A 47,193-nucleotide genomic window follows, 5' to 3' on the forward strand; every position below is an offset into this window, starting at 1 on the left:
TGTCTCGTATGAAACAGAAGCACTGTCCTTTGACGTGTACTTATCTGACAGTTTTGCCATAACAGGTAATATTTCTTCTATCTTATAAACCATGACATTCCCTCCCTGACATGTTGTCTGTATTCATCCTTTTTATTCCCAGAACAATTCTTTTAGAGCCTGCTGATATAGTTCACTGTCCCACCGCCGGACTTCGTCAAATTCGGAGTACTCCCCGCTTCCGCCGCTGGCGGCATACCCTTTGTGCCCTTTTCGTACAGCTTCTGCGTAAACCTCAAGACAGGTGTCTTCCAGATAGTCCAGACTGCCGAAACAGACCGTCTCAAACTGCTCCTTCATGAAAGTGAGCACTTCATCATCTGTCATGCGGTCTAAAGTGGCATTCTTAAACTTGTAAAAAATATCCTGCAGCCTTTCCAGACTCTCCAGATAATTCTGCTGATTGATATACTGTGAATCACAGAATGTATAAATCAGCTTTTCCAGCATCCCGGTCCCCCACTCAAAGCGCCGGAACTGCTTCAGGCTGTCATTCCGGTATGTGACCAGCTCATTTATCTCTTCTTCCTTAAGCAATAAGCCAAACCGCTCGGTCTTTTGATTCATACCCGAAATGACTGCCAGTTCCTCCTTCCTTCGTGCTGACTGCATAAGTTCAAAAACATGACTATCCATAACAAATACCCCTTTCAATGAATCTGCAGGTTTCCTGTAAACAGTGATATTCATTATATGTCCGTCCCCTATTCTTTACAAGACTTGAAAAAAAGTGCATTTTGTGGTATTATAATGTTAAGAAAAGAGGCAGGAAATGAAATTCCCGCCTCTTTTTTATACCTATTTTATATTTCCTGCCACTTTTGGATTAAGCCTCTTCTACACCTTCAATAATATTTCTAATCAGGTCCTGTGCCCTCTCTACATCTCTTTCATCGGCAAATATATCCTCGCCATAGATTGAATTTCCTGTATAGATGTCCATGATACCGCCGCTGCCGATTCCCTGTCTGAATGCAGTGATCCCGTTCTGGCTTAGAATATCCAGAATCATCTCCGCTTCAATCTTGTCTCTGGCCGTGCATACTTTTGTTACTTTCATGCCTTCCATAATGGCACCTCCTTTGGCTAAATCACCATACAGCTGTGCTGGTTACCCGCAAAGCCTGGAATAATAAATGTCGTTTATCTTTAATTTTATTGTGCACGTTTTATTTAAAGATGTCAAGCAGAATAAATGTTACTGTTCACAGGCAAGCCTGTAAACAGTAACGAATAAATGCAGCGTTATGATATAAAAATATCATTTTATAAGTGGCTGGCATTTCGGGCAGTAGTATACAGATCCGCCAAGATATGCTTCTTTTGTGATCTCTCCGCCGCACATTGGGCATCCTTTTGTAAGGCTGTTCTTCGACATTTTTGTCTGATACCCACAGTTTTCCCCGTAGATATCTTTCTCTGTGTCGCGCCCGCCGGCTTTCAGCATTTCTTCCAAAACAGTTACGATACTTTCTTTCAATTTTATGATATCATCCTGACTTAATGTATTCAGTTTTCTTTTCGGATGTATTCCTGCCTCAAATAAGATATCCTGAACCACACCGTTTCCGATTCCGGGGAAACGCTGTTCTGTGGCCAGAAATGCTTTTGCACTCAGGTTCGGCTTACCCTCAGCCAGTATTCTGTCATAGTATGCTGAAAATTCTTCGGATAAAGGCGAAACTGCATGCAGGCTCTTTTCATAATATTCATTATCGTAATCCCCATGATGCAGTATAATTCCGCCATACATCGCCACAGTAAAGGAAAGTGCCGTCTGATCATCAAAGATAATCAAAAGCTGGTACGTTTTCGGCAGCTTCGTACTGTCTGTAAATCTGACATTGACTCCGTCATTCACGGCCAGCCGTTCCCCATTGTCGAATAAAATCTCCACAAAGATACCGAAACCAGATACAGACTCTATTCTTCTGTCTTTGATCCGCTCTTCATACAGATTGGGGGCTCCATTAAACCAGCAAAACTTATGAGACTTATTCGGGGGCAGAACTGCCGTTACTTTTTTTCCTGCCACTTCCTTTTCCAACTGTGCCGCCCTTGCCATTACTTCCGGAAATTCCAGCATACCTGTTTCCTCCCTGATCCTTTTTATTACTTGTCCCTTTATTTCTTCACAACCGGTATCCAAACTTCATAAATCGCATTCTGTGGGTCAGGATTCAGATACACTTCAATATCCGGGGCATTGCCATACTCATATCCGGATCCCGGGAGCCACTCTGTCACAATTCGTTTTTCCAGTTCCTGAATGGAAAGGTTAGTCCCTTTCCCTTCGAAAATAGCCCAGTCAGCTTTTGGAACTATAAATTCCTCCAGCTCTCCGTCTGTTTCTGCGTCAGTTGCCACCGAAATGTAATATCTCCAGCTCTGGCCTTCACCGCAGGCACTTACGCCCAGAATCCCTTTAGGCTCTGCGTCCATCATGGACGCCAGCTTCTCGATTAAACCTTCGGCGGCTGCTCTTCCCCACAAAGCCGGCACTGCCTCAAAGTTCTTTTCTAATTCCTTCTCAAGAGGGCATGATATCCCCACAATACGAAACGCTTCTTTCTTTTCAATTCTGTAATTCATCTCACTGTCTCCTTTTATTGTTATTCGGAAGCTGACAGGAGGAAATGCTTTCAATCTGGCGCCTGACTCTTTCGCCTCGGAAGGCGCTATGCCATGTACACTTTTGAAAGCCCGTGTAAATGCTGTCGGAGATTCGTACCCATATTTCAGTGCTACATCAACTACCTTTTCCCCTCCGCTCTGTAAATCAACCGCTGCAAGGGTCATACGCCTGCGGCGCACATATTCTGATAGTGGAACCCCGGCCATATATGCAAACATTCTCTGAAAATGGTAAGTACTGCAGCAGGCGATCCTGGCCGCTTCCTCGATTTCAAACTTATCACATAAATGCTCCTCTATATAGCCCATTGCACGGTTTAATCGTTCTATCCAATCCATGTTTTGCCTCCTGATATCAATATAATATATTCGTCCAGACTCTTCCTCTTATTCCCTGCCGGAAAAAGAGAGTCAAAGAATTTCCTGTAGAATAGGAAACTGGAATTTTCCTGAGAGTAAGGAAACAGGGGCATTATCTGCCCTATGTTTCTCTTTCTTTTTCTGCTGTTTCAGATCAAACTGACGCTGCTTCTCAGCCTCTTTTTGTTCGCGGCTTCTTTCTTTCCTGCCAGTTTTCATCTGCTCCTGCTGTAACTTTAACGCCTGCTGGGATTTCGTCCCGATACCGGTGGTATCCGTCTGCCTGTGGGCCTCACGCATCGCCCTCTTCGGATTCTTCTTCTCAGCTTTTACAGCAGCTGCCACAGCCGGACTGAATCGAAACCGGTAGTAATTTTCCATCAGGAAGCCATTCACTTCATAATCCTTCGGTTCCGCACCGAATGTCACCTTACTTACAGTGAGCATTCCATCCGTCACCTGCTCGATCACGCCTACCCAGAAAGGCTCCTCGAAAAATACTGTCAGTGTTACCGATATCTTGTCCATGACAATTCCTCCTTTGCTTGTTATGAACCGTGAAACTGTCCATTAGACATTTCCCCGTGTCCAGCAAAAGAACGGACGACCAGGAGGAGGGTTACTGATACCCTAAAGGGTACGCCTGGACTACCAACCAGACCGTGTTTTTATCTCTGCTGTATTCATATTATCTTTTTATGAAGTGGGTGTCAAGCTTGAACCTGTTTACTATGCATACTATTCAATCACATATCCCGCGCCTGAAAGCATCTCCACTGCGCGGGAGAAATTCTCTGCTTTTGTGAGAACATAGTCTGTATTATATGTCGATAACGCAAAGATACTGATTCCATTTTCGGCAAGCAGAGAGGATATCTTTGAAAGAATCCCGATCAGTGAAAAATCCAGAGACCCCTGTATCCGGAAGGCTCTCCAGCCATCATCACGTGCAGTAGTATTCCCGGGCACATCCTCTGTTGCACAGACCAGAGACAGTTCTTCATCTGTCTTACCTATGAAGCAGAAGTCTGCCTCTAAATGAACCATTGAGAAATCTTCCACTTTGCATACTGAAAACTCTTGTTTTAATATATTTAAATTCATTCTATATCCCCTGTTCTTTCTCCGGCGGCTCTTCCCAGAACAACTCATCCAGTGTCTTCCCCAGTGTATGGCAGATAGACAGACAAAGCCTGATTGTCGGGTTGTAATCACCCTTTTCGATTGCATTGATCGTCTGTCTGGTTACACCTACCTCATCCGCAAGCTGCTGCTGAGACATATCAAAGGCTGCACGGGCTGATTTTAACTTCAGATTCTTCATAATGACTCCACGTCCTTCTCCCGCCTGTCCTTAAATGTTTTTACCACTATTACAGCCAGTATTAAAATATCAAGAACTCCTTCATAAACGTATACAATATCACCATCTCCGTGCAGTAATGCAGGTAATCCCCGATACAAATTCGTAATCAAAAAGAATGTAATAACTACAGCCCAGAACTTCAGTGTAAAATGGCGACCGGCATATGCGTCATTCCAGATGCAAATTGTAATAACTACAGCAAGCGCTATACAGATTCCAAGACTAATACCTGTCACTCCCCAGTATTTTTTCGTCATCTCTTCCGTTATACCGTAAAAAAGAAAATATACAAGAAGTGTAAAAAAGCCATACATAAACGCCTTGCCCCGTACAAGTTCCTGCCGTTCATCAAAATCATCCGATTCTGAGATTATACCCTTTTTTAGTTTTGCAATCGCAATGATTAATGCAAAAATGAGTGGTATAATTAATATTACTAGCTGTCCAATATCATAACTGTTTTGGGTCATCTCAATCCCTCCTGCGCTAAAATTTTATAGAGTTTTTTACAGCTTCTTTTGTCCTATATTCTTTAGTAAAAATAAACAGAAAAAGAACAATTGACATTAATATAGATATTATATTAGAAGGTATAGGACTATAAACATATTTCGTAGTAGGCAGTATCATAAGTGTATTATTTATGAAATGAAGGAGTATACAAACCCATATGTTATTTGTCCTCATATAAGCCCATCCCAGAAATACGGCAAATCCCATTGTGTGTACTAGACGAACTATAATAAATAAAAACAGTTCATTTTTAGGTACACTGTAAAGTATAGAATAATAGAACAAACTGTGCCAAAGCTCCCAAATTATACCAACCATTATAACACCAAGCCTTTTGCCAAATCTAATTTGCATCCTTCCCTGAAGAAAGCCCCTCCACCCATACTCCTCACCAAAGTAGGCTAAATTTTGAAAAAAGAATGCAGGACCCTGATATATTAATATGCCAAATAACAGTCTGTAATTGAAGGCTGGTCCGTACAATATGATCTGATAAAGTATCATAATTATTATTAATAGTAAAATGGGTAAAATAGCCTTATTTAAATTCCGAAATGGATCCAAATCAGGACAACACATCCAAGCGTATAAGAAACTAACTACACTGGCTATGCCTAATATTGGGGTAAGTACATCTGTATTTTGTAACGCCCCACTTATATTGAGAGCAAAACAAACGATACCTATAACAAAGTATGAAAAAACTATAATATATAATTTATTTGATTTTCCCCTGCCATTCCCTTTATATTCTTGTGCAGCAATCGCTCCCATTGCCGGCAGCATGCCTATAACTAACTGTTGTGCCTCCCAGGCGGGTTCCCGTCTTAAAAATATCATGGATTCTATCAGGAAAGGAATCCCGAATGCTATCACAAAAAATATCAGTAGTTCTTTTTTATTCATTTTTTCCATATCCTTACACCCCAAAGTCACATTTTCATAATGACTCCACGTCCTTCTCCCGCCTGTCCTTAAATGTTTTTACCGCTATTACAGCTAATATAAGGATATTAAGAACTCCTGCATAGAAAAAAACAATATCATATGGATATGTATTTTTAGGATCCAGTATTGCAGGAATCCCCCAGTAGAAATCCAGTATAAGTAAGAAAATATTAGAAACCGTCAGAGACTTCCCTGTTGAGTCGCGATTAAAAAAGGCGTCTTTCCAAATGCACAATATGATTGCAACTGCAAGAGATACAAAAATCCCTAGAAGAATCCCCGCTGCTCCCCTGTATTTACCTGTAAGATCTTCAATGACGCTATTGAACAGAAGATATAAAATGAGTATAGCGTATGCGTACTTAAAAGATTCCCCACGGATAAGTTTCTGGCGCTCATCAAATTCATTTGGTTCCGCATTTTTCCCATTTTTTATTCTAACAATCGCAATAATTATTAAAAAAATAGTTAACACACTCAAAAAGGCCAGTATACACATATAATAACTTCTTTGACTCATCATATTCCCTCCCGTCTGAATCAAACCGATTTCATAAATGTAATTACCTTGTTTCCCATACAGCTGTATTTTCTCCTACTTTTACTATATTCCATACATTACATTTTGTCAATTATATTTTACATTTTGTAAGGTGGTTTTTATTTCATAGGACGTACTTTCCTCGTATGAAATAAAAAACCTTCCTCCGCATGTTTATCCTGCAGAAGAAGGTTTTTTTCATATTCTTTATGAATATCTTCCCTTATATGCACTTTTTGCAGCCCCGGTATATTTTTTTACAAAGGCAGTCTTTTTATCTGTATAGGCGTCCCTGTTGTGTTCGTAGATCTTCCACAATTCGAGTTTCAGTTCTTCATATTCTTTAGCGATTTCTTGATGTTCCTTCAAATAATCCCGAAAATATAATTCATCGTTATCTCCGAAATATCTTAAATGAAGATGGTATACCTTATCTGCAAAACCATTTTCGGTATATCCCTTGTTAAAAGACAGCCGTTTATCTGTTCTGGACATGCAGCGATAACCGATAGACGCCAGTATACTGCTGATATTCTGCCAGTCACTGTCCTCTTCTGTCTCAACTATAATGTCCACGATGGGTTTTGCCCAGATTGTTTCAATGGCTGTACTGCCGGCATGGCTGATCCGCCTGACCTGCGGTTCTGGCAGCCTTTCTCTAAGCAGAGCCTGTTCTTCTTCATACCAGCTTCTCCATACGTGCTTATGCTCTGTCAGGTAAATCGGAAAAAGCTGCCAAAGTTCTTCCAGACTCATTTCTTCCAGCTTCTTCATATGTATCCCTCCGGCCGTGTGTTTATTATGACTCTGCTAATTCCTCAAGTATAAGCAGTACAATATCTTTAGAAATAATTGATGCTTTTTCACAATTCTTTCTGAAATTTCCAACACCTGCATGCGAAGCCGTATCCGTAATCGTCCGTACGGCAATAAATGGTATTTGATTTACGAAACAAACATGGGCGATACTTGCCGTCTCCATGTCCACTGACAACGGTGCAAACTTTTCATTGATCTCATCTCGGTTATTGTCTGTAATGAAACATTCCCCTGTCACGCTTTTTCCAAATAAGAGGCGGTTTGAAGCTTTATCCTTAACTCTTTTTGCGGCATTGATGAATCTCTCGTCCGATTCAATGTAAACAGAAGGAAAATACGGATGAAAACCAGTCAAAATGTTTTCTGCTACATCATGATATGCCGACGCAGTGGAAATTACCGTGTCAAACAACTCTACCGTTTCATCCATGCCTCCAGCGGTTCCTGCGTTGATCATACCGTTTACGTGATATAAATCAGCCATTACCTGCGCGGCAATCGCTGCATTTACCTTACAGTTACCGCAGTTTGTAAGCACCGCCGGTATCCCCATGACCGTGCCCTCATAAAATTTCAGCATTGCCTTTTCCGTAACCTGCAGATTCTCCACATGCTGCAAAATCGGCGCAAGCTCTGCTTCCTCTGCACATATAATTCCCATTTTCCATTCCATCATTTTCTTCTCCTTTGCTTTTCCATTGCGGCCTTAGTCACACCTACTGTCTGAGACTTGTGTCCTTTGCTCATAGACCAGATCTGTTATGCCATTATAATTCTTTGTCTGAACCAGTTTTAGCGGAATCCTGCCTGTTTCATTTTCAAAAAGACGGATGCCTTTCCCTAATATAACAGGTATCACAGATAAATAATACCGGTCGATCAGATTCTCTGCGACAAGTGGTGCAACAGTCTGTGTCCCTCCGCAGATCCAGATATCTTTTCCCGAAGCCTTCTTTAATCTCTTTACAAGGCCACACACATCTTCGCCTGTAAATATGATTTCTTCATCAGGCAGCTCCCGGTGTGTCAGGACATAACTTTGCAGACCACTGTACATCCAACTGCCGGGCGAAAGCTCCGTCACAATCTGGTGATAAGTATTCCAGCCCATAACTACAGTATCAATATCCTGAATGAACGTATCATAGCTCTCCATGTCATTCCTGTCAGGCTCCTCTCCGGCCAGCCAGTCTACATTTCCATACTGGTCAGCGATATAACCGTCAAGACTCATTGCTATAAATAAAACCACTTTTTTCATCGGTATCCTCCATTTTTATGATACCACTATAGTCTATCAAATTCTGTTTATTTATACTACCCTCAAAGTTCAAACTACTTCTTCCACTTAATTTCTAGTTACAGTTCTTTCTCTCTTTTAGATACCAGAACAACGATCTGACACCAAACCATGCACCCAGTAGTATAAGCAAAAGAAACAGCAGTCCGCCAAACCCTCTCATCGCAGCAAAAGGCGTCTCAAACAAAAACGCTCTCCAGAAATGCATCCCTTTCATATTCCATAGCCCCGGTGTATAATATAACTCCTTAAGATGCCATAACTTCGTAAAATCAAATGCACCCTCTGTGTTTAATCATGAGGACTCCCTTCTGCCTGCAGTCCGCAGGACTCAGCTATACGAATCAAGTCGCGCAGCCTGGCTGTTTCCAGATTTAGAACCTCTTTCCCGAGTATAGTGATCTGATATACTTTTCTGCGCTTATCATTACTGGGAACGGATTCGATCCATTTCTGTTTGAGTAAATTCTCTATCGCCCCGTACATTGTTCCGGCCGCAATACGGACCTTTCCGCCGCTAAGCTCCTCCACCTTCTGCATGACATAATATCCATGACCGGGCTTAAGCAGAGCCAGCAAAGTAAAATATGTGGTCTCGGTCAGTGGTAAATACTGGCTTAAATTCATAATCGCCCTCCTTTTATACAGTTTAACTATATAGTTTGATTATATACAGTTAAACTGTATAAATCAAGTATAAAATTAAATATACTCATATTTTGTTCAACCAATCGTGAAAAGTCCTCTGATGTTATATTACTTTTTACGAAAAAGAACAGCGCCAAATATTTCAGCGCTGTCCTTAACTATTTATTTTCTTACTTTACCTGCCAGTCATATTTATGAAATATTTCTCCGGTATTATTTCTGTACGATATTGACAATACGTCCCGGAACATAGATTTCTTTCACAATATTGCCTGTCAGCTTATCAGCCACGGCTTCTTTACCTGCCGCGATTGCTGTGTCTTTATCTGCGTCTGCGGCGATCGTGATGACAGCCCTCGTCTTACCGTTGATCTGTACGGCAACCTCAATCTCGTCATCTTTCATCAGAGACTCATCATAGGTCGGCCATTCAGCCTTGAATATTGTTTCTGTGTGGCCTAACTGCTCCCACATTTCCTCGGCAAAATGAGGTGCAAACGGTGCCAGAAGTACTGCGATTGTCTCCAGAGACTTCTTGTCGATACCGCCCTCCTTTTTCGCGATCTCAATGAATTTATTGTTATACTCCATAAATCCTGAGATTACAGTGTTCAGGCTAAAGCTTTCCAGACGTGTTGTGATGTCATAAGCCAGTCTGTTGCGCTGTTTGATCATTTCCTTTGTTGCCTTGATCTCTTTTTCTTTGCTGTCCATAAGCAGATTCCAGAGACGTTTCAGGAAACGGTTCACACCATCAATTCCGCGGTCATCCCACTCTGCATCCAGCTCCGGCGGCCCTACGAAGAGTTCATACATTCTCAGGGAATCACATCCGTAATCTCTCACGAGATCATCCGGTGATACAACATTTCCTTTGGACTTACTCATCTTGATACCGTTCTTTCCGGTGATCATTCCCTGGTTGAACAGTTTGTGGAATGGCTCGTCGAAGTCTACGACTCCGATATCACACAGGAACTTTGTATAGAAACGGGAGTACAGAAGGTGCAGTACCGCATGCTCTACTCCGCCGATGTACATATCTACCGGAAGCATCTCGTCTGCCTTTTCTCTGGAAACCAGTTCTTTATCATTATGGCTGTCCACATAGCGCAGGAAATACCATGAAGATCCCGCCCACTGCGGCATGGTGTTTGTCTCTCGTTTGGCCGGTTTTCCGCAGACAGGGCATTTGCAGTTCACCCATTCCTCGATTCCTGCCAGTGGTGACTCTCCTGTTCCTGTCGGCTCGTAGGATTCTACTTCCGGCAGGCGGAGAGGAAGTTCTTCCTCCGGTACAGGCACTGCGCCGCAATCCGGGCAGTGGACGATCGGGATCGGCTCTCCCCAGTAACGCTGGCGTGAGAATACCCAGTCACGGAGTTTGAAGTTCACTGTTGCATGTCCGATGCCCTGTTTCTCAATGATATGCGGGGCCTCTTTCTTCAGGACCGCTGATTCCATGCCATTCCAGTCACCGGAATTAATCATCGTTCCAGCCGCTTCTGTATAGGCTTCTGTCATGTTTTCGATCTCTATGCCGTCCTTCGCGATAACCTGAATGATCGGAATATCGAACTTTTTGGCAAATTCGAAGTCACGGTCATCGTGTGCAGGCACGCACATGATAGCTCCTGTCCCATAGTCTGCAAGGACATAATCAGAAAGCCAGATTGGCGTCTTCGCGCCGTTTAACGGGTTGATCGCATAGCTTCCCGTAAATACACCCGTTTTTTCTTTATCCTGCAGACGGTCTACATTTGATTTCATAGAAGCATCGTAGATATATTTTTCCACAGCCTCTTTCGTCTCCGGTGTTGCAAGTTCTGCTGCCAGTTTATGTTCCGGTGCAAGTACCATAAATGTTGCACCGTACAGTGTGTCCGGTCTTGTTGTATAGACGGTGATCTTTTCGTCACTGCCGTCAACCGGGAAATCTACCTCTGCACCGTATGATTTTCCGATCCAGTCAGACTGCATCTTTTTTACCTTTTCCGGCCAGTCCAGCTTATCAAGGTCATTGAGCAGACGATCCGCATACTTCGTGATTCTCAGCATCCACTGGCGGAGGTTCTTCTTTGTTACTTCTGTCCCGCAGCGCTCACATTTTCCATTCACGACTTCCTCGTTTGCCAGACCTGTCTTACAGGACGGACACCAGTTAATCGGAAATTCTTTCTCATATGCAAGACCTTCCTTGAACATTTTTACAAAAATCCACTGTGTCCATTTATAGAAATCCGGGTCTGTTGTGTTGACTTCCATATCCCAGTCATACAGCGCAGCGATCTCATTGATCTGACGTTTGATGTTCTTTACATTCTCTGCCGTGGAAATTGCCGGGTGAACTCCCATCTTAATCGCATAGTTCTCTGCCGGGAGTCCAAATGCATCCCATCCCATCGGATGAACGATGTAATATCCCTGAAGCAGTTTATAGCGGCTCCATACATCAGAGATAACATATCCCCTCCAGTGTCCTACGTGAAGTCCGTTGCCTGATGGATATGGGAACATATCCAGACAGTAATACTTCTGCTTTTTGCTGCCGTCATCGTTAACCTTGGGATTAACCGGGTTCTCAGCCCATTTTTCGCGCCATTTCTTCTCAATGGCTTTGTGATTGTACACAATCTTAGACATTTCTTAATTCCTCCTGTGTTCCGTGTTTCTTCCTAATTGAACTACTGATTATAGTGTTATTTTTTACCCACCTAAAAAGCCTTTTCCTCTCAATTAAGAGACGAAAAGGCTTCAATTTCCGTGGTACCACTCTCATTCACCTGATAAAGACCAGATGCACTCATTGCTTCTGTAACGGGAAGACCCGCTTTTATCTACTTATATTTCAATAAAAGAACTCCGAGGCGAGTTGGGAGATTACGCTTCTGCCTCGCACCAGCCGGCAGATCTCTGAAAACGTCAGGCTCTTAATACTCCTCATCAGCGTTTCTGCAATATTCTTACTTATTATAAGAAGAATGTTAAAATAAGTCAAGTGGTTTTCCACATGATTTCTTTTTTATTCCCCTAATTTCCGGCATTAATTTAAGAATATTCTGAAAACGACGGGCAAAAGGGTCTGACCCCTTTGAACTTTACCCCAGTGCCACATCTAATATCATCATTAGTGTGAATCCAACTGCGACGCCGATTGTGCTGATGTTCGTATGTGGTTCTGCCTGTGCCTCGGGTATTAATTCCTCCACCACCACATATATCATGGCTCCGGCTGCAAATGCCAGAAGGTATGGCAGTATCGGAACTACAAGACTTGTGAGCAGTATTGTAATGACTGCGGCGATCGGCTCTACGATTCCGGAAAGGGTTCCATACAGGAATGCCTTGGATTTTGATGCGCCTTCGCTTCGAAGCGGCATGGATATGATAGCACCCTCCGGGAAGTTCTGGATCGCGATACCGATTGACAGTGCAAATGCCCCCGCTATGGATATCATGGTGTTGCCCGTGGCTACGCCGGCAAATGTGACACCGACCGCCATTCCCTCCGGGATATTATGCAGTGTTACTGCAAGCACGAGCATTGTGGACTTTTTAAAGTTGGATTTGATGCCTTCTTCATCACCCGTCAGGTGCATATGCGGTGTTACAGTATCCAGCAGCAGCAAAAATCCCATACCCAGCAAAAATCCTGCCGCAGCCGGTATCCATGCAATCGAACCATTCTCCTCTGCCATGTCGATAGCCGGTATTAAGAGTGACCACACGGATGCCGCCACCATAACGCCTGAGGCGAAGCCAAGCAGTGCCTTCTGCAGTTTTTCATTCATTTCCTTGCGCATGAAAAATACCATTGCTGAGCCGAGTGTGGTACCTGCGAAAGGGATAAGTATACCTATTATCATGTTCTGATTCACGTTCTTTCCCCCTGTTCATCATGTAGTTTCATACTTATGAGCCTATCTTATGCATGAAAGAACGAATTTGTCAAGAACAAAGAATATGTAGTCGTAATCTTGTAGTCGTAATCTTTGCTTAATGCTGCATTAAGACAGTTCAGCCAATTCTTTCCCTGCCGCCTCACACTCTGCGAGTGCGCTGCCGTCCGGCGTCTCGTTTGCTATGATCCCTTCTTCTCTTACCAGTACCGCACCGGCTGCCTTCATACGTTCTGCCCAGCTGCGCATCCACTCGCCGTCTCCCCAGCCGTAGGAACCGAAAAGTAGAATTTTCTTCCCTGAAACAAGAGGCTCCAGTTCTATTACAAACGGTTCCATCTCACTTTCTTCCAGTTCCTCCGCCCCCATAGACGGGCAGCCGAGTGCAAATGCATCTTCCTCAGAAAGAGCCGCCGCATCTGCCGCATCCACTTCTAGAAGGACCGCATTCTTCCCGGCCGACTCAACTCCCTTTGCAACTGCCCGGGCCATTGCCTCCGTATTTCCTGTTCCACTCCAATAAACGATTGATACACTCATTTTATGATACCTCCTATTTCCGAGCAATCTCTTTGATGCTCCTGCCTGTTAAAAATTCATTGACTGCACAGGTTTTCGCCTGGTCATATTCATTGAAAATCATTTTCGCCTCCCGGGGATTACTGTATACTTTCCAGTAACCGGTGAGCAGCGCTCCTTTCCCTGCATTCTCGATAAATCCCTCTACATCTTTCACCGGGTATCCAAGGAAAATCCCGATTTCATGTGGGAAACCTATTCCTCTTTCTGCAAACATGCAGGCACGCCCAGCCAGCCTCACAAGCATTTCTTCCAGTTCCATGTCCTCATAGCCGTATTGACGGAGAAAACTTCTGACACCGATACGGTTCATATATTCTCCCAACTCCTCCCTGCGGTAAAACAGCACGAGGCACCTTCCCTCTGATTCCAGCAGTTTCCTGTAAATAATCCCCGTATCTTTGAAAATATGATACAGTTCGCAATATGCTGCTGACTCCATCGTGATGCCGCATGATACCTTGAGTCCTTTCAGAAAAGGCGCGCACTTGAGCACGATTTGAAAACGTAGTTTCAGTCTGGCATCCTCGTGTTTTAAAAAGTAAGATAGTACTTCTGCCGGCATAATAATCCCCTTTCATAAATGATTATGATTCTCAATTAGTTAGATCTTACCACATCCTGCAGGCACATTCAACTTCATCAATTGAGAATTATTCTCATTTCCATTTTCTCCGTAATTTATCCTTTTTTTAGTTGTTACTATCAGCGCTTTAGTGTATAATAGTTTTAAGATATCTGAGCATTGAGAGGGCTCAAATCACATACATAAAGGAGAGATTCGCCATGGTAAATTTAATAACAGGTCCTAAGGGCAGCGGAAAGACACAGCAAATGATTGAACTTGCAAATGAGAAGGTGAAAACTTCCAACGGAAACGTCGTATTAGTCAAAAAGAGTCATCGCGATACATACAGCGTAGACTTCAACGTTCGTGCAATCTGCATGGCAGATTACAAAGATATTGCAACACTCGAAGAGTTTATCGGTTTTATTTACGGCATGGTAGCCGGCAACCACGATATTGAAACTATTTTCATTGATGGCGTATTAAAGCAGGCCGACATCACAATTGACAGCCTCCCTGATTTCATCGAAAAGCTGAACAAGATTTCCAAAGAAAATAATATCGAATTCTTTATCAGCGTAAGCGCTGAAAAGAAGGACATAACGAATATAGATCCAGAGTCACCGGATTATTCTTTCCTGAATTAGTCTAAAAAAGGTACATCGGCAGTGTAGGCTGCCCGATGTACCTTTTATATTCCCCATTCTTCTTTCGTTATATGCAGTTTTACTGCTCTTCTGTGCGATCTTTTTCATGGTCTTTCAAATTTTTAATCAGATCCGTGAGTCTGCCACTGCCCTGTACATTGCCAGCAGATTCTCCGCCGGGACATCCGGCATGATGTTATGTTCCTGATTGAAAACGAATCCACCGTCCGGTGCAAATATGTCGATCATTCTGCGTGTATAATCATACACCACATCAGGAGTCGACCTGTTCAGAACCGATCTTGTGTTGCAGCCGCCGCCCCAGAACGTAATGTCTTTTCCGAATTCACGTTTCAACGTGGCCGGGTCCATCTGGTAGGCTGTTGTCTGAACCGGATTAATCACATCATATCCCGCATCAATCAGGTCTCCCATGATTGGATAAATCGAGCCGCAGGAATGCAGGAATGTCTTCATGTTACTATGCTTGTGAACATATTCATTCAGCTGCGTGTGATAAGGCTTGAACAATGTCTGGTATTTTTCTCTGGACATGAACATTCCGGTATCCATTCCAAGATCGTCTCCGAAACGCAGAATATCAACAATATCCCCTACTGACTCGCACACATTTTTCAGGGTTTCCATGTGGCGGATCATCAGCTGCTCTACCAGTGCCTCCACGTTTTCCGGATCGGCATATGTATCCATCAGGAAATTATCCATTCTACGCAGGAAGGTTCCCCACTCAAACAGATTACACCCACATGTAATCATCAGTGCCCGGTCGGTCTGGCTGCGAAGTGCAAGTGTCCGCTCACGCAATGTCTTATAAAAGTCCTTATCTCCCGCATGGTCCCACGGGCTGTGAACGAGGGCGCTCCATAATACCTTTCCCATCTGGTGGTCCAGATCTGACCAGTCATCGGGATAGTCCTCCACATATGGGAAATAAGTCTGATCAAAGAAAGTAGCCCCAACAGGCATTTTCGCAATCATCGTCCCTTCCTTGTCAAATACAAGGTAATCCCCGTTTTCCTGCTTTACCGGGCGGAACCATACCGGATACTGTCCGATAGAGCCATCTGCAAGCTCTATATCATACCAGTCCTTATCCTTTTCATTAAAAACTCTTCCGATGTCAATTACATCTACACCGAATTTGTCCAGTATCTCCATTTCCGGCTGTGCAACCTGCTGCACAACATCAAAGATACGTGTGTGCCCGTGTGTTATCCCCAGTTCTTTCTTTAAATTGTTATAAGCGATAGCGGATATACCAGAACTGGGTGTTCCCCCAAGGTCCAGTGGCACGTAGTCCGGCTGTTTGTGGTTAATGGATGAGAGTACTCTCTCTCTCGATGTCATCATGATATGTTCCTCCTATTTCTTCTTTTTATTTTTCCTTTGCCCTGCTGTTTTTTCTTACTCTTATTATATAATGCCCAAATTTGTTTACAACCGGGTTTCAAAAATTTTTATCTAAACGTTTAGATTATGTTGTTTTTCAACTAGCGCGATGCTATAATAAAAAAAGAAATTTTATCATGAAGAGGAGCAGCCAATGGTCACGTTAAAAGATGTTGCGAAAGATGCAGGTGTTTCTATTGCAACCGTATCCTGCTGTCTGAGTGGTTCCAGAAATGTAAAACCCGAAACCCGTGTCAGAATTATGGACTCGATTGAAAAGCTTAAGTATATCCCCAATTCGTCTGCCAGAAACCTGAAAACGGCTGATTCCAGAAGAATTGGTGTAGTCCTGACGGATATCGATAATTTTTATCACGCAGAAATCTTCAAAGGAATCTCTGCAGAACTTCAAAGTAAAGGATATCATATTAGTGTTGCATTTTCGAACAATTCTCCCGACATTGAATGTGAAAAGATTGATGATTTCATCAGCAGCAATGTATCCGGGCTCCTGATCATCACATCCCAGCCCGGGAATCAGGAATTCTTCCTGTCGCGGATGAAGCATTATAATATACCGTCCGTGTTTATCGAAAGACGTCCCAGAGGAATTGATTCCAGCTTTGCAGGTTTTGATAATGACAGAACCGTATGTTTCCTGACGGAAAAGCTGTTGGAAAAAGGATATCGGAACATCGCCCTCTTAAGCGGTGCACAGCATTTTTCCTCTGAATCGGATGCCCTGAACGGCTATATGACCGCCCTCTCTTCCTGCGGCCTTCCCTATAATCCTGATATGGTCCAGATTACAAATATGAGCAAAGAGGATGCATTCAAGGCAATGCTGAACCATCCATATTTAGAACAGCTAGATGCTGTTATAGCCACCTCCGGGACAATCGCCGCCGGTGTTCTGGAAGCTCTTAGCATACAGGGAATCTGTGTACCGGATGACGTGCAGCTGCTGACTCTGGGGGAAGAATCATGGAACCATGCCTCTTCTGCCCCCGGTATGATTCATACAGAGCGGACAGCTTTTACTCTGGGCCGGAAGGCTGCGGAACTGCTGATGGGGCATATAAAGTCCCCTCTGCTTTTCGAAGAACAGAACGTCATTTTTTCTGATGATATTATACACCGGGAACTGCCCCTTAAAGCCCCCCGCCGCAGAAAAACGGCTCCCTCTTCCCAAAAGCCCCTTCGGATTCTGATGCCTGATATGGCAACCGCACACTCTGCAAAACTGCTTTCCAGAAATTTTACACTTCAGACACAGATTCCGGTTGAGATAGACTTTTCGCCCCAGCACCATCTACTGAAGGAAATCATCACAGATATGGAACGCCCGGAAAGCCGCTATGATATCTATATGTATGATGTCCCCTGGCTGGAGTACCTTGTTCAAAACGGCTCTATCGCGAATATAACGGACTTTGTAAACGGAGACCAGTTTCAGCGTTCTGCCCTGATTGAGGGAAGCCTGAATAATTGCATTTATGAATCAAAGTATTACGGTGTTCCGATTGTCAGCGGCTCACAGATTATGTTCTACCGGAAGGACCTGTTTGAAAACCGGGCCGTTCAGAAGGCTTTTAAGGAAAAATACCAGATATCGCTGCGTCCTCCGCGCACATGGACCGAGTTCAACGGTATTGCATCTTTCTTTACCAGAAGTTTCAATCCTGACTCCCCGACAGAATTCGGGACTTCCGTAGCCGGGATTATCGATGAAGAGTTTGCGCCTGAAATTCTGATCCGGCTATGGGCCTACGGCGGGAAGATCTGGGATAAGTACAACCGTGTATGCCTCAACACCCCGGAAAACGTAAAAGCTCTGCAGAGTATACTGAGTACAATCCGGTTCACTCCGTCCGGCCCATTTGAAACCTCTATTAAACAGACTGTAACTGATTTCTGTTCCGGACGGACCGCCATGCTGGTTACCTACACGGAATATGCCAACGAGATCAATAGCAGCATCCGGGACCATATCATTGGACGTGCCGGCTATCAGGCACTCCCCGGCAAATCCCCCGCCAGTGTGGGTTGGATTCTGGGGTTGAGCCCATGTACCTCCCAGCCGGATAAGGCTTACAGCTTTTTCAGGTGGCTGTATCAGAAAGATATCAGCATCTATATGACGATTTTAGACGGCCAGTCTCCTGCTGTCGCTCCGTACCATAACCATGAGCTGCTCAAATTATATCCCTGGCTGGAGCTGACTGAAGAGAGTTTCTCCTATTGCCATAAGCGTACAGGGCCATACAGCAGCAGGTCGTTGATTATACCGAGAAACAGGATTGAAAAGATCCTGTGCAATATCGTTAAAGATATCATCAGAAACGGTACAAGTATTGAGAATGCCCTGGAAGCCGCGCAGATAGAAATGAAGGCACTCTTTCAATCCTATGGCTATCCGAAGCCAATACATTTGCTAACATAAAAGACTTTAGCAGAAGGCACTTCATTTCCACCATGCCAGGTGTGCCCTTCCCCTTACTCATAGGGGAGTTGCACACTTTGGCTGCGCTGCGTATGCATCCCACTATCATAATAACTTCATATACCTCAGAATACGGATCACATCCCGCATCCCGGCCAGATATGCCACTGCACTATAATCTACATTCATGGCATCCCTGCAGTCCAGCAGGTCATGTATGATCTTATCCTGTTCTTTTGTAAGTGTATCCCGCATTGCCATATAAGCTTCTTCCAGTTCAGCCTCTCTTTTACTGTTCTTCTGATATTGGATATCATCCTTCAGTATCTCATATATAGTAGGCTCCCCAATCGTATCAAATGCTGCCTTTAGCTTTTCATGAAAATCTCCGGTTTCCATATTCCACCCTCCTCTATGAATTCTTCCTTTGTCTTTGTAACATACTTAATTATATAAACAAGAAAAGGAAAATACAATAAAGCATTACTTCAATCTGGATTTAGTGATCACTATGTGACTTTTTACGTCCAAACCATCGCAAAAAAGAGTTTTGCTTGCGAAACTCGCACCTGTGGCGGTTGCATTGCGACATTTACCTTACACGCCGCAGTGCGCATCCCGCCGGATGGGCTTTTTATTTCATAGGACGTACTTTCCTCATATGAAATAAGTAAAAAAATCCGATACTGCAGTTTGAACATGCAGCATCGGATTTTTCATTTTATCCCTACTTCTTTTACTCTGTTCCGGCGTCGGTTTCTCCTCCGTCTCCGTCGTTTGTTTCTGCACCGGCTTTTGTCTCTGTACCTGCCTTCTCTTTGCCATTCAGAGAGAGAACGGTATTGCTGTCCTCGCCCTCTTTATATTCAATCGTTACTTCGTCACCAACATCATATTTGATAATGTCAATGAAGTCTACGACTGATACATCGTATATATCGTCCGAACCTTCCAGCATGATATAGTAATGGGAATTTCCGTCGATTACCCCCTGGGCGATCTTCGTGATTTTCGCCGTCATAGTCTCAATCTCACGGGTGTCTTTTTCAACTTCCTTGATTCCGTTGTCATACATCAGTTTAGTGTATGCCTCTTCACATGCGCTGACAGTATCGCCAATTGCTACGATCTGATATTTCTGGACATTGACCATTGCATATTTCTTTACGAGTCCGGCATCGTCCTTCAGGGCTATGAAATAGGTCGGTTCCCCTGAAATATTCAGAAGCAGCGGGAATGTCGCCACGTATTTCAGGTTCTGCACCTGGCCTTCGGCGGATGACATCGCGGAATCTTCCGTCGCACCTTCCACTTCATAGAACTTTGTTTCCATTGTACGCTGGTTCATGAGCACGAAACCAACGTTAGACTGGTCACCGCTGACAGATGTAACACCTGTATATACCCATACATCATCATCTATCGCGAGGTAATTATAGCCTGTCGTTGTCTTCAGGCAGTCTTTCTGGCCAAGGATACTGTTAAAATAACCGTGCTTCAGACTTCCATAATAATCATATAATTCTACAAGCAGGTCCGCGGAAAATGCCCTGTCTATCCATTCCGGCGCGTCTTCAATGCTGTAGTCTGTCGTTTCCCCTGTTACAGCGTTACACAATACCACCCTGCCGATCGTTGTTCCCCCGAACAGCCCGATGTTAAACTTCTTTACAGGGCAGACCCAGTATGGGACACCATCATCGTCGATTTCAAAACTCAGGTCATTGAAAATATACGTGGGATACTTAAATCTCAGGTGACGGTAGATATTTCTGTTAAAGTGGTCACTTGTCGTGTATTTCATGCCCTCTTTCAGTTTAACCAGCTCCGTATTCTGGGTAGCCATGTCAATCTTAATATAGGCAGGAATCCCTTCCTTCTGGTTCGTCAGCCATTTAATCAGGTTCGCATAGCGCAGTGGTGAGACACGCACCGGCTGGTTCTGATAGTTAATCTGACTGTACAGTTCATCTACCTCAAACTGTGAAACCATATCTACCATACTTCCCATCTTACGGTTTCCTAAGATTGCTGCAGAATCCCTGTCCAGAAGTGGAATCTGGTCGAAAGACAGTTCCTCGATATCCTTTGTGAATTCCCCGTCTTTTACGGTCAAAAGCTTCTGGTATTTCTTTGCGTTTACAATCGGAGAAGACAACAGGGAACCAACCAGGTAAGCCGCAATTACGAGAATCAGCAGTCCCCCTATTGCCTTGAGTCCTTTTGATTCCTTAAACGTGTACCTCGTCAGCCTTTTTCTTCTGACAAAGATCAAAATAATTACGATGATCAATACGATCAGAAACATCCAGAAGTCGGATGAATGGATATTAATTGCGGGCAGCGCCACATAATAGTAAATCGCCGCAAGCAGAATAATGCCGACAACCGCCAAAAGTTTCATTTTTCCTTTTTTCATACTTTTTCCTTTCTGCCTATCCTGTTAGTGCCACTGTTCTGAAATACTTTCTTCCCCAATGAATCCCCTAAAACCGTCTGCGCCACAAATCCGGAGATAGCAGGAGGAGATATGGGAATATCTCCAGTCTTCCTACAAGCATGTCAAGACAGAATACAATCTTGGACAATGCTGAGAAGTCATAGAAGTTTTCCACGGGTCCTATCTGGGAAAGACCCGGTCCGACGTTATTCAGAGTCGTAAGTACGGCACTAAATGTAGTCGTAAAATCATAATTATTGAATGCAACGAGGAAAACAGACCCCATTAAGATCAGGATGTAACATATAAAATAAATATATACGCTATGCATCGTATCTCTGCTGATTTTTCTCCCGTTAATCTGTACAATTGTCACCGACTTCGGGTGCAGCATCCGCCTGATCTCCTGTTTTACACTCTTAAACATGATTAGCAGACGTGATATTTTAATACCGCCTCCGGTCGACCCTGCACATGCACCGATCACCATCAGCCCCAGTATAATAACCTTTGACAGCTCGGGCCACAGGTCAAAATTGGCTGTACAGAATCCCGTCGTTGTGATAATAGCCGCAACCTGAAAGGATGCATATCTGAATGCATGTAAAATGTTCCCATACATCCCCACTATATTCAGCGTGATAAAAATAATCGAACCTGCAATAATTCCTAAGTAAGCATGGAGTTCTTCATTTTTTAATACAGTCTTCCACTCCTTCAGGCGAAGCAGGAAATACAGGTTAAAATTCACTCCGAATAATATCATGAATACCGTAATCACACCGTCAATATATGCACTGTCATAAAACGCGATACTGCTGTTCTTATTGGAGAATCCCCCTGTACCCGCTGTACTGAATGCATGAATCAGAGCATCGTAGAAACTCATTCCACCAAACAGAAGGAATACCACCTCGGCCGCTGTCAGTACAAAATACATCGAATAGAGTATCTTCGCTGTACTTCTGGCCTTGGGAACAAGCTTGTCAGCTTCCGGCCCCGGAACTTCGGCACGCATCAGGTGCATCGAGTTCTCGTCATCCAGAGAAGTCAGCATCATAACAAATACAAGCACTCCCATGCCGCCAATCCAGTGTGTCAGGCTCCTCCAGAAAAGCATCCCCTTCGGCAGAATTTCGATATCTGTGAGTATGGTAGATCCCGTCGTCGTAAAGCCGGAAACAGTCTCAAAAAATGCATTCAGGTAATTCGGTATACTTCCTGAAAGGAAAAATGGCAGCGCACCGAACAGGGACCACAGTATCCATGCAGAGCCTACGATCACAAGACCTTCTTTCCCGTAAATTGTCTTATTTTCCGGCACCTTCCTGCCAAAAGCAAGAAAGATTATGAAAAGAACTACACTCACTACTAAAAAAGTCAATCCACTTTTTTCACCATATAAAAATGCAACCATAGCCGGAATCAAAAGAAGCGCCCCTTCGACCCCCAGCATTTTACTTATGATAAAAACCGTCATCTTATAATTCATCAGTCTGCACCTACATTAAGATATCCTGGATATCCTGGATCTGCTTTTCCATCGTTATGATAATGACACTGTCCCCAACCTTAATACAGTCATCGCCATTCGGAATAATGATCTTGCGCTTTCTTGCGATACCTGCAATCAGGTTGTTCGGCTTTAAGGATAAATCCTTTAAAGGCTTATTTGTATACTTAGTTTCTGATTTTACAATAAATTCGAGTGCCTCTACTTTTCCGTCCACCAGCTGGTACATTGTCTCTACATTTGCACTTCCCTGGGAATTCCGGCGTGCACGCACATAACTCATGATTGCATCTGCCGTTGCCGTCTTCGCGGAAACGATACTGTCAATCCCAAATTCCTCGATCATCCTCGCCCTGCGGTCCTCATTGACCTTGACAATGATCTTGGACACTCCCTGACTCTTGGCAAACAGGGACATGATAATGTTCTCTTCGTCCATTCCTGTCAGGGCTATCAGTGCGTCCGCATCCTGGATTCCTTCCTCCATAAGCAGGTCATGGTCTGACGCATCACCGTTGATGATAGTCGCCTTTGGAAGAAGCTCGCAGAGATTCTCGCACTTCTCTTCTTCTTTCTCGATAATCTTGATCTGCATCCCCAGTTTGCAGAGCTGGGTGGCAAGGTAATAGCTGACACGTCCGCCGCCGCATATGATGACCTTACGGATCTTCTCCCGCTTCTTGCCGAGCAGTTTAAAGAACAATTCAATATCTACATGGGATGCTGCCACATGGAGGCGGTCTCCTGAACGCAGAATATATTCACCGTCCGGAATCACCACATTATCGCCGCGCTCTACAGCGCACACAAGTATCTTGATCTGGAACTTGTTGTACATCTCCGCAAGGGACATGCCTGCCAGCATGCTGTTCTGGGAAAGCGGAAATTCAATGAGCTCTACTCTTCCTTTTACAAATGTCTCTATCTTGCTTGCATCCGGAAACAGTAAAAGACGGGCAATCTCTCCCGCCACTGCCAGTTCAGGATTTACTGCCATGCTCAGGTGCAGGTCCTCCTTTAAAATATCAATCTGTTGATAATAAATCGGATTACGCACCCTGGCAATCGTGTGCCTGGCCCCGAGCCTTCTTGCAATGAGACAGCTTAACATATTGCACTCATCCGTAGATGTGCATGCGATAACCAGGTCCGCATGCGGTACGTCTGCCTCCTTCTGTACTGCTACACTTCCCCCATCGCCGGTCACACAGAAAATATCAAGCCGGTCAATAGCAGCACGCAATTTCTTTTCATTGCTGTCGATCATTACAATATCGTAATTCTCTGCGGAGAGCTGTTTTGCCAGCTTATAGCCGACTTTACCGTCTCCAATGATGACTATCTTCATTTGTCTACCCTCAACTTCATTCTTATACCTTATTGAATCTTTCTATAAGGTATGTAATCGCTATTTTTCCATAATGGCAGAGCAATTATAGCACTTTTGAATCGTAAATACAATCGTTTTGCAGATTTCTTAATAAATATTAAACCGGGTCTGCGAAAGGGATAAAATAAGCCGGCCAGCGGCCGGCTTATTTTATGATTTCAGCGATGTCAGGATACCATTCCATTGCCTTTTTAATGGCTCTTTTCGTGGGCAGCCCATTGCCTGAAAGAACGACCAGATCGTTTGTCACTCCTAAACTGCCTTTGAATACTTCTGCATGGAACATTTCCCCGGTGCAGCTGATCAGGTAACAGCCCTCCTGAAGTTCTAGGATTCCTTTCACACGGTATGTGTCAATTAAGAACATTTCCAGAAATTTCTGCAGCGTATATAGTGTCTGGTTCTCTTTAATGTGCAGCAGGTATTTACGCAGAGTGATATCCGCACTTTGCATCAGGTCCGCATCTTCCCCACGGGCCTCTGACATGCGGTCGAGCCATTCTTTCTTTATACGGCCGAACGTAGTCTCGTAGACAGGGACATCCGGCCGGTGGTTACGGATTGTTTTTCTGATATCTGCGACAGTTTCCGGCGTGGCAAGGTCTGTCTTATTGATCAGGACCATATCGCTGACTGCTATCTGCTTTTTTACCACGACCGCCGTCCCATACACTTTAAGAAACTGCTTTGCATCAATCAGGCAGATACTCCCCATGTATTCGGCAGACTCGAATTTACCTTCCTGATCCAGGATTTTTCTTACGTTTGTCGGGTTGGAAAGGCCCGATGCTTCTATTATAATAACATCAGGCTGCCTGACGAGTGCCTTTTCGAGCACTTCTTCAAATTTATCCAGTCTGCACGAGCAGAAGATTGAACCATTATTGATCTCATCCAGAACCATCCCGAGCTCATCCAGAATTCTGCCGTCGACTCCTTCTTTTCCGAATTCATTTACAATCAGGTGAATGCGTTCCCCTGAAAATTCCTTTATAAAGTTTTTCAGAAAAGTAGTTTTACCGGCTCCTAAGAAGCCGGTAATTAAATACAGTCTGCTCATTATTTCATCACAGCCCTGATGGCTGCTTCCAGATCTTCTTTCGCCGGTACAAGAGAGCGGAATTTTAACTCTCCGTTAATGTACATGGACGGAAGATTCGGCACTCCCATCTTCTTGCAGCGTGCAATGTTTTCCTTGATGGTGAACTTATATTCTACCATATCGATTGCATCTCCAAATGTCTCTTTTGCCTCCTTTGCGGCACCCATCATATAAGTGCAGGCAGCGCAGGTTGCAGAATCCAGTGTGAAGACTTCCACAAGCGGTTTTTCAAGATGCCCGTAATCCGGCAGTTCCACTTCTATTTCTTCATCTGCGGCAACATAGTTCTTGAGGATTTCACGCACTGCATCCGTCTCGTGTATCGCCTGTACCACACCGATCGTATTTTCAACCGGCACCGCATAAGGCATATCACATCCGGGAGCAAGGATGAAGTTTTTCTTATCCTCCAGTTTATCCAGAAGATCAACCACGAACTTCATGTTGTCCTGCTGTGTCCCATGCAGCATGACCGTTGTCAAAGGAATATTCCCTCCGATTGCCACATTATATTTATCCGTAATCTTCTTGGCAGCAAACAGGTCAACGTTTTCATCGATGGAAATGGAATCCGGCTTTGTCTGGCACATCACTTCTATGTTCCTCGTAGCGTCCCCACATACGAAGAAGGAAGAAAGTGCCCCTAATTCACGGATATGGGCAAATAATTTACTGAACGGCTCGCTCATAAACTGTTCAAAGTGATCAGAAGAAATCTGGGAGATCAGCGGGTCAACCACTGCAATCACATCCATGCCTGCCTCGATATAATACTCTGCCATCTTCATTGCAATCGCATTACAGTATGCCAGAAATTCAATCACTGCATCCTCGTCGTCATACATATCCATAAAAATATCATTTCCACGCAGGTGTGTTGCAAGTGTAAACGGTCCGCAGATCAGTCCGTATAAAGCTGTCGTACCGCCTACTGCTTCTTTCATTCTTCTCATGACATTCAGAATCATGGGAATACGTCCTGATTCTTTCGTCGGTATCGTGCAGTAGCAAGGTGTTTCCAGATCTTCCGTGCCTTCCAGCGGATGTTTTGCAACAGACGGTGGAGCATCTTTCGCCCATACGAGATCACATCCCAGACATTCGGCCTCCACCTGCAGGTCAAAGATCACCGGCTGCCCGGATGGTTTATAAAGCTTGTTTACCTCCATCAGTGACTGAAACAGCTTTTCTTCGTCCTGTAAGACTTCTGTTGCATCATACCCGAGAAGACTGCCCGCATGCACGCCTGCAAATGGTATCCATGCTACCTGCTCTGTTTCCTCATGGTGCAGTGTTTTCAATAATAATTCTTTCTGATTCATGTTTGTATCTCTCCTTTAATATTTATAATTATTTTTTTATGCACGAGTCACATATTCGGCCTGGGCCAGCATATCTTTTACATTCTGAATGGAAAAACCGCGTCCGTTCCCGGTCTCCGCGTTTACATCCCTCGGATTCATCCCTACTTCCGCATATAACTGGTTCACACCTGCTATCAAAGCCATCGCCTTTGGTTCATGGACATTCATAGACTTCTTCGGTCTCGTAACAAGTCTTGCCGCTGCAGCGATTTTCGTCAGTTCCAGATCTGTAATCTCCCCCTTCTCATAAAGAGGAGTCCCCGGGACACCGACACGTTTCATGCATGCCATGACATTTACATCATATGCCCTTGCACGCAGCATCTCATCCGCGATCTGGCCGTATGTATGTTCGGGCCCAATCGGTTCTACACAGTAGATCAATTCCAATCCGGCATTTTTCAGGGCGTCGAGTGTGGCGATTCTCTTTTCCACCGGGAGGTCTGTATCAATTCCCTCATTCATTCTTACAATATGGTATACCCCCGTAAAACCGGCCTCTTTCAGACGTACTGCTGTGTCCTCATTAAAATCACCGATATTGGCAATAAACATCATGTCCTCTGGAAGCAGTTTTTTTACTTCTTTGGCAATCTGGAGAAATTTTTCTATACTGTAATCTGCAGTTGTCATCAGAAACAGTGCATCTGCCTTTTCTTCTACGATCCACCTTGCCTGCTGAAGAATCTCTTCCAATGACTTTTCGGATTTTTCCTCTGCCACAAAATTGTCTTTCCCAAGTGAACAAAACTTACAATTACCGGTGCACGGTGCGCTGTTCAGACCGATCTGTGCAAAAACATATCCTCTTTGTCCGAATTCTTTTCTTGATAATTCATTTGCCTTTTGAATCAATGTGTAAAAATCTGCCGACTGATTGTTGATACTCAGCAGTTCCAGCGCATCTTCTTTCGTCAAATCCTCATTCGCATCTACTTTAGCAAATATCTCTTCAAGTCTGCTGCTTTGTAATCCCTCTGTATTCATATAATGTCACGCCTCCGTTCTTTTCTGTTCTTATCATATAAATTTCAAGAACTTTCTTCCTGTACTTTTTTTTGATATTTTGTAATAAATAAGGATGATATGAATAAATGCACAAAAAAACTCCGTACAGCCGATTTTCATCAAGCTATACGGAGTGCTTATTCTATTCTTCCGCAGCCCTTGCTGCAATTTCCTTCTCCTGTACATCAGACGGTGCCTGCTCATATCTTGCAAATTCATAAGCATAAGTGCCGCGGCCTCCAGTCATGGATCGGAGTACTGTACAGTATCCGAATAATCCTGTCATCGGGATATCTGCTTCGATCACCTGCTTACCACCCGCTATCGGATTCATTCCGAGCACGCGCCCACGTCTCTTGTTCAGATCCCCCATAACATCACCGGTATATTCATCCGGAACTGTCACTTTCAAGGAAGCGATTGGTTCAAGGAGAACCGGTCCTGCCTCCATAAAGCCTTTCTTAAATGCCTGGACTGTAGCCGTCTTAAATGCCATCTCTGAGGAGTCAACCGGATGGTAAGATCCATCATACAGGATCGCCTTCACACCTACAACCGGGTATCCTGCAAGTGGTCCCTTCACAACGGAATCCTGAAGGCCCTTCTCTACTGCCGGGAAATAATTCTTCGGCACTGCCCCGCCGACAACAACCTCTTCAAATATATATGGCGTCTCAAGGTCGCCTGATGGTTCGAACTTCATCTTAACATGGCCATACTGTCCATGTCCGCCTGACTGCTTTTTATACTTTGTATCTACATCAGATTTCTTGCGGATCGTCTCCCTGAATGCTACCTTAGGCATTTCCAGAATGACATCTACTTTATATCTGGAAGCAAGCTTGCTCACTGTAATCTCCAGATGCTGGTCCCCCATACCATAAAGTAAAGACTGACGGTTCTCACTGTCATTGACAGCCTTCAGAGTCATATCTTCCGCCATCATCTTAGCCAGAGCCTGTGATACCTTGTCATCATCGCCTTTGGTCTTCACTGAATACTTCATATATGTATAAGGAACAGAAAAGTCTGTCCTTGCGAAAGATACCGGCGTTGCCTTTGTGGAGAGTGTATCCCCGGTGCGTGTGTTGGAAAGCTTCGCAATCGCTCCGATATCACCTGCAAATAATTCTGTCACTTCCGACGGCTTATTCCCGCACATGGTATAAATCTTGCCCGGCTTCTCTTCTGCATCCGAGTCCGCATTATAGAGCACATCATCGCCCTTGATTACACCTGAGCATACTTTTACGAAGGAATATTTACCGATGAACGGGTCTACCATTGTCTTAAAGACATATGCTGTCTTAGCCTTTGAGAATTCATAGTTCGCTTCAAAGATCTCGTTCGTCCTGCGGTTCAGTCCTGCACAGCTCCTTCTGTCCGGGCTCGGGAAGAATCTTACAATATCAGATAACAGGTTTGCAACTCCCTGTGCCTGCAGATTGGACCCCATAGCTACAGGAACGATGTCCCCGTCCATAACCTCTGTACGCATGGCTGCACGAATCTCTTCTACGGAGAACTCTTCCCCTGCAAAATATCTCTCCATGAATTCATCACTCGTCTCGGCTACCGCCTCCATCAGTGAATCTCTCAGGATCTCGAGGTTCGGCAGACAGTAATCCGGAATCTCGCATTCCTCTCTCTGTCCGATATCTGTATATCTTCTTGCCGCATTCTTAATAACATTAATATATCCAACCAGCTTCTCATTCTCACGGATCGGCTGGAAATGAGGTGCTATCTTCTTCCCGTATCTCTCTGTCAGGTCTGCCACCACCTGACGGAAGCTGGCATCATCCACGTCCATCTCTGTGACATAGACCATACGCGGGAGATTGTACTTATCGCACAGTTCCCACGCCTTCTCCGTACCAACCTGTACGCCGGCCTTACCGGATACAACAATAACAGCTGCATCAGCTGCACTTACTGCTTCCTCTACCTCACCGACAAAGTCAAAGTATCCCGGTGTATCCAGAATATTGATCTTAGCCTTCTCCCACTCAACCGGGATCAGAGTTGTGCTGATAGAGAATCCGCGTTTCTGCTCTTCTTTATCAAAATCACTAACCGTATTAGAATCGGAAATCTTACCCATACGGTTCGTTGCCCCTGATACATACAACATCGCCTCTGCCAGGCTCGTCTTGCCACTTCCGCCGTGGCCAAGCAATACTACGTTCCTAATCTCGTCTGTTCTGTAAACCTTCATGCTGCTGCCTCCTTGTGTGTCGTTATTATGCGCATGCTTTATAATGTACTTCCGGCGCACACGTGTTATGTGTATATTGTACTAAAAAACGAGTCGTATTACAACTGCTTTATGAATTTTTAACAAAGATTTTTTGCTTCGAAAGTCCGTTTACTTTTCCCCGTTAAAATGGTAAACTGGTTAATGTGAAATTTATTAGATTACTACCAGAAAGGACTTACAGTATGATGACTAAAAAGATTGGATTTATTGGTCTGGGGTTGATCGGCGGTTCTATTGCCAAGGCTGTGCGGCAGTATTTTCCAGAATACGAGCTGCTGGCTTTTGATAAGAGTAAAGAGACACTGGCTTTGGCGGTTCAGGAGGGGACGATCCATACTTCCTGCTCTTCAATAGATGAAAATTTCAGGGGGTGCGCTTATATATTTCTATGTGCCCCGATTGCTTATAATACAGCTTATCTCAGCCAGCTTAAGGATTTCGTAGGTTCAGAATGTATCCTGACGGACGTGGGGAGCGTAAAGAGCTCTATCCATGAAGAGATCATACAGCTCGGGCTGGAAGAGAATTTCATCGGCGGGCACCCGATGGCCGGTTCCGAAAAAAGCGGGTTTGTGAATTCAAAACCGGTTCTGATCGAAAATGCCTACTATATTCTGACGCCTTCGGCAAAAGTTTCCCCGGCAAAGGTAGATGCATACAGGGAATTTGTAACGGCCCTGAAGGCACTCCCTGTTGTCCTGGACTATGAGGAGCATGATTATGTCACCGGGACGATCAGCCACCTGCCCCACATTATTGCTTCCAGTCTCGTAAATTTTGTGCGCGATACAGATACGAAGGATGAGCTGATGAAGAATCTGGCTGCAGGGGGATTTAAAGATATCACGCGTATCGCCTCCTCCTCCCCTGTCATGTGGCAGCAGATATGTTTGAAGAATAAGAAAAATATTTCCCAGATACTGGAAGATTATATCGGAGTGCTTCAGGAAGCGAAGAAAGCGGTCGACGAGGGGGCGGAGGGCGAGCTCTATTCCCTTTTCGAGGATTCTAAGGACTACAGGGATTCCATGCCGAATAGTTCGGCAGGCCCTATCAAGAAAAGCTTTGCACTCTACTGTGATATTATTGATGAGGCCGGCGGTATTGCAACCATCGCTACCATTCTTGCGAGCAACAATATCAGTATTAAGAATATCGGGATTATACATAACAGAGAGTTCGAAGAGGGCGTACTGAGAATTGAATTCTATGACGGACCTTCTTCCAATAAGGCGGCGGAACTCTTGAAGAAATACAGATACATTGTTTATGAAGTTTAATGTGTGCAGATGCAGAAATACACACAAGGATACAGAAAGGATATACAAAAATTTATGGAATTAACGAATATTACAGGATTAAGAGGGGAAGTTTCCGTTCCCGGCGACAAATCTATTTCCCACAGGTGCATTATGTTTGGGTCCATCGCGAAAGGGACGACTGAGGTACATAATTTTCTGGAAGGTGCCGACTGTCTGGCTACGATCAATTGTTTCCGCAGGCTCGGGATCGATATCGTCGAGGACGGTGATATCATTACCGTACATGGAAAAGGACTGCACGGACTGAGCGCCCCTGACGATATACTGGATGTAGGCAACAGCGGAACGACTACCCGGCTGATCTCAGGCATTCTTGCCGGACAGTCCTTTGACTGCAAGATTTCCGGGGATGATTCGCTGAATTCACGTCCCATGAAACGGATCATCGACCCGCTGACCCGCATGGGGGCGAATATATCCAGCATTCTCCGCAACGGGTGTGCCCCTCTCTATATCACAAAAGGCTCCCTCCACGGGATTCATTATATCTCCCCGGTCGCTTCCGCACAGGTCAAATCCTGTATCCTGCTTGCAGGACTTTACGCAGACGGGGAAACTTCTGTCATGGAACCGAGTCTTTCCCGGAACCATACGGAACTGATGCTGAAAGAATTCGGGGCCGACCTGACCACGAAGCACGAACTGGATTCTACAAGGGCGACGGCATCCATCCGTCCCTGCGAAGAATTGTACGGCCAGAAGATCATGGTGCCGGGAGATATCTCCTCTGCGGCATACTTCATAGCCGCCGGTCTGCTTGTCCCTGATTCCGAAATCCTCATCAAAAACACCGGAATCAATCCGACCCGTGCAGGTATCCTGAAAGTATGTGAAGATATGGGCGGGGATATCACTCTCCTGAATGAGCGCACCGAAGGCGGGGAAAAGATTGCCGATATACTGGTCCGTTCCAGTAAACTTCACGGTATAACGATCGAAGGGGATATCATCCCGACCCTGATTGACGAAATTCCTGTCATTGCGGTCATGGCCGCTGTGGCAGAAGGCACAACAATCATACGGGACGCTTCGGAACTGAAGGTAAAAGAAACTGACCGGATCGAGACAGTCACCGACAACCTGACTGCAATGGGCTGCGATGTCACCCCGGCTTTTGACGGAATGGTGATAAATGGCGGTAAGCCGCTTCACGGAGCCACGATCCACACGCTTCTGGACCACAGGATTGCGATGGCTTTCAGCATTGCAGCACTGGTTGCGGAGGGTAATACAAATATCCTTGACAGCCACTGTGTAGATGTATCCTATCCAACCTTTTACGATACTTTTGAGCAGCTCTTATAGGCTGCTCATTACTTCCTCCAACATCTCCCGCACTGTCTTCCCATTCCCCGGATGGTGCTTGTAAGGTGCAATCTCATGCAGCGGCTTTAAGACAAAATCCCGCTTCTGCACTTCAACATGCGGGATGCATAACGTATCTGTCCCCATAATGAGGTCATCATAAAAAATGATATCAAGATCCAGTGTCCTCGGCCCCCAATGGATGATGCGCTCCCGTCCGGCCTCCTGTTCAATCTCATGAAGGGCTTCCAATAGTTCTTCCGGAGTGAGCAGTGTCTTCAGTTCAAGGCAGCCGTTCAGGAAATCATCCTGATCTGTCACGCCGTAGGGAGGAGTTACCAGCCAGGACGATGTCTTTTCCACACGGCAGCCTTCCCACGCGTCGAGTGCCTTTACTGCGCCGTCCAGATACTGTTGTTTCTCTCCCATATTCGAGCCTAGGGCAATATATGCTGTGTGCCACTGCCGTTCAATCTTTACGGAAACATATTCCAGAGGCAGTCCTACCGGCGCCCACGGCTTCTTTACTTCCAGTTCTACTTTCTGTAAATGCTCTGTATGCAGGAGAAGTTCTTCTGCCAGACTCTCCGCAGCCCGCTCGATAAGCTTAAATGTATGCCTCTTTAAGTACGCATCGATAAACTGGCTCACTTCCCCGTAGTGGATGGATGCTGTTAAGTCGTCCGTCTTTCCCGCACGCCGCGTATCTGTATATAAGGTGGCTGAAACAAGGAACTTCTGCCCCAGTACATTCTCCTCCGGGAACACACCGTGCTTTGCAAATACCTCTAAATTTTCTATCTTAATTTTATCCATGATCATACCCCCTGATGCTCCCTCATGATTGCTTCAGCCATCTTAAGCGCACGCTTATTCGCCTTCACATCATGTACCCTGACAAATGCGCAGCCGCTTAACATTCCCATGACGGTTGTCACTAATGTACCTTCTTCTCTCTGGTCCGCAGGGAGATCCAGCGTCAGACCGATCACCGACTTTCTGGAAGTGCCAAGCAAAACCGGATACCCCAGAAACTGCAGACGGTTCAATTGTTTGATAATCTCCAGATTCATCTCATAAGTCTTGCCGAATCCCACACCCGGGTCAAGAATAATCTTGTCCTTCTTAATCCCGGCTTTTCTGGCAATATTTACACTCTTTTCCAGATCCATCAGCACATCTGGAAGGAAGTTCTGGTATTCGGCCTTCTCCCTGTTATGCATCAGACAGCAGGCCGCCCCGCTTTCTGCAATCAGGGGGGCCATGTTTTCATCGTATTTCAGCCCCCAGATATCGTTTACCAGACCGGCTCCTGCTTGAAGGGCCGCCCTTGCGACACGGCTTTTATAAGTATCAATGGAAACTGGTACATCAAACTCTTTCTTTAGCTTCTCAATGACAGGCGCCGTACGTTCGATCTCCTCTTCTTCTGAGATCTGTACGTGTCCCGGACGTGTGGACTCTCCGCCCACATCCAGAATATCCGCACCCTCCATGACCATCTCCTGCGCATGCGTAAGTGCTGCATCGAGACGGCTGTAACGCCCGCCATCAGAAAAAGAATCCGGTGTTACATTCAGAATTCCCATGATATATGTATGATTGTCTGTGTCAAATTCCCTGCTGCCTATGATCATATGATTATCAATCCTTTCACCACTTTATTTCCATGTTTTTCTTTTCCCTGCTCCAGTTGCATTCCGGTTCGGCCGGACACATGCAGCATATTCTGGAGAGCTTGTCGCTTTCATATAAAAGCCTTCCCAGTACCGACATCCCTTCCTTGCTTCTGCGATGTTCCAGAATTGCCTTAAGGATCATCTGCTTTTCTTCTTCTGTAAAGGAGTCTGTGTCCGTAAGTATCTGCCCTGCTATCTTAATCCCCGCTATTTCATGGGGTGTGCCATCCTCATACTGCCTGTATTTACCGATATCATGTAAAAGGGCCGCCGCATAAATGAGCTCTTTTTTCATCCCCAGATCTTCTTCCAGATTACGAATATATGCAATCCTCGCCACATCAAGAAGGTGCGTTATCTGGTGGCGGCAGAATATCCGATCCTTTTCTGCTTCCTCCAGTAATGCATAGCTTTCCCGGTAAAGTGGATGGTTCCTGATTTTTTCTATTGCTTCCATAATATTCTACCTGAGCATCTGGAAAAACTGGTTTGTAAGTTCCGTATTCTCCAGAAATTCGCCGCGTTTGACGATTGTAACTGTCTGGCTCCCCGGCTTTTTGATTCCCCGCATGGTCATGCACATATGCTCCGCCTCTATCATGACAAGGACCCCTTTCGGATTCAGATTCTCCATCAGGGCATCTGCGATCTGCCCCGTCAGCTGTTCCTGAAGCTGCAGCCTCTTGGCAAACACCTCCACGGTCCTTGCAAGCTTACTTAAGCCCACCACTTTTCCGTCCGGTATATAAGCGATATGGGCCTTTCCATAAAACGGGAGCAGATGGTGTTCGCAGGTCGAATAGAAGGTGATATCTTTCTCAATCACCATCTCGTTATCATCGACATGGAACGTCTTTTTCAAATGTTGTGCCGCATTCTCTTCCATCCCCCCGTATATTTCTTCATACATCCGCGCAATCCTGTCGGGTGTATCTTTCAGTCCTTCACGTGTAATATCTTCCCCGATTCCTTCCAACAGAAGCTTAACTGCCTGCTTTACTTTTTCCTGATCTATCATAATGTCTCCTTATATGGCTCTACTTTGCTGTCTGACATCCAGACTCTGCCATCTTCATGACCTGTCCTAAATAGGACAGGGAACCAAAAGCCAGTATTACATCCTCTGCACCTGCCACATGGTATGCCGCACCGACTGCCGCACCGATATCAGATACCGCCTCCACACCGGGGCAGTATGGCTCCACTGCTTCCTTAAGTTCTTCCGCTTTCAGGCTGCGCCCTGTATCCGGCAGGTCTACCGTATAGATCTTTTCTGCCAGCGGGGCCATGATCTGTGCGATCTTTGTGTATTCCTTGTCTTTGAATACACCCATAATAAAGATCAGCCTTCTGCCCGCGAAATAATGTTCCAGTGTTTCCCGCAGCTTTAAAGCCGCATCCTCGTTATGTGCCCCGTCTACGATAAACAGAGGCTCCTTATGAATGCAGGTAAACCTCCCGGGCCAGCTTGTTTTCGCAAAACCGTCCCGCACAGCTTTTTCTGTGATATGGAATCCGTTTTCATTCAATCCGTCTATCAATTCAAGAACCGTAACTGCATTACTAATCTGATGTCTTCCCGCCAGTGGAATATGGATATTCTTCCATTTCCCGCAGGTAAATTCCTGTCTGTCCCAGTTCTCCTTAAGCACCACCGCATCTTTTACAGAAGCCGTATACATCCTGCATGAGAGCGCGTCTGCCTTATCCTTTAAAATCTTCATGACTTCCGGCTTCTGCCCTGCCGTCACCACAAAGCATCCCGGCTTGATGATGCCTGCTTTATTACCGGCTATTTCTTCCAGTGTATCCCCTAAAAATCCCATATGGTCCCGGCTGATGGATGCAAAAACGGCAGCAGCCGTACGCTCCACAATATTCGTGGCATCAAGCGTGCCGCCCAGACCGGTTTCCAGTACAACGATATCACAGTTCTTCTTTTTAAAATACAAAAAAGCTATTGCCGTCTCGACCTCAAATACAGTGGGGCTTGCTTCCCCTGAGGTTTCCATACGTGCAATAGCTTTCTGAACTTCTTCCACTAATCCGGCGAAATCTTCTTCCGGTATCCATTCTCCGTCTACCTGAATCCGCTCTAAATAGGAAACCACTGTTGGCGATACATATCTCCCGGTCCTGTATCCTGCCTCACTTAAGATTGTAGAAGTGTATGCAAGCACAGATCCCTTTCCATTCGTTCCTGCGATATGTATGAACGTAAGGTCATCCTGAGGATTCCCAAGTTCACGCAACAGACCTCGAATCGTATCCAAGCCAAGTACACTTCCGTATTTCGACACTTCGTCCAAATATACCCTTGCTTCTTTATAGGTCACGTTTCTCGTTTCCTTTCCTTTTTTAAAATATCTAAATATGCCTTGTCGTGATTTCATTATCACTGTTGTCCATCATAGCACTAAATCAGATATATCACAAGGAAAATTTTTACCGGTCTAATCATCTTATATCCATTCTTTTACCCATACTGTCATCTCCCCTTTGCCCCTGTTATTCCAGTATGCATAGGGGATGGCCCGCACTTTTGTCTTGAAAAACTTTGGTTTTTCTTCTTTGTACAGCTCACCCGGGGCCCAGCTGTCTGCCGCAATGCGGTATCCGTCTGCCGACAATACCCATGTCCCCCCGAAGAGTTCCGGGTCCAGCCGCATTGCGGGCCGGGTCGAGGTATCCAGATAAATCCCGGAAAGATTCGCGCCGTTATCTGCTTCTTCCAATGCATAAACAAGCGGCCCGTTCATCATGCACACTTTACCCTCATCGGCGCGTACGGCAGGATTTGCCCTGATGAAACGTGGTTCCGAACGAAACCGGACTTCCAGTGTCTTCCCGCTGAAATCACCGCTTATGTATGCATAGCCTTTTTCTGCCGTATAGACAGCCTCAGTACCGTCCTGAAAGATACGGTAATCAACTGCATAATCCGGAATCCGAAGTGCAAGTGTCATCCGTCCTGCTTCACCGTGAATCCGAAGGGAATATGTGTTTTTATAGGGAAATTCCGTTTCCAGACTGACCCGGATTCTGCCACCTTCTAATTCCAGTTCTGTTTCATTTCCTATGAAAAGGTTGACAAACAGTGTGTGTTTATCATACCCGTATATATACTGCCCCAGCGAAGAAAGAGTCCTCGCGATATTGGGAGGGCAGCACGCAACCCCGAACCATTTCTGGCGAATGCTTTTTACATGCTCTTTGGAGGTGCGCCCCATGCAGTTATCCGGCCATACTTCCAGTGGATTTACATAGAAGAAACTTTTTCCATCCAGGGCAATACCTGCAAGAACAGTATTATACAAAGCGCGCTCTGCCACATCAATGTATCTGGCATCGCGGGTTATCTGGGCCATTCTTCTCCCAAACAGTGCCAGCCCGATCGAAGCACACGTTTCCCCATAATTGCAGTCATTCGGCAGGTCATAATCCGTTGTAAAACGTTCCAGAATACCGGAAGAACCGATCCCGCCGGTCACATACATTCTTCTCTGTACGATATTGTCCCAGAGTTTCGTGCATGCTTCAAAAAGTTTTTCATCATGGTACAGGTCTGCAAGATCTGCCATTGCGGAGTATAAATACACGGCGCGCACGGCATGCCCTTCTGCCGTCCTTTGTTCCCTGACCGGAAGGTGGGACTGGGAATATTCTGGCTGGTAGTCTTCGAATTCCGGGAAGATATTCCGGAATCCTTCCTGTTCCATCTCCTTCAGAAAGTAATTTTTCTCTCCCGTGCCTCTTACATCAATGAAATACTTAGCCGTTTCCAGATACTTTCTTTCCCCGGTTACCTCATACAGACGCACGAGGGCAAGCTCAATCTCTTCATGTCCCGGCATCCCGTGAAGCTTTCCTTCTTCTGGTCCGAATGTATCTGCGACAAGATCTGCCATGCGGCAGACAATCTCGAGAAATCTTCTTTCACCGGTCGCCTGATTATATGCAACGGCGGCCTCTATCATGTGTCCCAGTGTATATAGTTCATGTCCCTCACAAAGATTCTGAAATCTTTTGCCCGGTTCCTTCAGTATAAAATATGTATTAAAATATCCGTCCGGCTGTTGTGCGCGGCCGATCAGGTCAATCACACCGTCTGCACGTTTTTTCAGTTCTGCATCCGGTTCTGCCGCCAGCGTATACGCCACGGCTTCCAGCCATTTTGCCACATCGGAATCCTGAAAGACCGCTCCAAAGAACTCTCCATCTGACTCCCCTGCCGCGATCCGGAAATTTTCGATGCAGTGGCTGGGCGGCGCATCCTCAATCTGGTCGTTCATTGCCTTCCACTGGTAGTCCAGTATTTCGGACTTTACCAGTTGCGTATGCCTGTCCCAGAAAGGGTCCTTAATCTTTACGTCCTTTAAATCTGCCAGTTTTAATTTTTCCATCTTTTTCCCTCTTCTCACACTTTTTCTCCAGATTTACATCTGAGTGGAATGAAAATTTTAATCCTTGTCCCTTCCTCCCATTCACTTTCGATCTGAAGCCCGCTTTTTTCTCCATACATCAGTTTCAGCCTCTGATGGACATTCTTAAGTCCGAAACCGCCCTCATGGATATCTTTCTCGCGGATTTCCTCTGATTCCAGTTCCTTCATAAGCTCGTTTAGTTCCTCCGGCAGCATGCCCGTCCCGTCGTCCTCCACACACAGGACAAGTCCGTCACACTCCTGATAAGCAGATATCTGTATATGCCCCTTCCTGCCTGCATCACGGATTCCGTGGTAGATACTGTTTTCTACAAGGGGCTGGAGAATAAACTTCATGATTTTTATGTCCTTCAATTTTTCATCGACAGAGACGTTCCATGTGATCTGGTCCGGAAAACGAATATTCTGGATTTCCAGATAACACACTGCATATTCTGCCTCCTTTTCCAGTGTCACAAATTCCTGTCCGTGGCTTAAGCTGATCCGGAAAAAATCAGACAGCGCAATCACAAGCTCCTCACTCTGTACATCATGGTTCTTCCGCGCAAACATGCTGATGGAATCCAGCGTGTTATAGAGAAAATGCGGGTTGATCTGGTACTGCATGGCCTTTAACTCCAGCAGGCGCTGGTTGGTCTCCTCACGCCTTATCTTTTCTACCAGCTCCCCGATTTTTTTTGACATCCTGTTCATCGTTTCTGCAAGCTGCCCGATCTCATCCTCACCGCTGACAGGCACCTCGGAGTGCATATTGCCTTTTCCGACCTGTTTCATGGCATTCCTGATATCTGAAATGGGTTTTGTAATCCTGCCGGAAAGATAGATGACCATACACACACTAATCACTAGCAGTACCATCAGCTCCAGTGAAAGGATTTTGAAAATCAAATAAATAGAGGCGTAGGCCTCGTTCTTATCAATCCAGGTTTTCAGCGTCCAGATACCATTGTCCCGGGAGCTGATAATATACTTTTTATCTGAAAGCGTGTCCCCGTCACCAACAGAAGATAACCTAAAATTGCCGTCTGCACTCTCCAGGCGGTAATTCTGTGTGTCTTCCAGAAGAAACTGGCCGATCCGGTCCACAAAGAGGCTTTTATCAATCACCATGCAGACAGCACCAATCTTCTGCGTCAGATCCGTTGTATTATTGTTCACAATCCGGTACACAACGATGCTGCTGTCATTAAAATCTGTAAACCATACGGCGGATGCATCTTTTCTGCCCTTTAGATCCTCCTTTGACTCCAGATACCCGGACACCGCATTATGGGAAAGGTTGCTGTACATCCTCCCGTAATTGTCGATCAGGTAAATGGACCTGATCGCGCTGTCATAATCCGTATAAGACAGAATCCGGTTCCGCATCTCTGCCGTCATGGACGGCACATAGTTCTGGCTGCTGTAATCTGCGGATCTTAAAAACTCCTGTATGTCGGAATCACCAATCATGTTCACCGTATAATTTTCTATCTTCATCTTTGCCGAATTAATTTCCCAGAATGCAGACTCTGTAAACTTTTCCAGATGCTCTTCATACATTTTCGTTAGAGACGGGCGAAGATGGAAAACCGCAAACAAAGCCATAGCCGCAATCTGGAAGACTGCCACACCGATAAAGAAAAACATGATTCTGTTCTTTATGGATTTGAATCTGCGCTTCACGCTTTACTCCTTTCCCGATATTCCTTTGGAGACAGGCCCGTATATTTCTTAAACATCGCGCTGAAATAATTTGCATTTTTATAGCCGGCTTCTCCGGCAATCACATAGCTCTTTTTGTCTGTATGTTCGAGCATCTCTTTCGCTGCGTTCATACGTACCTTTGTGATATATTCAATACAGGTTTCCCCTGTCAGGCTCCGGAAGATTCTGGACAGATAATTGGATGTCAGGGCGAGCCTGTCAGCGAGATAACTCACGGACAGCTCCGGGTTAGAATACTCTCTTTCGACAATTTCCTCTACCTGCCCGGCAATCACTTCCACATATCTCCTTGTTGAACTGCGTTTTTTCTGTATAATCCTCCCGGCCATATCCTGAAAGGACTGCTCCGGTCCGTCAAAATTCCTGATGCAGCTTTCCGTATTCCTGAACTCTTCCAGAACATCGACCCCCATATCATTTGCCGTACGGTTCATGGCGACCAGCAGCTGGAGCAGCATCACCTTTGACTCCTCCACAGGATACCGGGGAGGCATCACTTTCTGGAAAAAAGTCTGGAGGAGCCTCTCGTTTAACGTATCGTGAAACTTAAGCATATCCAGTATCTGTTTTTCATCTGCATATGGGTATTCTGGTTCGCCCGCACGTTTGGGGGCAATATCGGCAAAATAGAGGTAATACATCTCGTGTATGTCCCGAATGGACTTTGCCGCTTCCACCGCCTCCCTCGCCAGCCTGCCTGCCATAAGCAGTTCCGCTCCGGTTTTGCTGACGCCGAAGCATACTTCCAGTCCCAGATTCTGTGCGATAGACTCCTTCAGAATCTCCAGCTTGAACTGGTACAGCCTTCCCTCCATGATGACAAGTTCGGTCCCGTCATAAGGCATCAGATAGACGACTGCATCACCCAGTATTTCATCCACGATCTGCCTCAAAGCTACCTCCTCCGTCAGACTGGAGTTCTGGTTAAAATAACGGATTGCCACACAGGTGACCTCACTCTTTGGGAGATAAACCGATGCTTTTTCCGCCCGCAGTTCCATCTGTTCCTTCTCTGCGAAACGTTCTGCCAGCAGGTCGTTCCAGAACTGGTTGCGCAGAACCGGTAGATTTTCTTCCAGCTGTTTCTCGGCAATCGCGATCCAGTCCATGAGCTTCATCCGCTCTGCAATGTCCCTGCGTATATCCGAGAGCACCGATCTCAGTTTATCGGGGGATACCGGCTTTAACAGGTAGCGCTTCACGCCCAGCTCCACGGCTTCCTGTGCAAACTCAAACCTGTCATGCCCGGTCAGTATAATAATGTCACACGTCAGGTTCTCCCTGCGTATCATCTTAATAAATTCCAGACCGTTTAAGACCGGCATATAAATATCTGTCAGAATCACATCCACTTTCTCTGTTTCCAGATATTCCAGCGCCTCGATTGCACCCCCAAAGAGTACGGGAGGGTCAAATCCTTCTTCCTGCCAGTCCAGCAGGGATACAAGCCCCTCCCGGATATTGTCCTCGTCTTCCACGATCATCATTCTCATAAGATATCCCCCTTTTACTTTTTATACATTTCCGGACTCACTTACCCTTTCACCGCCCCGGCTGTCATTCCCCCAATAATTTTATCTGTCAGCATGGCATAGATCACGATGGTAGGCAGGATGGAAATCACCATCGCCGCAAATGCATATGCATAATTGGCCTCAAAAGTCGTTAGGAAGGAACGGATCGCCACCTGGATCGTTCTGGAAGCGTCACTCTGGTTCAGAAGATTTGCAAAGAGCAGTTCATTCCAGGAATTGATGACGATGAATACACAGGCGGTGACGATTCCGGGTTTTGAAATAGGCAGTATGATTTTCCGGAAAGCCTGTCCCGCTGTTGCCCCGTCTATTTTCGCTGATTCCAGAAGTTCCCCGGGAATCGTCTCCATATATCCGCGCACCACCATCAGGCTCATCGGCAGGTTTACACCCGCATACACCAGCGCGATCCCGAGAATATTATCATAGAGCCCGATCTTATTAATCATCACATAGTATGGCACTAAGAATGCATTGGTCGGGATAAACAGGCACATAGAGAAAAGCACGGTCAGGATTTTCCTGTTTGTGAACCTGTATAGCATGGCATAGGAAGCCAGAGTGGCTGACAGAATAGAAATCACAGTTGCCAGAGCCGCCACTGCCACCGTATTGAAAAAATACAATACCATCGGATGGCTTTCCATCACTGCCTTGAAGTTCTCAAGCGAAAGATGCTTCGGCACCGCAAACGGTTCGTTAAAGAGATCCGCATTCGGCCGGAAGGATGAAACAAGCAGCCAGAAAAACGGCACCATCATAAATACGAGCACGGCTGCCAGAAATATGTACATGATTGTACGGGCGGGTGATTTTCTGCTATTCATGGCGGCTCCTCCTTTCTCTTTGAAGCATATTTACAAGTATCATGATTCCGAAACCGAGCAGTACTGTTACCAGACCTGCCACCATCGATATCCCGTATCTGTTGGAGCCGACCATTTCCCTGTAAATATACAGTGAAAGGTTCGTCGTACTGTTCGCCGGACCGCCTCCTGTCATCAGGAACGGATATTCAAACGTTCTGAGGCAGAATGCCAGATTCAGCATGATATTCGTAATGATTGCCGGTTTCATCATTGGCAGGTAGACATGGATATCGATCTGGATCCCTGTCGCGCCGTCCACCATCGCGGCCTCTTTCAGTTCCTTCGGCACGGTAGAAAGCTGTGTCAGGAATATGATCATTGTCAGCCCTACATAGAAGATAAACGGAACCTGATTGCAGACCAGTGCGGTCCCCGGGTCATTGAGCCATGCATGCGCCAGTCTTCCCAATCCAATGCTTTTCAGTATATTATTTAAGAGACCTACATCAACATGATAGATAAAATACCACAGAAAGGCAACTGCTGTCGTTGAAATCACATTGGGAATGAAATACATGACTCTCAGAAATTTCCATCCTCTGGGCTGCCTGTTTAAAAGCAGCGCCAGAAGCAGCCCGAAGGGAATGTGTAAAAACAGGGCTGACAGAAGCCAGATAACGGTATTTTTAAATGCCATCCTAAAAACAGGATCTGAGAATATATACTGAAAGTTTGCGAATCCAACGAATGTCTTCGGCCCGAGGCCGTTCCATTCAAAAAAGCTTACATATCCCAGATAACACAGCGGACCTAAGAAGAATGCCAGGATAAGAATTACCGCTGGTGCCATATATAACACTGTCTGCCGTTTTTTCATTGTTTGCCAGCCCCTTTCTTTTTCCTATTGGTTTTCTTTGGACAGCTGTCCGATAAATTCATCCGGAGTCACACTGTCCAGTGCAAGGCTTTCCAGAAGAGACGGCAGTTTTGTATTCGCTGTTGTCGTCAGATTTCTCTGGATATTAACGGTACTTCCCTCAACAACTGAATTCAGGGCAAGATATTCTCCAAGCAGCCCTTCTGTATTTTTTACGTCAGGATCTTCCATATTTAACTTCGGTGACAGGAAAACCGCGCCTTCCAGCGTCAGCTGTTTAACACTTTCTTCGGAAGTGATATACTTCATGAATGCCACGATTGCCTCTTCTTTTTCTGCATCATCTGTTTTCGCCGCAGCCCAGGGTGTCTGTGCATCTGTCACAAGATAATTCTCTGCCACCTTGCCATCTTTGAATGACGGTGCTTTGGCAATCCCGACCTTATCCTGGATATCCGTCAGGGAACCGATCAGCCACGGGCCGTCGATCGCAATCGCTGTTTTACCGGACGCAAAGTTATTCATAGCTACAGAATAGTTTGCCCCAATGGCATCCCCGGTCGTATAATCCCAGAATTTCCTCAGCATCTCAGCCGCTTTTTTCATCTCAGCCGTATCAATGCTTCCGCCCTCATTGAGCGTCTCTGTCCCTGCATAGCTTGCCGCGAGATAAGTAAACAGGTTGCATGTATACCACGCATCGTCTGCTGTATACAGTGAAAACGGAGTGATTCCCGCATCCTTTAAGTCCGCGCATGCCTTCAGGAGCCCGTCCCATGTATCAGGGAATTCGTCGATTCCTGCCTGCGCAAAAAGCTCTTTGTTATAATAAAAAACCGCTCCGGCCTTTTCAAACGGAATCGATGAGATTTCACCGTTCACAGTCAGCGTCTCGAGGTCGCCCTCGCCGAATCTGTCAGCCCACTCGTCATCCATATACTTTGTAAAGTCCATCAGTTTCCCTGATTCCTGTCTGGACAGGTCGTTCGGGTTAAAATTATAATGGAAGATATCCGGGGTCGTATCCGTGGAAATCATCGTCTTTACTTTTTCCTGATATGCCGGGAAATCTGGGTTCACGGTCACTTTTACTTCTATCTTTCCTTTATTCTCATCATTGAACTCCTGAATCAGTTTGTCCAGCGCCGCCCCTCTCTCCGAATCCGTACTCCAGCTGTGGTACATGTTCAGGACAACTGCCCCTGAGTCAGATTTCTCTGCCTTCTGCTGGTCATCCTTCTTGGATGAACCACACCCTGCCAGCATGGAAACCGCCATCGCTGCCGCCAGTAACACACTCAATACTCTTTTTTTCTTCATTACTTTTCCTCCTTCAGTCTGCCTTACGCAGTTCTTTTACATATCTATCCACGCCGTCTATTCCGGCGGAATAAATCCATCCGAGTGTCCCCCATATATCCCCTTTTTGAATCATTCCTTCATCCATTCCCTGTGGGCAGATGCCAAAACCTTCCGGCTGCATCCCGATATCGGTAAATCCCATCTTATCTCCCGGCCAGGACATAATCTGGTGTGCCGCCGTACTGATCCAGTCTGCCATTTTCATTAGAAACGTATCTCCTGCCCTGCGTCCTGTCAAATATAGCTCCCGTATATGGAACAAAGAATAAATATCAACGACGCCTCCGCACCAGATTGAGTTGATTGCTCCCATTCCTTTTGTCCGGAACTTTTTCTCACAGAGAAGGGTTTCCTCCTTCACCGGCGCATTCCAGATATAGTTCCATGTCACGAACTGCCTTGCAGCCGTCACCGCACCATCCAGAAAACGTTTCTCCCCGGTCTGTTCAAACAAATGCCAGCATCCGGCCATCGCATACTGTGCCGCTTCCTTGTCGACTACATTGGGGTTATCCAGCGTACCGCCCTGAAAGAGTTCCTCCCTGCATCCGCTGGAAAGGACATACTCTCCGGCCCTGACAGCCGCCCTTTGATAGCCCTGCCATCTAAATGCAATGCTGCCGGCATCTGCATCTTCTCCTTTGCTGCGCAGGTATTCTGCCAGATTGCAGAGGAACACAATAGGAATCGCCGATGCCGCCTTTCTTCCCCGTTCTCTTTCCCGCTCTGCCATCCCCGGGTCCTCCAGCATAAAGACAGGCGTCCCGTCCGGCTCATAAGCCCGGTACCAGGAACCGTCCCCATTCTGAAGAGAGACCAGCAGATCTGCAAACTGTATCACAGCCTCCAGCCACGGTTTCTGCTCACTTCCCTGATCGTGATACCACTTATAGCATTCCAGTACATCGTTCATCGGTTCTGTCATGGTCCGGAGATAATTACCTTTCGCTTCCCTGTAATCCATATAATGGAGCTTAGGTGCCTCCGGATCCCCGAAGGAAAAGAAAGGCTCCTCCTTGCTAAGGTCATAGAGTGAGTAGACCCAGCCATTCTCCAGAATACAGTGATTCAGGAAGAAATCCACCACCTTCCTGCCCCTTTCCACCCATTCGCCGCCTTTGTCCCTTGCCAGTATCAAAGCCGCGTGGTTCTGCCTTCCGGTAAATCCATATTCCAGAATGTGTACATAAGTGCTGTGTGGTATCGTATTGAAGGAAGTCCCAAACCCCGACGGCTCGGAACCATATCCTTTACGCGGGTCAAAATGGAAGAAAAATCCTGCGCCGTCTTCCCCAAATTCCCGGTAGCTCTTCATAAGGCTTGTCTCCCGGCAGATGATTTCCTCCTGTAAAGTAAACGGAAGGCTGACTATCTGGTGTCCTTCATTTTCAAACTCCCCCGCCAGTTCCTGATATCTCTCATACAGGCTGTCGGTAAACGTTTTGTCACAAGTACACTTAATCTCATAATGAAGTTCAGCCTCCCACGCTTCTTCATCCACCGGATAAAAGGCCTGTACAGGCGTTCCCTTCGAATCAAGCGCCACACTGCTGTCCATCTCCTCATAGGGCCAGCGGGCACACAGGAAGTTCTCCCTGCCATCCCGCCACTCATATCCAAGGGAACCGGCCAGGGTCCTGTGCAGAAAACAGGACTCCCCTCTTTTCCTTTCTTCCTCCTGCGTACACTCAGGTGTCCCCGTCCTTGCGAGAGAAACCGCGGTCTGTGTACCTTCCACATATGCCATAACCATCGGTGCCGTCAGCCGTTCCTCCATATAGGTATGTTTCCCTTTCAACCCGGAAGAATACCGGCAGGAAGGAATTCCATACCGCAGCTGCCGTCCCTCATCTAACAGGATATCCATCCCAAATGCAATCCCGCTCTTTTCGCGTCCCGTCCCTGCGCTCTCCTTTTTCCTGATACGCCGGACGATCTTAACACTTCCCTCTTCCTGTAAAAAGGCATCCTCAACTGCAATCTCTCTGCCTGATACTTCAATCACATTTTCTGCATGAATCTCTTTCCCGCCTAAAACTGTCTCCGCATAAATCTTCCGTCCATCCCCGTCAGGAAACACCTCATACCAGCTGATGATTTTCAGACTGTCCATCTTACAGCCCCCCTTCTTCGTATCTTTTCGTTTTTATCTTTTCATGACCCGTTTTCTGTCATCTCTTAAGATATTTCCATTTTACCCCCTCACATCAAACAAAAAAATAAACTAATCAGCACAAAACATTACATTTTTCTTTCATTTTAAAATCACTAACAAAAAAACACCCCCAAAACTATACAAAATCCACAAAAAGAGAACTAGGGGATTTTCTGGGGGGTGGTTGGAGGGGGGACGCCTCATAAA

Annotated in this window: 44 protein-coding genes, 1 pseudogene and 1 other annotated feature (1 of these 46 only partly in view); of the genes and pseudogenes, 4 read left to right on the top strand and 41 right to left on the bottom strand. The window is 45.6% G+C overall.

The window, feature by feature from the left end; genetic code table 11:
• The 20 genes and pseudogenes from DWX43_RS20740 to DWX43_RS20830 form a co-directional block, all read right to left on the bottom strand.
• Window positions 1–93, bottom strand: the beginning of a protein-coding gene (locus DWX43_RS20740; protein ID WP_118621687.1) for a DUF6179 domain-containing protein. It extends 714 nt beyond the left edge of the window; the window shows 93 of its 807 coding nt (coding positions 1–93); it begins with the start codon at window positions 91–93; its stop codon lies beyond the left edge, outside the window.
• Window positions 94–132: 39 nt separating this feature from the next.
• The gene (locus DWX43_RS20745) at window positions 133–675 is read right to left on the bottom strand and encodes a DUF6323 family protein (protein WP_118621718.1); all 543 of its coding nucleotides are present in this window, start codon (window positions 673–675) and stop codon (window positions 133–135) included.
• A 190-nt stretch (window positions 676–865) separates the two neighbouring features.
• The gene (locus DWX43_RS20750) at window positions 866–1,108 is read right to left on the bottom strand and encodes a DUF2007 domain-containing protein (RefSeq protein ID WP_109733065.1); all 243 of its coding nucleotides are present in this window, start codon (window positions 1,106–1,108) and stop codon (window positions 866–868) included.
• A gap of 192 nt (window positions 1,109–1,300) precedes the next feature.
• Window positions 1,301–2,125, bottom strand: coding sequence for an endonuclease VIII (locus tag DWX43_RS20755; RefSeq protein WP_118621688.1), 825 nt, complete (start codon window positions 2,123–2,125; stop codon window positions 1,301–1,303).
• 38 nt (window positions 2,126–2,163) lie between these two features.
• The gene (locus DWX43_RS20760) at window positions 2,164–3,012 is read right to left on the bottom strand and encodes an AraC family transcriptional regulator (protein ID WP_109733846.1); all 849 of its coding nucleotides are present in this window, start codon (window positions 3,010–3,012) and stop codon (window positions 2,164–2,166) included.
• A gap of 141 nt (window positions 3,013–3,153) precedes the next feature.
• Window positions 3,154–3,561, bottom strand: a pseudogene (locus tag DWX43_RS20765) (YjdF family protein); the annotation flags it as partial.
• A gap of 210 nt (window positions 3,562–3,771) precedes the next feature.
• The gene (locus tag DWX43_RS20770; protein WP_118621690.1) at window positions 3,772–4,137 is read right to left on the bottom strand and encodes an ACT domain-containing protein; all 366 of its coding nucleotides are present in this window, start codon (window positions 4,135–4,137) and stop codon (window positions 3,772–3,774) included.
• A gap of 1 nt (window position 4,138) precedes the next feature.
• Window positions 4,139–4,357 (bottom strand): helix-turn-helix transcriptional regulator, encoded by a 219-nt coding sequence (locus DWX43_RS20775; RefSeq protein WP_118621691.1) that lies wholly within the window; start codon window positions 4,355–4,357, stop codon window positions 4,139–4,141.
• On the bottom strand, window positions 4,354–4,869 hold the full coding sequence (locus DWX43_RS20780) for a hypothetical protein (protein ID WP_118621692.1): 516 nt from the start codon (window positions 4,867–4,869) through the stop codon (window positions 4,354–4,356). The genes DWX43_RS20775 and DWX43_RS20780 overlap by 4 nt, the downstream gene beginning before the upstream one ends.
• Before the next feature lie 16 nt (window positions 4,870–4,885).
• A complete protein-coding gene (locus DWX43_RS20785) occupies window positions 4,886–5,827 on the bottom strand; it encodes a CPBP family intramembrane glutamic endopeptidase (protein WP_118621693.1) in 942 nt (313 codons plus the stop codon).
• Between the two features lie 25 nt (window positions 5,828–5,852).
• Window positions 5,853–6,383 (bottom strand): hypothetical protein, encoded by a 531-nt coding sequence (locus DWX43_RS20790; protein WP_147356322.1) that lies wholly within the window; start codon window positions 6,381–6,383, stop codon window positions 5,853–5,855.
• Window positions 6,384–6,608: 225 nt separating this feature from the next.
• Window positions 6,609–7,175 carry a GrpB family protein gene (locus DWX43_RS20795; RefSeq protein ID WP_118621695.1) on the bottom strand — a complete coding sequence of 189 codons (567 nt, stop codon included), beginning with the start codon at window positions 7,173–7,175 and terminating at the stop codon, window positions 6,609–6,611.
• A gap of 25 nt (window positions 7,176–7,200) precedes the next feature.
• Entirely contained in the window at window positions 7,201–7,896 is a 696-nt protein-coding gene (gene mtnN, locus DWX43_RS20800; protein ID WP_243099419.1) for a 5'-methylthioadenosine/S-adenosylhomocysteine nucleosidase, read from the bottom strand.
• A 30-nt stretch (window positions 7,897–7,926) separates the two neighbouring features.
• The gene (locus tag DWX43_RS20805; protein WP_118621697.1) at window positions 7,927–8,481 is read right to left on the bottom strand and encodes a dihydrofolate reductase family protein; all 555 of its coding nucleotides are present in this window, start codon (window positions 8,479–8,481) and stop codon (window positions 7,927–7,929) included.
• A gap of 94 nt (window positions 8,482–8,575) precedes the next feature.
• Entirely contained in the window at window positions 8,576–8,737 is a 162-nt protein-coding gene (locus tag DWX43_RS27075; protein ID WP_182440778.1) for a hypothetical protein, read from the bottom strand.
• A gap of 74 nt (window positions 8,738–8,811) precedes the next feature.
• Window positions 8,812–9,147, bottom strand: coding sequence for a helix-turn-helix transcriptional regulator (locus tag DWX43_RS20810; RefSeq protein WP_118621698.1), 336 nt, complete (start codon window positions 9,145–9,147; stop codon window positions 8,812–8,814).
• 234 nt (window positions 9,148–9,381) lie between these two features.
• Window positions 9,382–11,811 (bottom strand): leucine--tRNA ligase, encoded by a 2,430-nt coding sequence (gene leuS, locus DWX43_RS20815; protein ID WP_118621699.1) that lies wholly within the window; start codon window positions 11,809–11,811, stop codon window positions 9,382–9,384.
• Between the two features lie 93 nt (window positions 11,812–11,904).
• Window positions 11,905–12,124 (bottom strand) — a binding site (T-box leader).
• A gap of 142 nt (window positions 12,125–12,266) precedes the next feature.
• Entirely contained in the window at window positions 12,267–13,034 is a 768-nt protein-coding gene (locus tag DWX43_RS20820) for a ZIP family metal transporter (protein ID WP_347559313.1), read from the bottom strand.
• A 141-nt stretch (window positions 13,035–13,175) separates the two neighbouring features.
• Entirely contained in the window at window positions 13,176–13,607 is a 432-nt protein-coding gene (locus DWX43_RS20825; protein WP_118621701.1) for a flavodoxin, read from the bottom strand.
• A gap of 13 nt (window positions 13,608–13,620) precedes the next feature.
• On the bottom strand, window positions 13,621–14,211 hold the full coding sequence (locus tag DWX43_RS20830) for a DUF3793 family protein (RefSeq protein WP_109733833.1): 591 nt from the start codon (window positions 14,209–14,211) through the stop codon (window positions 13,621–13,623).
• Window positions 14,212–14,432: 221 nt separating this feature from the next.
• On the opposite strand from DWX43_RS20830, the gene DWX43_RS20835 reads away from it, so the two are divergent.
• Window positions 14,433–14,861, top strand: a complete 429-nt coding sequence (locus tag DWX43_RS20835; RefSeq protein ID WP_109733832.1) for a hypothetical protein — start codon at window positions 14,433–14,435, stop codon at window positions 14,859–14,861.
• 126 nt (window positions 14,862–14,987) lie between these two features.
• On the opposite strand, the gene DWX43_RS20840 is transcribed toward DWX43_RS20835, so the two are convergent.
• Window positions 14,988–16,232: a uroporphyrinogen decarboxylase family protein gene (locus DWX43_RS20840; RefSeq protein ID WP_242996266.1), complete on the bottom strand. Its 1,245-nt coding sequence runs from the start codon at window positions 16,230–16,232 to the stop codon at window positions 14,988–14,990.
• Between the two features lie 193 nt (window positions 16,233–16,425).
• Here DWX43_RS20840 and DWX43_RS20845 point away from each other — a divergent pair, with 193 nt between their 5' ends.
• A complete protein-coding gene (locus DWX43_RS20845) occupies window positions 16,426–18,714 on the top strand; it encodes an extracellular solute-binding protein (RefSeq protein WP_118621702.1) in 2,289 nt (762 codons plus the stop codon).
• 105 nt (window positions 18,715–18,819) lie between these two features.
• Here DWX43_RS20845 and DWX43_RS20850 read toward each other — a convergent pair whose 3' ends face one another.
• The 8 genes from DWX43_RS20850 to DWX43_RS20885 all read right to left on the bottom strand — a co-directional run bounded on the left by DWX43_RS20850 (window position 18,820) and on the right by DWX43_RS20885 (window position 29,749).
• Window positions 18,820–19,113, bottom strand: a complete 294-nt coding sequence (locus DWX43_RS20850) for a hypothetical protein (RefSeq protein ID WP_109733830.1) — start codon at window positions 19,111–19,113, stop codon at window positions 18,820–18,822.
• Between the two features lie 337 nt (window positions 19,114–19,450).
• Window positions 19,451–21,133 carry a CvpA family protein gene (locus tag DWX43_RS20855; RefSeq protein WP_118621703.1) on the bottom strand — a complete coding sequence of 561 codons (1,683 nt, stop codon included), beginning with the start codon at window positions 21,131–21,133 and terminating at the stop codon, window positions 19,451–19,453.
• Between the two features lie 67 nt (window positions 21,134–21,200).
• Complete coding sequence (locus DWX43_RS20860; protein WP_118621704.1) at window positions 21,201–22,646, bottom strand: TrkH family potassium uptake protein; 1,446 nt, start codon at window positions 22,644–22,646, stop codon at window positions 21,201–21,203.
• 10 nt (window positions 22,647–22,656) lie between these two features.
• Window positions 22,657–24,015 (bottom strand): Trk system potassium transporter TrkA, encoded by a 1,359-nt coding sequence (gene trkA, locus DWX43_RS20865; RefSeq protein WP_109733827.1) that lies wholly within the window; start codon window positions 24,013–24,015, stop codon window positions 22,657–22,659.
• 187 nt (window positions 24,016–24,202) lie between these two features.
• Window positions 24,203–25,117 carry a GTP-binding protein gene (locus DWX43_RS20870; protein WP_118621705.1) on the bottom strand — a complete coding sequence of 305 codons (915 nt, stop codon included), beginning with the start codon at window positions 25,115–25,117 and terminating at the stop codon, window positions 24,203–24,205.
• Window positions 25,117–26,481, bottom strand: a complete 1,365-nt coding sequence (locus DWX43_RS20875; RefSeq protein WP_118621706.1) for a uroporphyrinogen decarboxylase family protein — start codon at window positions 26,479–26,481, stop codon at window positions 25,117–25,119. Before DWX43_RS20875 ends, DWX43_RS20870 begins: the two co-directional genes overlap by 1 nt.
• 36 nt (window positions 26,482–26,517) lie before the next feature.
• Window positions 26,518–27,510: a radical SAM protein gene (locus tag DWX43_RS20880; RefSeq protein WP_109733824.1), complete on the bottom strand. Its 993-nt coding sequence runs from the start codon at window positions 27,508–27,510 to the stop codon at window positions 26,518–26,520.
• Between the two features lie 163 nt (window positions 27,511–27,673).
• Window positions 27,674–29,749, bottom strand: a complete 2,076-nt coding sequence (locus DWX43_RS20885) for an elongation factor G (protein ID WP_109733823.1) — start codon at window positions 29,747–29,749, stop codon at window positions 27,674–27,676.
• A gap of 224 nt (window positions 29,750–29,973) precedes the next feature.
• Here DWX43_RS20885 and DWX43_RS20890 point away from each other — a divergent pair, with 224 nt between their 5' ends.
• Window positions 29,974–31,071 (top strand): prephenate dehydrogenase, encoded by a 1,098-nt coding sequence (locus DWX43_RS20890; protein ID WP_109733822.1) that lies wholly within the window; start codon window positions 29,974–29,976, stop codon window positions 31,069–31,071.
• A gap of 54 nt (window positions 31,072–31,125) precedes the next feature.
• The gene (gene aroA / locus DWX43_RS20895) at window positions 31,126–32,418 is read left to right on the top strand and encodes a 3-phosphoshikimate 1-carboxyvinyltransferase (protein WP_118621719.1); all 1,293 of its coding nucleotides are present in this window, start codon (window positions 31,126–31,128) and stop codon (window positions 32,416–32,418) included.
• On the opposite strand, the gene folK is transcribed toward aroA, so the two are convergent.
• The 12 genes from folK to DWX43_RS20955 form a co-directional block, all read right to left on the bottom strand.
• Window positions 32,413–33,234, bottom strand: coding sequence for a 2-amino-4-hydroxy-6-hydroxymethyldihydropteridine diphosphokinase (gene folK, locus DWX43_RS20900; RefSeq protein ID WP_109733820.1), 822 nt, complete (start codon window positions 33,232–33,234; stop codon window positions 32,413–32,415). The genes aroA and folK overlap by 6 nt on opposite strands.
• A 2-nt stretch (window positions 33,235–33,236) precedes the next feature.
• Window positions 33,237–34,055, bottom strand: coding sequence for a dihydropteroate synthase (gene folP, locus DWX43_RS20905; RefSeq protein WP_118621707.1), 819 nt, complete (start codon window positions 34,053–34,055; stop codon window positions 33,237–33,239).
• Between the two features lie 16 nt (window positions 34,056–34,071).
• Complete coding sequence (locus tag DWX43_RS20910; protein ID WP_118621708.1) at window positions 34,072–34,554, bottom strand: HD domain-containing protein; 483 nt, start codon at window positions 34,552–34,554, stop codon at window positions 34,072–34,074.
• A 6-nt stretch (window positions 34,555–34,560) separates the two neighbouring features.
• Window positions 34,561–35,112 (bottom strand): GTP cyclohydrolase I FolE, encoded by a 552-nt coding sequence (gene folE / locus DWX43_RS20915; RefSeq protein WP_347559314.1) that lies wholly within the window; start codon window positions 35,110–35,112, stop codon window positions 34,561–34,563.
• 22 nt (window positions 35,113–35,134) lie between these two features.
• A complete protein-coding gene (locus DWX43_RS20920; RefSeq protein ID WP_243099422.1) occupies window positions 35,135–36,433 on the bottom strand; it encodes a folylpolyglutamate synthase/dihydrofolate synthase family protein in 1,299 nt (432 codons plus the stop codon).
• A 126-nt stretch (window positions 36,434–36,559) separates the two neighbouring features.
• Complete coding sequence (locus tag DWX43_RS20925) at window positions 36,560–38,500, bottom strand: beta-L-arabinofuranosidase domain-containing protein (protein WP_118621710.1); 1,941 nt, start codon at window positions 38,498–38,500, stop codon at window positions 36,560–36,562.
• 14 nt (window positions 38,501–38,514) lie between these two features.
• Window positions 38,515–40,206, bottom strand: a complete 1,692-nt coding sequence (locus DWX43_RS20930) for a histidine kinase (protein WP_118621711.1) — start codon at window positions 40,204–40,206, stop codon at window positions 38,515–38,517.
• On the bottom strand, window positions 40,203–41,741 hold the full coding sequence (locus tag DWX43_RS20935; protein ID WP_118621712.1) for a response regulator: 1,539 nt from the start codon (window positions 41,739–41,741) through the stop codon (window positions 40,203–40,205). The genes DWX43_RS20930 and DWX43_RS20935 overlap by 4 nt, the downstream gene beginning before the upstream one ends.
• Before the next feature lie 41 nt (window positions 41,742–41,782).
• Window positions 41,783–42,610, bottom strand: a complete 828-nt coding sequence (locus DWX43_RS20940) for a carbohydrate ABC transporter permease (protein ID WP_118621713.1) — start codon at window positions 42,608–42,610, stop codon at window positions 41,783–41,785.
• Complete coding sequence (locus tag DWX43_RS20945) at window positions 42,603–43,469, bottom strand: sugar ABC transporter permease (RefSeq protein WP_118621714.1); 867 nt, start codon at window positions 43,467–43,469, stop codon at window positions 42,603–42,605. Before DWX43_RS20945 ends, DWX43_RS20940 begins: the two co-directional genes overlap by 8 nt.
• Before the next feature lie 24 nt (window positions 43,470–43,493).
• The gene (locus tag DWX43_RS20950; RefSeq protein ID WP_109733810.1) at window positions 43,494–44,789 is read right to left on the bottom strand and encodes an extracellular solute-binding protein; all 1,296 of its coding nucleotides are present in this window, start codon (window positions 44,787–44,789) and stop codon (window positions 43,494–43,496) included.
• A gap of 13 nt (window positions 44,790–44,802) precedes the next feature.
• Window positions 44,803–46,944 carry a hypothetical protein gene (locus DWX43_RS20955; protein ID WP_118621715.1) on the bottom strand — a complete coding sequence of 714 codons (2,142 nt, stop codon included), beginning with the start codon at window positions 46,942–46,944 and terminating at the stop codon, window positions 44,803–44,805.
• Between the last annotated feature and the right edge of the window lie 249 nt (window positions 46,945–47,193).

Origin of the sequence: Clostridium sp. AF19-22AC (assembly GCF_003479085.1) — a bacterium.
Lineage (GTDB): Bacteria > Bacillota > Clostridia > Lachnospirales > Lachnospiraceae > Faecalicatena_A > Faecalicatena_A orotica.

Bases quoted from the DNA above. Each gene is read 5' to 3' on its own strand.
- DWX43_RS20745 (WP_118621718.1), bottom strand. From the start codon at position 675: ATGGATAGTCATGTTTTTGAACTTATGCAGTCAGCACGAAGGAAGGAG.
- DWX43_RS20750 (WP_109733065.1), bottom strand. From the start codon at position 1,108: ATGGAAGGCATGAAAGTAACAAAAGTATGCACGGCCAGAGACAAGATT.
- DWX43_RS20755 (WP_118621688.1), bottom strand. From the start codon at position 2,125: ATGCTGGAATTTCCGGAAGTAATGGCAAGGGCGGCACAGTTGGAAAAG.
- DWX43_RS20760 (WP_109733846.1), bottom strand. From the start codon at position 3,012: ATGGATTGGATAGAACGATTAAACCGTGCAATGGGCTATATAGAGGAG.
- DWX43_RS20770 (WP_118621690.1), bottom strand. From the start codon at position 4,137: ATGAATTTAAATATATTAAAACAAGAGTTTTCAGTATGCAAAGTGGAA.
- DWX43_RS20775 (WP_118621691.1), bottom strand. From the start codon at position 4,357: ATGAAGAATCTGAAGTTAAAATCAGCCCGTGCAGCCTTTGATATGTCT.
- DWX43_RS20780 (WP_118621692.1), bottom strand. From the start codon at position 4,869: ATGACCCAAAACAGTTATGATATTGGACAGCTAGTAATATTAATTATA.
- DWX43_RS20785 (WP_118621693.1), bottom strand. From the start codon at position 5,827: ATGGAAAAAATGAATAAAAAAGAACTACTGATATTTTTTGTGATAGCA.
- DWX43_RS20790 (WP_147356322.1), bottom strand. From the start codon at position 6,383: ATGATGAGTCAAAGAAGTTATTATATGTGTATACTGGCCTTTTTGAGT.
- DWX43_RS20795 (WP_118621695.1), bottom strand. From the start codon at position 7,175: ATGAAGAAGCTGGAAGAAATGAGTCTGGAAGAACTTTGGCAGCTTTTT.
- mtnN (WP_243099419.1), bottom strand. From the start codon at position 7,896: ATGATGGAATGGAAAATGGGAATTATATGTGCAGAGGAAGCAGAGCTT.
- DWX43_RS20805 (WP_118621697.1), bottom strand. From the start codon at position 8,481: ATGAAAAAAGTGGTTTTATTTATAGCAATGAGTCTTGACGGTTATATC.
- DWX43_RS27075 (WP_182440778.1), bottom strand. From the start codon at position 8,737: ATGAAAGGGATGCATTTCTGGAGAGCGTTTTTGTTTGAGACGCCTTTT.
- DWX43_RS20810 (WP_118621698.1), bottom strand. From the start codon at position 9,147: ATGAATTTAAGCCAGTATTTACCACTGACCGAGACCACATATTTTACT.
- leuS (WP_118621699.1), bottom strand. From the start codon at position 11,811: ATGTCTAAGATTGTGTACAATCACAAAGCCATTGAGAAGAAATGGCGC.
- DWX43_RS20820 (WP_347559313.1), bottom strand. From the start codon at position 13,034: ATGATAATAGGTATACTTATCCCTTTCGCAGGTACCACACTCGGCTCA.
- DWX43_RS20825 (WP_118621701.1), bottom strand. From the start codon at position 13,607: ATGAGTGTATCAATCGTTTATTGGAGTGGAACAGGAAATACGGAGGCA.
- DWX43_RS20830 (WP_109733833.1), bottom strand. From the start codon at position 14,211: ATGCCGGCAGAAGTACTATCTTACTTTTTAAAACACGAGGATGCCAGA.
- DWX43_RS20835 (WP_109733832.1), top strand. From the start codon at position 14,433: ATGGTAAATTTAATAACAGGTCCTAAGGGCAGCGGAAAGACACAGCAA.
- DWX43_RS20840 (WP_242996266.1), bottom strand. From the start codon at position 16,232: ATGATGACATCGAGAGAGAGAGTACTCTCATCCATTAACCACAAACAG.
- DWX43_RS20845 (WP_118621702.1), top strand. From the start codon at position 16,426: ATGGTCACGTTAAAAGATGTTGCGAAAGATGCAGGTGTTTCTATTGCA.
- DWX43_RS20850 (WP_109733830.1), bottom strand. From the start codon at position 19,113: ATGGAAACCGGAGATTTTCATGAAAAGCTAAAGGCAGCATTTGATACG.
- DWX43_RS20855 (WP_118621703.1), bottom strand. From the start codon at position 21,133: ATGAAAAAAGGAAAAATGAAACTTTTGGCGGTTGTCGGCATTATTCTG.
- DWX43_RS20860 (WP_118621704.1), bottom strand. From the start codon at position 22,646: ATGAATTATAAGATGACGGTTTTTATCATAAGTAAAATGCTGGGGGTC.
- trkA (WP_109733827.1), bottom strand. From the start codon at position 24,015: ATGAAGATAGTCATCATTGGAGACGGTAAAGTCGGCTATAAGCTGGCA.
- DWX43_RS20870 (WP_118621705.1), bottom strand. From the start codon at position 25,117: ATGAGCAGACTGTATTTAATTACCGGCTTCTTAGGAGCCGGTAAAACT.
- DWX43_RS20875 (WP_118621706.1), bottom strand. From the start codon at position 26,481: ATGAATCAGAAAGAATTATTATTGAAAACACTGCACCATGAGGAAACA.
- DWX43_RS20880 (WP_109733824.1), bottom strand. From the start codon at position 27,510: ATGAATACAGAGGGATTACAAAGCAGCAGACTTGAAGAGATATTTGCT.
- DWX43_RS20885 (WP_109733823.1), bottom strand. From the start codon at position 29,749: ATGAAGGTTTACAGAACAGACGAGATTAGGAACGTAGTATTGCTTGGC.
- DWX43_RS20890 (WP_109733822.1), top strand. From the start codon at position 29,974: ATGATGACTAAAAAGATTGGATTTATTGGTCTGGGGTTGATCGGCGGT.
- aroA (WP_118621719.1), top strand. From the start codon at position 31,126: ATGGAATTAACGAATATTACAGGATTAAGAGGGGAAGTTTCCGTTCCC.
- folK (WP_109733820.1), bottom strand. From the start codon at position 33,234: ATGGATAAAATTAAGATAGAAAATTTAGAGGTATTTGCAAAGCACGGT.
- folP (WP_118621707.1), bottom strand. From the start codon at position 34,055: ATGATCATAGGCAGCAGGGAATTTGACACAGACAATCATACATATATC.
- DWX43_RS20910 (WP_118621708.1), bottom strand. From the start codon at position 34,554: ATGGAAGCAATAGAAAAAATCAGGAACCATCCACTTTACCGGGAAAGC.
- DWX43_RS20925 (WP_118621710.1), bottom strand. From the start codon at position 38,500: ATGGAAAAATTAAAACTGGCAGATTTAAAGGACGTAAAGATTAAGGAC.
- DWX43_RS20935 (WP_118621712.1), bottom strand. From the start codon at position 41,741: ATGAGAATGATGATCGTGGAAGACGAGGACAATATCCGGGAGGGGCTT.
- DWX43_RS20940 (WP_118621713.1), bottom strand. From the start codon at position 42,610: ATGAATAGCAGAAAATCACCCGCCCGTACAATCATGTACATATTTCTG.
- DWX43_RS20945 (WP_118621714.1), bottom strand. From the start codon at position 43,469: ATGAAAAAACGGCAGACAGTGTTATATATGGCACCAGCGGTAATTCTT.
- DWX43_RS20950 (WP_109733810.1), bottom strand. From the start codon at position 44,789: ATGAAGAAAAAAAGAGTATTGAGTGTGTTACTGGCGGCAGCGATGGCG.
- DWX43_RS20955 (WP_118621715.1), bottom strand. From the start codon at position 46,944: ATGGACAGTCTGAAAATCATCAGCTGGTATGAGGTGTTTCCTGACGGG.